This is a genomic window from Variovorax sp. 10N412, from assembly GCF_056394985.1.
This window is the reverse complement of the sequence record NZ_JBFTIO010000007.1, coordinates 331231-372707: the sequence shown is the minus strand read 5'-3', so window position 1 is coordinate 372707 and position 41477 is coordinate 331231. Positions and strand designations below refer to the sequence as shown.

Sequence of the window (41477 nt, the reverse complement as noted above, 5' to 3'; positions counted from 1 at the left end):
CTCATGGGCATGGCCCAGGTCGGCATCGCCATTCCCAATTTCTGGTTCGCGATTCTTCTGATCCTCGTGTTCTCGGTGCAGCTGCAGTGGTTCTCCGCCGGCGGCTTCGAGGGCTGGGGCGAAGGCTTCTTCGCAGGCATCAAGTCGTTGTTGCTGCCTGCCTTGTCGCTCGCCGTGGTGCAGGCTGCGATCCTCGCGCGCATCACGCGCTCGGCGGTGCTCGAGGTGATGCGCGAAGACTTCGTGCGCACCGCGCGCGCCAAGGGCGTGTCGCAGCGCATGGTGCTGTGGACGCACGTGCTGCGCAACGCCATGATCCCGGTCATCACCGTCATGGGCATGCAGTTCTCCGAGCTGCTGGCCGGCACCATCGTGGTGGAGAACGTGTTCTACCTGCCGGGCCTGGGGCGTCTCATCTTCCAGGCCATCAGCAACCGCGACCTGATCGTGGTGCGCAACTGCGTGATGCTGCTCGCGGCCATGGTGGTCATCGTGAACTTCGTGGTCGACGTGCTGTACGCCGTGATCGACCCGCGCATCAAGGCCAGCGACATATGAACGCGATCACAGCTCCGAGCGCCGCCGCGCTCAAGGTGCCGGGCTTCTGGCGCCGTGCACTGCAGCATCGCAGCTTCGTGCTGGGCGGCGTGCTGACCCTGCTTTTGCTGCTCGCCGCCGGCGTCTCGCTGGTGTGGACGCCCTGGTCGCCCTACGACATGGACATGGCCAACAAGCTGAAGCCGCCATCGGGGTCGCACTGGCTGGGCACCGACACCTACGGGCGCGACGTGGGGTCGCTGCTGCTGGTGGGCGCGCGCGCGTCCATCCTCGTGGGCGTGATCGCAGTCGGCATCGGCCTCGTGGTCGGCACGGCGCTGGGCCTGCTCGCCGCCGCCCGGCGCGGCTGGGTCGAGGAAGCCATCATGCGGCTCACCGACTTCACGCTCGCCTTCCCCGCGATCCTCTCGGCGATCATGATGACGGCCGTGTTCGGCGCGGGCATCGTCAACGCGATCGTCGCGATCGGCATCTACAACATTCCCACCTTCGCGCGCATCACGCGCGCATCGGCCAACGCCATCTGGTCGCGCGAGTACGTGGCTGCGGCGCGCGCCTGCGGCAAGGGGCCGTTCGCCATCACCATGCAGCACGTGCTGCCGAACATCTCGGCCGTGCTGATCGTGCAGATCACCATCCGCTTCGCCATCGCCATCCTCGCGGAGGCCGCGCTCTCCTACCTTGGCCTGGGCACGCAGCCGCCGCAACCCTCGTGGGGCCGCATGCTCAGCGAGGCGCAGACCATGATGTTCCATTCGCCCCTGCTCGCGGTGTTCCCGGGCCTGGCCATCGCCTTTGCCGTGCTGGGCCTGAACCTGCTGGGCGACGGCCTGCGCGACCTGCTCGATCCGCGCCTGGCCCGCGCAAGGTGACCCAAGGTAAGTCAGATGCCACTTCTCCAGGTCAAGGATCTCCACATCGAGCTGCAGACGCAGCGCGGCCCCGCCGAGGCCGTGCGCGGCATTTCGTTCTCGCTGGAGCGCGGCGAAACGCTGGGCATCGTCGGCGAATCCGGCTGCGGCAAGTCGATCACCGTGATGTCGCTCATGGGCCTGCTGCCCCCGACTGCCAAGGTCACGGGCAGCATCCGGTTCGACGACACCGAACTGGTCGGCCGCGATGAAAAGGCCATGTGCCAGATCCGCGGCAACCGCATCGGCATGATCTTCCAGGAACCGATGACGGCGCTGAACCCGGTGCACACCATCGCGCGGCAAGTGGGTGAGCCGTTGCGCCTGCACCGTGGTCTCTCGAAAGCCGACGCACGCAAGGAAGTGCTCGCACTGCTCGAGCGCGTCGGCATTCCCGACGCGGCCTCGCGCCTCGATGCCTATCCGCACCAGTTCTCCGGCGGCCAGCGGCAGCGCATCGGCATCGCGATGGCGCTCGCCTGCGGTCCCGACCTGCTGATTGCCGACGAACCGACCACCGCCCTCGACGTCACCATCCAGAAGCAGATCCTCGAGCTCATTCAAAGCCTCGTGGCCGAGCGCGGCATGGGGCTGATTTTGATTTCGCACGACCTCGGCGTGATCGCGCAGACGGTCTCGAAGATGCTCGTGATGTACGGCGGCAGCGTGGTCGAGAGCGGCCCGACCGAGGCCGTGTTCGCGCGCCGCGCACACCCCTACACCCAAGGCCTGTTCGCTGCGCGCCCTGCCATCGGCGCACCGCGCGGCCTGCGCCTGGCCACCATCAAGGGCAGCGTGCCCGAGCTGGTCGACCTGCCGCCGGGCTGCCCGTTCGCGGGCCGCTGCAGCTACACCGTCGACGCCTGCCAGACCACCCGGCCGCCGGCGACGATGCTGCCGAACGACCATGCGGTGCGCTGCATCCGGCTCGAAGAGATCGCCGTGCAAGGAGCGATCGCCCCATGAGAGCAACCACCCCCACTTCACCGCTGCTGCAGGTCACCGACCTCGTGCGCCACTACGCGCTGCCGCGCGAGAAGCTCTTCGGCCCGCCGCCCACGGTAAAGGCGCTCAACGGCGTGAGCTTCGACGTGCACGCCGGCCAGAGCGTGGGCATCGTCGGCGAATCGGGCTCTGGCAAGTCGACCATCGCGCGCCTCGTGATGGCGCTCGACACGCCCACCTCGGGCTCCGTGTCGCTCGAAGGCCGCGACCTGCACACGTTGTCGAAGAACGAGCTGCGCACCGCGCGCCGCGACTTCCAGATGGTGTTCCAGGACCCGTATGGCTCGCTAGATCCGCGCCAGACCGTGGCACGCATCGTGGCCGAGCCGCTCGAGGCGCTGGCCGAAACCAGCCGCGCCGAGCAGCGCGAGCGCGCTTCGGAAGCGCTTGCCGCAGTGGGCCTGCGCACCACCGACATGGACAAGTACCCGCACGAGTTCTCGGGCGGCCAGCGACAGCGCATCGCGATTGCGCGCGCGCTCATCACGCGGCCCAAGCTCATCGTGGCCGACGAGCCGGTGAGCGCGCTCGACGTGTCGGTGCAGGCCCAGGTGCTCAACCTCATGCAGGACCTGCAGCAGCAGTTCGGCATCAGCTACCTGCTCATCAGCCACGACCTCGCGGTGGTCAACCACCTGTGCGACGACGTGTGCGTGGTGTGGAAGGGAAAGATCGTCGAGCAGGGCCCGCCCGCCGAGCTGTTCCACCATGCGCAGCACGAATACACGCGCACGCTGCTCGACGCCGTGCCGCGCACGCCCACCGGCGGCACGCTGCTGGCCGGCTGACACCGGAGCCTCTCCTTCGTCTGCCGCCGTCCTTAGGATGAGTGGGTCATAAGCATCTGGTTGCGCGCGCACCCCGGTCTCGCGGATGATGCTTGCCCCTTGTTCGGAGGACTTCGCTTCATGCTCAAAAGACGCACCCTGCTCGCCACCGGCGCCGCAGCCCTTACACCGCTGGCCCTGCCGACCTCGGTCTTTGCGCAACGAAAGAAAGATGCGCTGGTGATCGGCCTCACGCTGGAGCCGACGGGCCTGGACCCCACGGCCAAGGCCGGCGCCGAGATCGCAGAGGTGGTGCTCTACACCGTCTTCGAGACGCTCACCAAGATCAACTCCGACGGCAGCGTCACGCCGCTGCTGGCCGAGAGCTGGGACATCTCGCCCGACCTGAAGACCTACACCTTCAAGCTCAAGCACGGCGTGAAGTTCCAGAACGGCGAGCCCTTCAACGCGCAGACCGTCAAGTTCTCCTTCGACCGCGCGGCCGCGGCCAACAGCACCAACAAGGACAAGCGCACCTTCACCAACATCGCGACGCAGGTGCTCGACGAGCACACCGTGGTGCTGATCAACAAGGAGATCGAGCCCGACCTGCTGTTCCTGCTGGGCCAGGCCTCGGCCATTCTGGTGGAGCCCAAGACGGTGGAGACCAACGCCACCAGGCCGGTCGGCACCGGCCCCTACCGGCTCGACAGCTGGTCCAAGGGATCGGGCATCGTGCTGGCCAAGTGGGAGGGCTTTCGCAACGCGGCGGCGGTGCAGATCCGCAAGGCGAGCTTTCGCTTCATCTCGGAACCCGCCGCGCAGACCACCGCGCTGCTGTCGAACGACGTCGACCTGTTCCCGCACGCATCCGTGTCGCGCAGCCTGGCGCAGTTCCAGAACGACAGGCGCTTCCAGATCGTGTTCAACGCCTCGCGCGGCAAGACCATCCTGGCCATCAACAACAAGCGCAAGCCGCTGGACGACGTGCGCGTGCGCCGCGCCATTGCGGCGGCCATCGACCGCAAGGCCGTGATCGAGGCGGCCGTGGACGGCCGCGGCATTCCCATCGGCAGCCACTACGTGCCGGGCGCGCCGGGCTATGTGGACACCACCGGCATCAACCCCTTCGACATCGAGAAGGCGAAGAAGCTGCTGGCCGAGGCCGGCGTGAAGACACCGCTCGAACTCGACCTGGTGCTGCCGCCCCCGCCCTATGCACGCCAGGGTGGCGAGCTGATCGCCGCGCAGCTGGCCAAGATCGGCATCGTGGCGAAGATCCAGAACGTCGAGTGGGCGCAGTGGATCAGCGGCACCTACGGCAACAAGAACTACGACCTCTCGCTGATCCTGCACGTCGAGCCCTTCGACCTGGTGAACTACACCAAGCCCGAGTACTACTGGGGCTACCAGTCGGCGAAGTTCAACGAGCTGTTCGACAAGGCGCGCAACAGCGCGCGCCCCGCCGACCGCCTGCGCTACCTCGGAGACGCACAGCGGCTGCTGGCCGAGGACTCGGCCAACGTGTTCCTGTTCCAGCCGCAGTTCATCACGGTGGCGTCGCGCAACCTGCGCGGCCTGTGGAAGGACACGCCGATCTTCGTGAACGACATCGCGGCCCTGTCGTGGGCCTGAAGTAAACGCCCACAGAGCCGCGCCCTACGGGAACGTCCCGAGGAAAAACCGCCCCGCGGGCCGCGCGGCGGCATACCCGCTGCGAGAGAATGACCGGCTGCGCACGTGGCATCTTTCGTGCTGCGTGTCATGTCTTTCGCCGCGCCGCGCCTCCCTTCGGGGCACGGCGCACGCCGAAGCAGTCATTCGACCCTGGCCCCGTTTTTCCGGAGATCACACGTATGTTGAACCGCCGCACCCTCCTCACCACCGCTGGCGCCACCGTTGCGCTGGCCACCCCGCTCGCCGGCATGGCGCAGGGCAGGAAGGACGCCATCGTGATCGGCATGGCGCTCGAACCGCCGGGCCTGGACCCGACCTCGGGCGCCGCCGCCGCCATTGCCGAAGTGGTGCAGTACAACATCCTGGAGACGCTCACCAAGATCAACGCCGACGGCAGCGTCACGCCGCTGCTGGCCGAAAGCTGGGAAATCTCGCCCGACCTGAAGACCTACACCTTCAAGCTCAAGCGCGGCGTGAAGTTCCAGAACGGCGAGCCGTTCAACGCCGCCGCCGTCAAGTTCTCGTTCGACCGCGCCGGCGGCGAGAAGAGCACCAACAAGGACAAGCGCACCTTCGCCAACCTGGCCACGCAGGCGGTGGACGACTACACGGTGGTCGTCATCAACAAGGAGATCGACCCCGACCTGCCCTTCGTGCTGGGCCAGGCCACGGCCGTGATCGTCGAGCCCAAGAGCGCGGACACCAACGCCAACAAGCCGGTCGGCACCGGCCCCTACAAGCTGGACGCCTGGGCCAAGGGCTCGTCGCTCACGCTGAGCAAGTGGGATGGCTTTCGCAGCCCCGCCACCGCGAAGATCAACAAGGTCACCTTCCGCTTCATCTCCGACACGGCCGCGCAGGCCGCCGCGCTGCTGTCGGGCGACGTTGACGTGTTCGCGCGCATCGGCACGCGCGTGGTGCCGCAGTTCAAGATGAACCCGCAGTTCCAGGTGATCCTGGCCGGTTCGCGCGCCAAGACCATCCTGTCGATCAACAACAGGAAGAAGCCGCTGGACGACGTGCGCGTGCGCCGCGCCATCCTGGCGGCCATCGACCGCAAGGCCATCATCGAAGGCGCGGCCGACGGCTTCGGCGTGCCCATCGGCAGCCACTACGTGCCGGGCGCCGCGGGCTATGTCGACACCACGGGCGTCAACCCCTTCGACATCGAGAAGGCCAAGAAGCTGCTGGCAGAGGCCGGCGTGAAGACGCCGCTCGAACTGAAGATGACCCTGCCGCCGCCGCCGTACGCGCGCCAGGGCGGCGAGGTGATCGTGGCCCAGCTGGCCAAGATCGGCATCGTGGTGAAGGTGCAGAACGTCGAGTGGGCGCAGTGGCTCAGCGGCACCTACGGCAACAAGGACTACGACCTGTCGATCGTGTCGCACGTGGAGCCCTTCGACCTCGGCAACTACGCCAAGTCGGACTACTACTGGGGCTACCAGTCGAAGACTTTCGACACGCTGTTCGACAAGATCAAGAGCACCGCCAACACGGCCGAGCGCAACAAGCTTCTGGGCGACGCGCAGAAGCTGCTGGCGACCGACGCGGCCAACGGCTTCCTGTACCAGCCGCAGTTCCCGACCATCGCGAAGAAGAACGTGAAGGGCCTGTGGAAGGACAACCCGATCTTCGTGAACGACCTCTCGGCCCTGTCCTGGGGTTGAGGCAACTGCAGGGCGCGGGAGCTTTCCGCGCCCTCGGAACAACGGCGGCGCAGCGCAAAAACCTCAAGTGGCCGCGTACCGCCCCGGCTTGTGGTTGATCCACAGGAACAACCCCATCACCACGGCAGCCACGACCGACCACCCCACCCGCTCGGGTGGAATCACGAACAGTGCGAACAACACCACCGTGCAGTCGATGCCCATCTGCACCTTGCCGGCCGGCCAGCCCCGCTTTTCCTGCAGGTACAGCGTCAACACGGTGGCGCCGCCCAGGCTGGCGCGGTGCCTGGCGAGGAACAGGCAGCCCGTGCCCAGCAGCAGCCCGCCGAGCACCGCCGCAAAGGCCGGGTGCAGGGAATGGATCGACAGATAGCGCGGCGCCCAGTCCGTCATGACCGAGAGCAAGGCGATCGCCGAGAAGGTCTTCACCGTGAACGCCCGGCCCATGTGACGCCAGGCGAACCAGTAGAACGGCAGGTTGACCAGGAAGAACAGCTTGCCGAAGCTCACGCCGGTGGCGTAGTGCAACAGGAACGCGATGCCCGCCGTGCCGCCCGTGAGCAGGCCGGCCTGGCCGAACAGCATCATGGCGATGGCGACGAACAGCGTGCCCGAAAAGATCGCCTGCGCGTCGTCGAAACGCGAATGGCGCAGCCAAGCCGGGGTGGAAGTGGGAGGGGGCGCGTCCATGGCACATGTTGACGCAAATCCCGCGCCACCCTGTGCCCATATCCGGGCCGGCTCACGCCAGGTGGGCGGCCAGCATCTCCCGGGCCCGGGTCACGAACGGTGTTTCACCCCGTCGACCGGGCATCAGCTCGAAGGCCACGCGCGGTAACGCAGGCAGCCCGTGCGGCGCAGCCAGCCGCGCCACGCCGTCGCTGATGGCCGACTCGTTGAGGCAGGCCACGCCCAGGCCCGCGGCCAGCGCCGACTGCAACCCCGCCACGCCCGACGCCACGTGCGCCAGCGCGTAAGGCACGCGCCGGCGCCGCAGCAACGCCACCGTGAACTGATGCAGCGAACAGGTGTCCGGCAACGCCAGCAGCCGCAGCGGCTCGCCGCGCACGACCCGCATGCCCGTCGCGCCGAGCCACGCCAACGACTCGCGCCGGATCACCGACGCACGGGGCTGCGCCGCGGAAACACCGGTGATGTTCATCGCGAGGCCCACGTCGAAATCCCCGCGCGCATAGGCCGCACGCAGTGCGTCGCTCTTCAGGATGCCGACGTTCAGCCGGACCTGCGGGTAGCTCTCGCCGAGCCGGCCGAGCAGCCGCGTCAGGTCGCCGGGACGGAAGTAGTCGGTCACGGCAAGCCGCAACTCGCCCTGCAGCGTTTCGCCGTGCAGGTCGCGAAACGCCTCGTCGCTCATCGCCAGGATGCGCCGGGCGTAGCCCAGCAGCCGCAGCCCCGCCTGGGTGGGTGAAACACCCGCCTTGCTGCGCGTGAGCAGCGACTGCCCGGCGCGCGCTTCCAGTTTGCGGATCTGCTCGCTCACCGACGACTGCGACAGGAAGACGCGAGGCGCGGCGGCCGTGAGGCTGCCCGCGTCAACCACCGCCGCAAGCGTGCGCAACTGTTCCAGATCGAAACCCTGCATCAGGCATCCATTCGTTTATCCGATGGGATTGATCATATCTTCCCGCTTTTCCGAATGATGCGCAGTTCCCACAATCACCCCATCGACCGTTCATTCACACAGGAGTCCGCCATGCCCCACATCGTCGTCCACCTCTCCGGCCAACCCGATGCCGCCCTCACCCGCAAGACCGTCGACGCGGTCGCCGAGCTCACGCAGAGCGTGCTCGGCAAGCAGCTGCCGGTGATCGCCATCACGGTGCAGTACATCGCCGCCGACGCCTGGTTCATCGGCGCCCAGACGCTGGCCGCGCTCGGCAAGTCGGCCTTTCACCTGGACATCAGCATCACCGACGAGACCAACACCAAGGCCGAGAAGGCGCGCTACCTGCGCGAGGTGCATGCGGCAATGGCGAAGATCCGGCCCGACCTGCACGAGGTGTCGTACATCCACGTGATCGACGCGCGCGGCGCGGCCTACGGCTACGGGGGAAAGACGCAGGAGTACCGCCACCAGCAGGCCGGCGTGTAGACAGCGCTTGAACGGGCGCTCGGGGTGGCGTTGAAGCAATGCCGGGGGCATGGCACCATGCCGCCATGCCCTCCGGAAATTCGCTAGCCGCCGACAGCCTCGGCAACCCCCTCACGCTCGACCATCCCGCCAGCCTGCCGCTGGTCGACGACTTCGTCATGGGCTTCATCTCGACCGAGGCGCGCGCGGTCCACCTGATCGCGCTGGCCGAGACCGATGCGAGCCCCATCGTGCAGGCCTATTGCGCCACGCTGCACCTGTTCGCCGAATCGCGCGAAGCCGTTGCCAATGCGCGGCCTTTCCTGGCAAAGGCGCGGGCGGGCGCGCAACGCGCCACGGCGCGCGAGCAGCGCTACATCGCGGCCATCGAGGCCTGGGCCGACGGCGACATCGCCCGCGCCATCGCGCTGCACGCCGAGCAGGCGAACGAGCATCCGCGCGACCTGGTGTCGGTCAAGCTGGGCCAGTACCACTGCTTCAATACCGGCGACTGCCCCGGCATGCTGCGGCTCGCGCTCGCCGTGCTTCCCCACGCGGCCGAGGTGCCCTACGTGCACGGCATGGCGGCCTTCGGCTACGAGCAGTGCCACCTGATGCGCGAGGCCGAGGCCAGCGCGCGCCGCGCGATCGCGCTGTGCCGCAAGGAGCCTTGGGCGCACCATGCGCTGGCGCACGTGATGCTCACCGAAGGCCGGCTCGCCGAAGGGCTGGCGTTCATGCAGGGCGTGAGCGACACCTGGACCGGCCTGAACTCCTTCATGGTCACGCACAACTGGTGGCATGTGGCGCTGTTCCTGGTCGACCTGGGCCGCGACGCAGAGGCACTGGCCGTGTACGACGAGCACGCCTGGGGCGTGGTGAAGGACTACTCGCAGGACCAGATCGGCGCGGTCTCGCTGCTCGCGCGGCTGGAGCTCGCGGGCATCGACGTGGGCACGCGCTGGGACGACGTGGCGCTCTACCTGCTGCAGCGCCAGGCCGACCATGTGCTGCCCTTCCTCGACCTGCAGTACCTCTACGGCCTGGCGCGCGCAGGCCGGCCCGAGGCCGACGTGCTGTTGCGCAACATCGAGGCCTTCGCACCACATGCGCCGCCGTCGACCCGCGCCGCATGGCAGCGCGTGTGCGTGCCGGCCGCGCACGGCCTGGTGGCGCATGCGCGCGGCGATCTCGCGGCGGCTGTCGAAGGGCTGGGCACGGCGCTGCCGCGCATGATCGAGATCGGCGGCAGCCATGCACAGCGCGACCTGTTCGAGCAGGTGTACCTCGACGCGCTGGTGCGCACGGGCACCGAGGCTTCGCTGACCGGTGCGCAGGGCATCCTGCAGCAGCAGCTCAACGGCCAGCCCGAGTCGCTGCGCCTGCGAAGGCAGGCGGCATCGGTCTACGAAAAGCTGGGGCTGGGCGCGCTGCTTCGCGACTGAACGCGCCGAACCCGAATCAGCCCTTGGTCTTCAGGTGCCGCGTCTGGTCGTAGGTAGGCTGCGGCGGCAGGTCGGCCAGGTGCCGCGTGTCGGCCCAGTCGACGATCTCGATGGCCTCGGGCTTGGCCGGGTCGGCGATGCGGATGCGGTTGAAGCCCGCATTCGGAATGTCGCTGGTGCGCGGCCCGCTCAGGCTCAGGCCGCGGGCGGTGCGCCACACCATGTCGAGCACGCCGCCGTGCGTGACCACGATCAGGCGTTGGCCCCGGTGCGCGGCGGCGACCGTGCCCAGCGCCGCGATGATGCGCGTGTGGAACTCGCGCGCCGTCTCGCCTTCGGGCATGGCGTGGTCTTCGCGAAACTCCAGCCACTCTTCCCAGGCGCGCGGGTGCAGGCTCTGGATCTCGTCGGAGCGCATGCCCTCGACCACGCCGAAGAACTGCTCGCGCAGGCCCGCCGAGGTGACCACCGGCAGCGACAGCTGCTGTGCAGCGGGCGCGGCCGTTTGCTGCGCGCGCATGAGGTCGCTGCTGACAATGTGCTGCACGGTCTCGCCGGCCAGCCGCAGGCCGAGCCGGCGGGCCTGCTCGTGGCCGATGTCGTTGAGCGGAACATCGGCATGCCCCTGGAACCGCAGCTCGCGGTTCCAGGCGGTCTCGCCGTGGCGGATCAGGATCAGGTCGGTGGTTGCGTCGGATTTGGGCGTTGGCATTGCCGCCCATTTTCCACCGTGCGGGCGGCGCTCAGGTGACCGCGCCCGCCAGCTGTTGCACGGCCACCACCGCGCCCGACGCGTTCAGGGCAGGAATGGCGCCCAGGCGCACCGGCGACGGCGTGAGCAGCGACAGCACCCAGGCGATGACGAAGCCGCCGACGATGGCACAGACCACCACCACGGCGGTGTACGCAATGGCCTTGTCCGGCGGGCACTTCATGAGCACCGGCAGCCCGGTGTAGAGCAGGTACACGCCGTACAGCGCCGCCAGCGCGCCGATGACCGACAGCGAGGGCACCAGGCTGAAGATGCCGCCCACGAAGGCCGCCGTGCTGGCATAGGCCGACAGCTTGAGCGCGCCGATCTGGCTCTTCGTGCCCTCGAAGGTGGGTGCCATCGCGTCGATGATGAGCGCAAGCACGAACACCATCACCAGCGACATCACGTAGCCCACGACCATGTTCGCCAGCCCCGCGACGATCGGCACGCGAAAGCTCACGCCGAAGACGCCGATGCCGACCAGCGACAGGCCGATGAAGCTCGCCACTGCCGGGATCAGCGCGAGGATCATCACGTAGTTCCTGTAGATGGAGGCGGCGTCGGCCGGCTCCTCCTCGATGGCCAGCCATGTGATCTTGGGTCTGAGCAGGATGGACTGCACACGGTCAACCAGGTTCATTGCGGGGTCCTCGACATGGATCCCGAAGTATGGAGCGACAGCCCCCGCACGACTGCTGGCCAGGAAGCCTATGCCATGACCTATGCCATGACCTATGCCGTTACGCTGGTTACCGCATTCGCGCAGAATCCGTCGCCATGCCCAACCTTGTTCTCCTGCCCGGTCTTGCCTGCGACGCGCGCATCTGGGAAGCCCAGTTGCCCGCCCTCCCCGCCGCCTTCAACGCCCGCGTGAGCGACGCCCAGCTTCACAACGACAGCATCGAGGGCATGGCCGCGGCCGTGCTGCGCGACAACGACGGCCCGCTGGTGCTGTGCGGCGCCTCGATGGGCGGCATGGTCGCCATGGAGGCGGCCCGCCAGGCGCCCGACCGCATCGCCGGACTCGCGCTGCTGGGCACCAGCGCGCGGCCCGAAACGCCCGACATGTTCACGCTGCGCGAAGGCGCCATCGCGCACTTCGAGCGCGGCGAGCTGCGCGAGATGATCGAGCCGAACGTCTACTTCGCCTTCCACCCCACGCAGGCGGCCGACCCTGCCATCGTGCAGCGCTACCTGGACATCGTGCTCGGCGCGGGCGCGGAACAGCTCATCCGCCAGAACCGCGCGGTGATGCGCCGGCCCGACGCGCGCCAGCACCTGGATGCGATACGCGCACCGGTGCTGCTGATCTGCGGCAACGAAGACCGCCTGGCGCCGCCCGAGTGCACGCGTGAGATGGCGGCGCTGCTGCCGGCTTCGGAGGTCGTGTGGATCGCCGACTGCGGCCACATGCTGACGATGGAAAAGCCCGAGCAGGTCAACGACGCGCTCAACGCCTGGCTCGCCAGGCAGTTCCCTTCGGCCTAAGACCCTGCGGGGCCGCGTCCCGCTTGACGGCGGAACGCGCGAACCGGGCGAAGCAGGCGACCGCAAGACGGCGCCGGTATCGATGAAAAACGGCAAGAAACACCCTCATGTTTTTGCCGTTTCCTGCCGATAGAAGTAAGTCGTGCGTCTTACAGGGATAGCACCAAGTGCCTGCCCTGCCGGCGCTGAAGACTGCTTTGATCGTCAACTTCATTACTACCGTGAAAAATCTAAAAATCGGCACGCGCCTGGGCCTCGTGTTTGGACTGCTGCTGCTCCTGCTCGCCGCCATCGCCGTCGTAGGCATCAACCGCCTGCGAGACCAGAACGCCACCACCACCCGCATCACGTCGAACATTTCGCCCAAGATCGCGTCCGCGCGCGAAATGTCGTACGTGGCGGTGGACATCGCCCGCATCACGCGCAACCTGATCCTGTTGAACGACGAGGCGGCCCGGAACGCCAACCGGGCGGCGCTGGACAAGGCAAAGGCCGAAGCCGATGCGCACCTGGCGGCGCTGGACAGGCTGGTGGACACCGACCGCGGCCGCGTCCTGCTGGGCACGATCAAGACCACGCTGGCCGACTACCGCGCCTTCACCAACACGGTGGTCGAGCTGGCCATGGCGAACCGCAAGGAAGACGCCACGAACGAGCTCTTCGGCGAGCGCTACAAGACGCAGGCAGCCTACCTGGGCGCGCTGAGGGAGATGGTCGACTTCCTGAGCAAGCAGATGGACACGGCTGCAATCCAGGCCCAGGACGTGGCGGACGCCGCCACCCGGATCATGGCGGTCGCCGCCGTGCTGGCCGGCCTGCTGGGCGTGGCCTCGGCGTGGCTGATCACGCGCTCGATCACGCGGCCGCTCGACCATGCGGTCGAGGCCGCCGACCGCGTCGCGCGCGGGGACCTCAGCCAGGCGATCGAGGCGCACTCCACGGACGAGACGGGCCGGATGCTCACGGCCCTGCAGCGCATGCAGGAAAGCCTGGCACGCACCGTGGGCCTGGTGCGCGGCAATGCGGAGGGCGTGTCCACCGCCAGCGCGCAGATCTCCCAGGGCAACCAAGACCTGTCGTCACGCACCGAGGAGCAGGCCAGTTCGCTGGAGCAGACCGCGGCGTCGATGGAAGAGCTGACCTCCACGGTCAAGCAGAACGCCGACAACGCACGCCAGGCGAACCAGCTCGCCGTGTCGGCCTCGGAGGTGGCGGTGAAGGGCGGCGACGTGGTGGGCAAGGTGGTCACGACCATGGCGTCGATCGATGCCTCGTCGCGCAAGATCGTCGAGATCATCGGCGTCATCGACGGCATTGCTTTCCAGACCAACATCCTGGCGCTGAACGCCGCGGTGGAAGCCGCGCGCGCCGGCGAGCAAGGCCGCGGCTTTGCGGTGGTGGCCTCGGAAGTGCGCAACCTGGCGCAGCGCTCGGCGGCGGCGGCCAAGGAAATCAAGGACCTCATCGGCGACTCGGTGAGCAAGGTGGACGCAGGCACCACCCTCGTCGGGGAAGCCGGCCGCACGATGGACGACATCGTGGGCAGCGTGCGCCGCGTGACGGACATCATGGGCGAGATCACTGCCGCCAGCCAGGAGCAGACCTCGGGCATCGAGCAGATCAACCAGGCCATCAGCCAGATGGACCAGGTCACGCAGCAGAACGCGGCGCTGGTGGAAGAAGCGAGCGCCGCGGCGTCGTCGCTGCGAGACCAGGCGGGCGGCCTGCTTCAGGCGGTGAGCGTGTTCACGCTGGAGGAAGGCCGGCAAGTGGCCGTGGCCGTGGCGCCCGCCTTCGCACCTGCCAAGCCCAAGCCCAACGCAACGACAACGACGCCCGTGCGCCCGCGCATGCAAGCCAAGGCGCCGGCGCCCGAGCTGGCCACGGCGCCCGGTGACTGGGAACAGTTCTGAAGCTGTTCAGGCCATCGCCCGCACAACGATGCCTTCCTGCTGCAGCCGCTCGCGAATGCGGCGCGCAAAGGCCAGCGCATGGGCGCCGTCGCCGTGCAGGCACACGGTCTGCGCATTGACGGCCACGGTGCTGCCGTCGATCGCCGTCACGCGGTGCTCGCGCACGAATGCCAGCGTCTGCGCGATGGATTGCGCTTCGTCCTCGATCAACGCGCCGGGCTGGCTGCGCGGCACCAGGCTGCCGTCGGGCATGTAGCCGCGGTCGGCAAACACTTCTTCCACCGGCGTGAGGCCGGCGCGGCGGGCCGCGTCGATCATGTGGCTGCCGGCCAGGCCGAAGAACTTGAGCGAGGGGTCGAACCGGCGAACCGCCTCGCACAAGGCTGCGGCAAGCTCGGGCTCCTTCACGGCCTGGTTGTAGAGCTGGCCGTGCGCCTTCACGTGCGCGAGCGTGCCGCCCTCGGCTTTCACGATGGCCGCCAGCGCGCCCACCTGGTACAGCACGTTGGCCACGATCTCGTCGGGCGGCAGGTGCATGGTGCTGCGGCCGAAGTTCTCGCGGTCCGGAAAGCTCGGGTGCGCGCCGATGGCCACGCCGTTCTGAAGGGCCCAGCGCACGCATTGCTGCATGGTCTTCGCGTCGCCCGCGTGCCAGCCGCAGGCGATGTTGGCGGAGCTCACCAGCGCGAGCAGGGCTTCGTCGCTGCCGGCGCCTTCGCCGAGGTCGGCATTGAGATCGATCTGCATGGGGAAATTCCTTTTTTGGAAAGTCTATGCCGCGCGGGGCCAGCCTGCAGCAGCCAGGCCTTGCGCCACCTGCGCCAGGTAGCGTTGCTGGTCGGCCCAGGCCGCGAGCGCCTGCACCTGGTCGACCTGCACCAGGCGCAGCTTGCCGTTGAGCGGCGCCTGCGCCAGCTTCCAGAGGTCGGCGCGAATGACCACGCCGATGCGCGGGTAGCCGCCCGTGGTCTGCGCGTCGCCCATCAGGATGATCGGCTGGCCCGAAGGCGGCACCTGGATCGTGCCGGGAATCACGCCCGACGACAGCATGTCGCCGGTGCGCTTGCGCTTGAGTTCGGCGCCCGCGAGCCGGCTGCCCATGCGGTTGCTCTGGGGCGTGATGCGCCAGCGCTCGCCCCGCAACTGCTCGCGCGCGGCCAGGGTGAACTGCTCGAACTCGGGGCCGGGCAGCACGCGCAGCGCGATGGCGCCGTCGGCCTCTTCGGCGCCCCAGTCGGGGCCGCGCAGGCCGAACGCACGGCGTTCGCGTTGGGCGGCGTCCAGGCGCGAGGCGCCCAGCGCCAGCCGGTCGCCCTTGCGCAGCGCGCGGCCTTCGTGGCCGCCGAAGCCGGCCTTGAGGTCGGTGCTGCGCGAGCCGAGGATCTGCGGCACGTCGATGCCGCCGGCCACCGCGAGCCAGCTGCGCAGGCCGGTCTTCTTCACGCCCGCGGCGTTGGCGCCTGCAAGCTTCAGGGTCCGGCCGGCCGCGACCGGCACGCTCCAGCAGGACCGCAGCGGCACGCCGTCGAGGCTGGCGCTGAAGTCGTCGCCGGTGAGCGCGATGCGGGTGTGGGTTTCGAACTGCAGTTCGCACCCGCCCATGGTGAGCTCGAGCCCCGCCGCGCCGTCGGCATTGCCCACGAGCCGGTTGGCCAGCGTGAGCGACAGCACGTCGAGCGCGCCGCCTGGGCAGATGCCGAGCTGGCGGTGGCCGTGCCGGCCCAGGTCTTGCACCGAGGCGAGCAAGCCGGGTTTGCGGATCACGATCATGTCTGCACGCTTTCCACGACGAAGCGCACGCGGTCACCGGGGCGCAGCAAGGTGGGCGGTTCGGCCTTGGGGTCGAACAGCGCGAGCGAGGTCCGCCCGATCAGTTGCCAGCCGCCCGGCGACACCAGCGGATAGATGCCGGTCTGCTCGCCGCCGATGCCGACCGATCGCGCGGGCACCGCGGTGCGCGGCTCGGCGCGGCGCGGTGTGGCGAGCTCGGGCGGCAGGCCGCCCATGAAGGCGAAGCCCGGCAGGAAGCCGAGCAGGTAGACGATGTACTCGCCGCCGGCGTGGCGGCGCACCACCTCGGCCGGCGTGAGGCCGGTGTGGGCCGCGACGTCGGCCAGGTCGGGGCCGTGCTCGCCGCCGTAGGCCACCGGAATCTCCACCAGCCGCCCTTCGATGGCGCCCGGCACCAGCTTCGGCCAGGCTTCGAGCACCTGCGCGGTGAGCGTGTCGAGGTCGATCGCGGTCGGGTCGAAGGTGAGCGTGAGGTTGTTCATGCCCGGCAGCGTCTCGCCGACGCCGGGCCATTGCCTGGCCCGCTCGGCCAGCGCCCAGATGCGCTGCTGCTGCGCCAGCGTGGCGGGCCCGGGCAGCTCGCACAGCAGCGCTGCATCGCCCAGCAGATGCAGCCGGGGCAAAGGAATGCCGCTCACTTCACACGGGCCTGCCCGCCCGGAGCACTTCGCGGAACACCGCGGAACCGGCTTTGCCGGGCCGCTGGTGTTGCCCCCGGCGAGGGGGAAGGAGAAGCGACACGAAGTGCGCGAAGCCTGGGGGAGTGCCTATTCACGACCGAGGCTGCGGACCTTGGCAGCCAGCTTCTGCTCCACGTTGGGAGAGACGAACTTGTGGACTTCGCCGCCGAGCATGGCGATTTCGCGCACGAAGGTGCTCGAGATGAACTGGTACTTGTCGCTGGGCGTCAGGAACACGGTCTCGACGTCGGGCATCAGCGAGCGGTTCATGCCCGCGAGCTGGAACTCGTAGTCGAAGTCGGTCACGGCGCGCAGGCCGCGCACCATGGCCTTGCCGCCGCGCGCGACGACGAAGTCGCGCAGCAGGCCCGAGAAGCTCTCGACGGTGACCTGGTCGCTGTAGGGCGTCACGGCCTCGCGGGCCATGTCCATGCGTTCGGAGAGCGTGAAGAGCGCCTTCTTGTGGTGGCCCGCCGCGACGGCGACGATCACCTTGGAGAAGAGCTGGGTTGCGCGCCGCACCACGTCCTCGTGACCGAGGGTGATGGGGTCGAAAGTGCCGGGGTAAACCGCGATCACGTTGCTGGCCATGGTTGCTTCTTCCTCATGCTGCCGGTGCGGCTTGTTCGGCGGATTATGCAGTCGGCTGCGCCACGGGACGCAGCAGATGGGCGTGGACGGCGCCGGCCTTCAGGTAGCGAAAGCCGACGAGGCCGAAGGCGGCGAGTTCCTCGTCGCTCCAGCGGCGCGGCGCCTCGAGGTACACCGAGCCCCCGGCGCGCAGTGCGCGCGCGGCGGCGCGCAGGGACGGCTCGTACAGCGCGACGCTTTCGAAGGGCGGGTCGAGGAACACGGCGTCCAGGCTGCCGGCGGCCACGCGCTCGAGAGCGGTGAGGCCGTTGCCGCGCTCGACACGCACGGCCTCGGCCGACAGCTTGGTCTTGGCGGCGAGCAACTGCGCGACCAGCGCGGCGTCCTGCTCGCACAGCAGCACATTCGCCGCGCCGCGCGAGGCGGCTTCGAGGCCCAGCGCGCCGGTGCCCGCGAAGGCGTCGACGCAGTGCCAACCCGGCAGCGCGCCGCCGCCGACGCCGGCCAGGCTCGCGAGCCAGTTGAACAGGGTTTCGCGCACGCGGTCGGGTGTGGGGCGCAGGCCGGGCTTGTCGGCCACGGCGAGGCGGGTGCGCTTCCATTCGCCGCCGATGATGCGCACCTCGCTGGGCCGGGTGGGAAGCTTGGGCTTGGCGGGCGCCGAGGGCGCGGACTTGCGGGGGGCTGGGGCGGCTTTCTTGGGCATGCGGCGAGCTTAACGCCGCCGCATCCGCGGATGCTTCACAGCCCGGGGAAGGCACGCCGCGCCAGCAGCGCGGCCAGCACGAGCATGGTGCCGCCGACGAGCGCATCGAGCATCTGCCAGGCGCGCGGCCGCGCGAACACCGGCGCGAGCAGCCGCGCACCGAAGCCCAGCGAGGTGAACCACAGCACGCTGGCCACCGACGACCCCGCCACGAACCACAGCTTCAGCAGGCCCGGGTACTGCGCGCCCGCGCTGCCCACGAGCAGCACGGTGTCGAGATAGACGTGCGGGTTGAGCAGCGTGAAACCGGCCGCCTGCGCGACCACGGCCGCGCGCGACACCGAGACGCCCTGCGCGGTGGCATGCAGGGCAGCGGGCCGCCGCGAACGCCACAACGCCTTCAGCCCATAGGCGCCGAGAAAGGCCGCGCCGAGCGCCGCGAGCACGGTGGCCAGCATCGGCCGCCCGTTCAGCGCCTGCGCCATGCCGGCCACGCCGGCGCCGATCAGCACTGCGTCGCTGGCCGCGCAGAACAGCACCACCGCGCCCACGTGCTCGCGGCGCAAGCCCTGGCGCAGCACATAGGCGTTCTGCGCGCCGATGGCGACGATGAGAACCAGGCTCATGAAGAGCCCGTTGGCGAATGCGGGGGAGACGTGTACGGCTTGCATGTCTCGAGGATGCCGCCGGCACGGGCTTAATTCAAACTAAACTTTCTAACGCCGATTCAGTTTTACTTCATCTCTCATGCTCGACTACGCCGCTCTCCACGCCCTTGCAGCCGTCGTGCGCGAAGGCAGCTTCGAACGCGCAGCGCGCGCGCTGCATGTCACGCCGTCCGCGGTGTCCCAGCGCATCAAGCAGCTGGAGGAGCGCACCGGCGGCGCGCTGCTGGTGCGCGGCCAGCCCTGCGTGGCGACGGAGGCGGGGCTGCAGCTGTGCCGGCACGTGGAGCGCGTGGGCATGCTGGAGCACGAACTGCGCGACACCCTGCCTGCCCTGGGCATGGACAACGGCGAGGCCCACGAGCGCGTCACGGTGCGCGTGGCCGTCAACGCCGACAGCCTCGCGACCTGGTTCATGGCGGCCGCCGCCGCATTCGCAGAACAGGCCCCGGCCGCGCTGCTCGACCTCACGGTCGACGACCAGGACCACACGGCCGAGCGGCTGCGCAGCGGCGCGGTGCTCGCGGCCGTGACGGCGCTGGCGCAACCGGTGGCGGGCTGCAACAGCGAGGCGCTGGGCACGATGCACTACGTGGCGGCGGCCAGCCCGGCGTTCGTGCGCGCGCATTTCGCCAAGGGCGTGGGCGCCCGCGCGCTCGCAAGCGCGCCGAGCTTGGTGTTCGACCGCAAGGACCGCCTGCAGGCGCGCTGGGTGCGGCGCATCTGCCACCGCAACGTCGAAACGCCGCGCCACTGGATTCCCTCGCCCAACGCCTTCGTCGAGGCGGCGTGCGCGGGCATGGGCTGGGGCATGCATCCGGCCAGCATGGTGGCCGATGCGATTCGCCAGGGAGCGCTGGTGGAGCTGGTGCCCGGCTCGACGCTGCCGGTGCCGCTCTACTGGCAGCAGGCGCGCGCGGCGCCGCGCCTGCTCGGGCAACTGGGCGCCGCGGTGCGCGCGGCCGCCGGCCAGGGCGCGCACGCCCTCGCGTGACCCCGAAGGATCAGGGCTGTGCCTTGGCGGTGGTGTTGGTCTTGGTCTGGGCGTCCTTGCCGCCCACCACCACCGTCACCATGCGATCGGGCTGCAGCTTGCGCTGGAAGGCGGCCTTGATCTCGGCCGCCGTGACCGCGTTCATGCGCGCGGTCCAGGTGTCGAGGTAGTCCAGCGGCAGGTCGTTCCAGGCGATGTTGGCCACGTTGCCGATCAGCTTGCGGTTGCTGTCCAGCAGCAGCGGAAAGCCGCCGATCACGTTGTCCTTGGCGGCCTTCAGCTCGCTCGCCGTGGGGCCTTCGGCGACGAACCTGGCCAGCACCTCGCGCGACACCTTCACCGCATCTTCGGCCTGGTCGGGCCGGGTCTGGAAGCCGATGCGGAACGCGCCGGCCTCGAGCCCCGGCGCAAAGCCGCTGTAGATGCTGTAGGTGAGGCCGCGCTTCTCGCGCACCTGGTCGGTCAGGCGCGACACGAAGCCGCCGCCGCCCAGCACGTAGTTGCCCAGCGTGAGCGCGAAGTGGTCCGGGTCCTTGCGCGGGTAGCCGGGCTGGCCGATGAAGACATGGGCCTGCGCCGAGTCGAACGCGATGCGCTCGTCTTTCGGCGCGGTGAGCGCTGGCACAGGCGCGATCGCGGGGAGCGCCGCGCATCCGTCGGTCGCGGGCAGGCGCGACAGCAGCGCCGTCGCCAGCGTCTCGGCCTCCGCGCGCGTGACGGCGCCCACGATGCTGAGCTTGGCGCGGCACGGCACGATGAGCTGCTCGTAGCGCTGGCGCATGACGGCGGTGTCGATGCGCGCCAGCGTTTCTTCCGTCACCTCCTGGCCGTAGGGATGCACGCCGTACACCGCCTGGGCGAAGGCGCGCCCGGCGATGGTCGCGGGCTTGGTGTTGGCCTCCTTGATCGCGGCGTTGATGCGTTCGCGCTCGCGCTGCCACACGTCGTCGGGGAAGGCCGGCTCGCCGATCTCGCGCGAGGCCAGCGCGACGGCCTTGTTCAGCAGCGCCGGGTCGGACAGCGAGCGCAGCGAGTAGCTGGCACGGTCGGTGCCCGCGCTCACGTCGAAGCTCGCGCCCAGGTCGGCCCAGGCCTCGCCCAGGGCGTTCTGGTCGAGCGCGGGTTCGCCGTTCCTGCCGGCGCGCACGCCCTTCTCGACCATGGCCGAGGTGGTGCTCGCCAGGCCGGCCTGCGCCGCCGGGTCGCGGCGGCTGCCGGCGTCGAAGTCGACCTGCACGTCGACGATCGGCAACGCGTTGGTCGCCACCAGGTAGATCTTGGCGCCGTTGGCCAGCGTCCAGTGCTGGATGGGCAGCGCCGCCTGCGCGCTGCCCATGCCGAAAAGTACGGTTGCGCCCGTCAGCAGTGCGTATTGCGCTATCTTTTTGAGAGTAAACATGGAATTCGTACCTTTCAGCGCAGCTCGCCTGCGGGCGCCGCGAAGCCGCGGCCGCGCTTGGCCTCGGGCGGCAGGGGACGCAGCGTGGCGACCGTGAGCTGGTCGTCGCCGAAGTATTTGGCGGCCACGGCCTGCACCTGGGCCGGGGTCACGGCCTGCAGCCGGGCGACGATGCGCTCGCTGGCGTCCAGCGGCAGCCCCTGCACCCAGTTGCTGCCGAGTTCGCGGGCCTGCGCCATCACCGAGTCGCGCTTGTAGGTTTCGCTCGCGACCCACTGGGTCTTGACGCGAGCCAGTTCGGCTTCGCCCACGCCGTCCTTGGCGATGCGCGCCACCTGGGCGCGCAAGGCGGCCTCGACCACCTCGGCGCTCTTGCCGGCCGCCGGCACGCCGTCGAGCACGAAGAGCTGCGGACCGCGGCCGACGAAGCCCGAATAGGCACCGGCCGAATCGGCGACGCGGTCGGGGCCCTGCGTGAGCGCGCGGTCCAGCCGCGCGCCGGAATAGCCGTCGAGCACGGCGGACAGCACCACCAGCGCCCAGGCGTCGCTGTTGGCGTCGTCGATGCCGGCCAGCTGCGGCGCGCGGAAGGCCAGCGACACGTAGGCCTGCTCGGCCGGGGCCTTGAACTCGATGCGGCGGATGCCGCGCTGCACCGGCTCGATGCGCGGCTTGCGCGCGGGCACGGCACGCGCGGGAATGCGGCCGTAGTACTTGTCGGCCATGGCGCGCACCTGCGCCACGTCGACGTCGCCGGCCACCACCAGCACGGCGTTGGCGGGCACGTACCAGCGCTTGTGGAAGTCGCGCACGTCCTCGGGCGTCATGGCGTCGAGGTCGCTCATCCAGCCGACCACGGGGCGGTGGTACGGCGAGGCGATGAAGGTGGCGGCGTTCTGCTGCTCGCCGAGCAGCGCGCGCGGCTGGTCTTCGGTGCGCAGGCGGCGCTCTTCCTTGACCACCTCGATCTCGCGCTTGAACTCGTCGTCGGGCCACTGGTTGTTGGCGAAGCGGTCCGACTCGAGCTTCATGACCTGCTCGAGGCTGCCGACCGGAATCTGCTGGTAGTAGCCGGTGTAGTCGCGCGTGGTGAAGGCGTTTTCCTGGCCGCCCAGGGCGGCCACGCGGCGCGAGAACTCTCCGGGCTTGATGTCCTTGGTGCCCTTGAACATCATGTGTTCGAGCGCATGTGCCACACCGGAGGTGCCGTCGACCTCGTCCATGGAGCCTACGCGCACCCAGACCATCTGCACCGCCGTCGGCGAGCGCCGGTCGGGCTGCACGATCAGCGTCATGCCGTTGGCCAGAGTGAATTGCTGGGGGCCGGGCGCCGCGGCTGCGGCGGCGGAAGGCGGCGTGGAAGCCGGAGTGGATTGGGCCTGCGCAGGCATGGCCCACGGCGCGAAGAGCGCCATCGCCAGCACCGCACCAGACGCAGCACGGCGTGGCGGAAGGTGTTTCATAGAATGGGTCGGATTGTAAAAAGCTCCTGATGTTCAGTTTCTTCAAGAAAAAACCGCCCGCCGAAACCCCCGACACGCCCGCGTCCACCGCGCCGGCCACGCCCGCACCTGCGCCTGCCCCGGAGGCCGCGCCAGCGCCGGCGCCCGCTCGCTCGGTGTTCTCGCCGTCGAGCTGGTTCGGCGCGAAGCCGGCGGTGGAAGAAACGCCTGCTGCGCCACCGGTTGCGCCGCCACCGCCTGCGCCCCTCCCGCCGCCGCCGCCTCCTCCTGCCGCGGTCCCTGTGCCGGCGCCTGCACCGTCGTCCTTCGCACCGGCGCCCGTCCCTTTCCCAGCGGCCGCGCCGCCGGTGGTGGCAGCACCGGTCGTTGTGGTGGCACCGGCCGCGCCCCCCGTGTTCGTTGCGCCGCCCGCACCGGCCCCCGCCCCCCCGCCAGCCCCGCCACCTGCGCCGGCACCCGTCCCCACGCCTGTCCCCACCCCCGTCGTCGCCACCGAGCGCAAGGGTTGGTTCGACAAGCTCAAGACCGGCCTGCGCAAGACCGGCAGCGGCATCCAGGCCGTGTTCGTCAACGCGCAGATCGACGACGCGCTCTATGAAGAGCTCGAATCCGCGCTGCTGATGGCCGACACCGGCGTCAAGGCCACCGAGTTCCTGCTCGAGGACCTGCGCGGGCGCGTCAAACGCCAGATGGCCACAGACGCTTCGCAGGTCAAGGTGCTGCTGGCAGAGGCCGTGGCCGACCTGCTCCGGCCGCTCGAAAAGCCCCTGGTCATCGGCCAGTTCACGCCCACCGTGATCATGGTGGCCGGCGTCAACGGCGCGGGCAAGACCACCTCCATCGGCAAGCTCACCAAGCACCTGGCCAACGAAGGCGCCTCGGTGCTGCTGGCCGCGGCCGACACCTTCCGGGCGGCGGCGCGCGAGCAGCTGCTGGTCTGGGCCGACCGCAACACGGTGGAGATCGTGAGCAACGAGGGCGGCGACCCGTCGGCCGTGAGCTTCGATGCGGTGAACGCCGGCAAGGCGCGCGGCAAGGACGTGGTGCTGGTCGACACGGCCGGCCGCCTGCCCACGCAGCTGCACCTGATGGACGAGCTCAAGAAGATCAAGCGCGTGGTCACCAAGGCGGACGCCACGGCGCCGCACGAGGTGCTGCTGGTGATCGACGGCAACACCGGCCAGAACGCGCTCGCGCAGGTCAAGGCCTTCGACGAGACGCTGGGCCTCACCGGCCTGATCGTGACCAAGCTCGACGGCACGGCCAAGGGCGGCGTGCTGTGCGCCATTGCGCGCGAGCGGCCGATTCCCGTGTACTTCATCGGCGTGGGCGAGAAGCTGGAAGACCTGGAAACCTTCAACGCGCGCGAGTTCGCGCAGGCCCTGCTGGGCTGATACCGCCCCGGCAGCGAACGTAAAAAAAACGGCCCCCGCTTGCGCTGGGGCCGTTTTCTTTTTTCTTCTTTTCTTCTCTCCCTGTCTCCCTGCCCTCTCCGGCTCGGTCCACCCAGGTTTCCCGGTCTATCGAGCCTTCTTCCTGGCGGACGGCAAGCCGTCCGCTCCTCACAAGCTTGTCGTCAGAGGCCGAACGGGTTCGTCGGCTTGCACAGCAGGATGCCCGTGCAGTTGTTGGGCTTGTAGTAGTAGTTGCGCAGCTCGGTGCCCACGTTCAGCGGGCCGACGAAACCGTAGCCGTTCGCGCCCACGGCATTGGATTGGGCGATCTCTGCGTCCAGCGTGGCTTCCTCGGTCAGCGCCTGGTAGTTGAAGGTGCTGGACTGCGACAGGTCCTTCACGAAGACGCTGCCCGTGAAGCCGCCGAAGATGTAGGGGAAGCGGTAGCGGAAGCCACGCGCGCCCTTCTCCTCGAACTGCGCCAGCGCCCCGCTGGTGTCTGCAGCGGTGTCGCCCAGTTCGTAGGCGTAGGTGGCGCCGCCGGCCGAGCTCTTCTCGAACACCGCGGTGTTGGCACCGCCGAAAACGTAGCCTGGTGCCGTGTTGAAGTAGCCCGCCGCACCCTGTGCGTTGACCTGCGCCAGGAAGGCGTCCTTGTCGGTGGCCGAGGCGTCGGTGCGGTAGGTGTAGGTGGCGTCGACGTCGCTGTCCTTGCGGTACATCATCACCGTGGTCGTGCCGCCGACGCCCATTGCGCCGACCCAGCGAAAGCCCCGGCTGCCCGCCTCGTTGGCCTGCGACAGGAAGGCGCTGGCATCCGCCGGAGGGGCCTTCAGCTCGTACACATAGGTGGCGTCGCCGTTCTTCACATAGACATGGCCCACGGACGCGCCCGAACCCAGCGGGCTCAGGAACATGAACCCCTTCGCGCCTTCGGTGTTGAGGTCGTTCAGGAAGCCGGCGGTGTCGGCGGGGTACGGCAGTTGCTCGTACATGAAGGTCCTCGTGGCGGGTGCCGGTGCCGGTGCGGGCGCTGGTGGCTCCGCCGGCGGAGGGGGTGCGGGAGGCGGCGGCACGACGATGTTGCCGATGGGCGCGAACGAGGCGCCGTTGTCGCCACCGCCGCCGCCGCACGCCGCGAGCGCGAGGGTGGCAGCCACTGCAGCGGCGACCGCCGCGAGCTTGAACTTCATTGAGAGAAACCTCCATTCCGATTGTTTTGAGGCAACGCGGGGGCGAGCCCGGTTGCATGGCGCGCCCGGGCAAACCGGGAGCAAACTCGAAGGTAAAGGTTGGCCTCGCAGCCGGCCAGTGCCGAAAGTCACGACATCGGTCGGCTAAAGATTGCATTGGCATCCAAAGGAATACCAATATCTTCAAATTGAGAAAATCGATGTGCCGCGGTCGATTTCAGGCGGAAGGCACGGCCTCCACCATGGCGCGCAGCAGCGACTCGGCGGCCACCGGCTTGAACAGCACCGGCACGCGCGATTCGCGCACGCGCATCAGCCGGTCCGGCGAGGTCTCGCCGGTAATGAGCAGCAGCGGCGTCGCAGCGCCGCCACCCTCGCCCGCGGCGCCCTGGCTCAGGCGCAGGCCGGCGTCGAGCCCGTCGGCGCCGTCGGCAAGGCGGTAGTCGCACAGCAGCAGCTCGAAGGGCCGGCCCTCGGCGGCGGCGCGCCGCAGGGCGTCGGCCGCCGCCTCCTCGKCGGCCACGGCGTGCGCGTCGACGGCATGGGAACGCAGCAGGCCCATCATGGCCTCGCGGATTTCCAGTTCGTCGTCCAGCAGCAGCACACGTGCGGGCAGCGCGGGCAGCGAGGCCCGGCGCAACGCCGACGGCGCCGCTGCAACGGCGCTCAAGGCGCCGACCGGGGCACCGACGGCCGGAACCACCACACGAAAGAACGTGCCGCGCCCGGGCCGCGAGTGCATCTGCACCGGATGGCCGAGCAGGCGCGACAACCGCTGCACGATCGACAACCCGATGCCCAGCCCCCTCGAACGGTCGCGGCCCGGGTTGTCGACCTGATAGAACTCCTCGAAGATCCGGCTCGATTGCTCGGGCGCAATGCCGATGCCGCTGTCGCGCACCTCGATCCACACGGCGTCGCCGCGATCGCGCGCCGTGACGGTCACGCCGCCGCGGGCGGTGTACTTCAGCGCGTTGTCCATCAGGTTGGACAGCATGCGGTGCAGCAGTTGCGGGTCGCTGCGCACCCACAGGCCGCTGGCGCGCACGCGCAGCTGCAGCTGCTGGTGCTCGGCACGCGCGGCGAAGGTGTGGTTGAGCGGCAGGAACAGCGCGTCGAGCTGCACCGGCTGGGGGGCCGGCGTGATCACGCCGGCGTCCAGGCGCGAGATGTCGAGCATGGTGTCGAGCGAGGCGCCCAGCGCGTTCACGGCGCGCATCAGGCGGGCGGCGTTGCGGCCCTCGGGGCGATCGCGCAGCTCGTTTTCCAGCGCGGCGCCGAACAGTGCAATGGCGTGCAGCGGCTGGCGCAAGTCGTGGCTGGCGGTACCGAGGAAGCGGGTCTTTTCCTCGCTGGCTCGTTCGGTGGCGGCAATCTGCTCGCCCAGGCGCGCGGCAAGCGCCTCGTTCTCGAAGCGCAGCATGAGCGACTCGGTCAGCAGCTTGTGCTGGCCCACACCCGCGTGCAGGGTCAGCAGCAGGTAGGCCGCGCCGGCCGCCGCCAGGAACAGGTGCAGGCCGTCGCCCTGCCAGGCCAGCGCGGTGATCATGCCCATCGACATCGGCATCGTGTAGCCGAACAGCGCCGGCTTCAGAGGCCAGAGCGACTGGGCCGCGCGCGCGCAGCTGCCCACGATCACGGCCAGCAGCAGCGAGGTCATGGGCAGGTTGTCGTGCGGCACGATGAGCCAGGGCACCACGGCCGTGACCATGCTCACCAGCGTGACCATGCGCGAGATCTTGCGCGCCCAGTAAGCGCTTTCACCCGCAGGCCGCTCGGGCGTCCAGCGCGGGGTGAACAGCACGTACAGGTCGGCCGCCAGCAGCGTGCCCGCCCAGAACAGCAGGCTCGGGTCTTTCAGCTGCGAATAGATGATGGCGCCGAACACCAGCACGAAGGCGATGTGCGTCAGCGTCGAGGCGATGTAGGTGCTGTAGACCGAGGCGATGTTCTCGCGCAGCACCCGCTGGGCGAGCGTGTGGCCGGCGAGCGGATCGCTGGACGCCTGGGTCGGCACGTTCAAGTCAGTGCAGCGTGCTGATCAACTGGGCGCGCGAGCGCATGCCGAACAGCAGCAGGATGGTCGAGACGTGGTTCTTCACGGTGCCCTCGCTCAGGTTCGCGAGCTGCGCGATTTCCTTGTTGGCCTTGCCTTCGAGCACCCATTGCAGCACCTGCATCTGGCGCGGCGTGAGTTCCTGCCAGGCGCTGGCATGGGCGAACTCGGCGTAGCCGGCGAGCGACTTGGGCACCGCGGGCGGCGGCAGTTCGGCCGCGCCGGGGTCCAGCAGGCCGCAGGCACGAATGAAGCTCACCACCTCTTTCAGGTCGGCCGACTTCGGCAGGAAGGCAGCGGCCCCCAGCGCGAGCACGCCCTGCGCCAGCGCGCTGTTGCCGGTGCCCGAGAGCACCACGATGCGCGCGGACGGAAAGCGCCGGCGGAACTCGGCCAGGCCGCTCAGGCCGTGGGTGTCGGGCAGCGCCAGGTCGAGCAGCACGAGGCCGATGGAGGCCTGGTGGGTTTCGTACAGCGCCAGCGCGTCGGCGGCGTTGGCGGCCTCGAACACCTCGATGGTCGCGCCCGACGAGGCGGCCTGCGCCTGCACCAGCGCGCACACGCCCAGGCGCAGCAGGTCGTGATCGTCCACGACGAGGATCGCCGTGGGAGCGTGGGCGGGCGGGCCGGCCTGCGCGGCAGGTGAATCGGGCGCGGGTGCAGAGTCGATGGGTGACACGCGACGATCTTAGCGGCGTAACCTTTTGGTGACAGTGCAAAAAGTCATGGGAGCGCGCGTGGCTGTAGTTCTTAATGCTACTTTATTGATAGCAATTTCACATGGCCTGTGCGCTTGCCATCGGCCTTTTCTGTCGGCACCATGAGAGCCCCGCCGCATCGCACGGCGCCCACGGAGACTTCGAATGACCCCCACCGCCGCCGCCCCGCTGGCCTCGAGCGACCGCAAGGTCGACCGGCTGCTCACGCACTACGAAGAGAGCCACCGCAACCCGACCAACGAACTGATCCACTTCATGGCCATTCCGGCCATCATGCTGAGCATCGTGGGCCTGCTGTTCGCGGTGCATCCCTGGGTGGCGTACGGCTTCGTGGCGGCCAGCCTCGTCTACTACGCGCTGCTGCGCGCGCCTGCCTTCCTGCTGACCATGTTGCTGCTGACTGCGCTGGCGCTGGGGCTGGTGCATGCGATGGGCGGACTTGTATTGCCGATTTCAGCCGCTATCTTTGTGGTGGCGTGGGTCTTCCAGTTCGTGGGCCACAAGATAGAAGGCAAGAAACCTTCGTTCTTCGAAGACATCCAATATCTGTGGGTCGGCCCGCTGTTCGTACTGTCCAGGCTTTTTCTAAAGCTGGGCATACGCTGGTAGCCAAAGACTATTCCCGCGATAGCCATTCAAGGGAACCCCGGGCTTAGCACTCCCTCTAACCGAGTGCTAATATGGCCAACACAAAGGAGTTTCCCTGATGACAACGCTGTCTGGAGTCTCTGCCAACCAGCTGGCCGTCGCCAATCCATGGTCGATGGTTCCCCCGCTGGGCAACCTGGATGCCTACATTTCGGCCGCCAACCGCCTGCCGCTGCTCACGCTCGAAGAAGAGCAGGGCTTCGCACGCAAGTTGCGCGACCAGAACGACCTCGAATCCGCCGGCGCGCTCGTGCTGTCGCACCTGCGCCTCGTGGTTTCCATTTCCCGCCAGTACCTGGGCTACGGTCTGCCACACGGCGACCTGATCCAGGAAGGCAACGTCGGCCTGATGAAGGCCGTGAAGCGCTTCGACCCCGACCAGGGCGTGCGGCTCGTGAGCTACGCCATGCACTGGATCAAGGCCGAGATCCACGAGTACATCCTGAAGAACTGGCGCATGGTCAAGGTCGCGACGACCAAGGCCCAGCGCAAGCTGTTCTTCAACCTGCGCTCGATGAAGCAAAGCTTCAAGGCCGACTCGGCCGCGGCCGACAACGGCACGCACCGCGAAACGCTGAGCCCCGAAGAGGTGTCGCAAATGGCGACCCGGCTCAACGTCAAGCCTGAAGAAGTGCTCGAGATGGAAACCCGCCTGTCGGGCGGCGACGTCATGCTCGATCCGGGCCCGTCCGACGACGGCGACGAAGGCTTCGGCCCCATCGCCTACCTGGCCGACGCCACGCAGGAACCGACGGCACTGCTCGAATCGCAGCAGCGCGACCGCCTGTCGAGCGACGGCATCGCCACCGCGCTCGAGGCGCTGGACGACCGCAGCCGCCGAATCGTGGAAGAGCGCTGGCTCAAGGTGAACGACGACGGTTCGGGCGGCATGACGCTGCACGAGCTGGCCGCGGTGTACGGCGTGAGCGCCGAGCGCATCCGCCAGATCGAAGTCGCCGCGATGAAGAAGATGAAGAAGGCGCTCGCGGACTACGCGTAAACCGAACTTCCCCTCGAACAAAGCCCGGCAGCGCCGGGCTTTTTCATTTGGAGAGCGTGCGCATCGCGCGCTTGGCGATGTAGCGCGTCTCGGGCACGTTCGACTCGGCCAGCCATCGCGCGCACAGCGTGTCGACCCACTCGCCCTGGCTCTTGCTCGCGTCGTTGAGCCAGTTCGCCACCGAGTTCTGCACATAGCGGCTGGGGTCGGCGCGCAGCGGCTCGAGCAGTGGCAAGGCGCGCCACGGCTCGGTCTTGAGCGCCTCGATCTGCGCGCACCACACGCCGCGCGGGCGCGTGAGCTCGCTCGCGAAACGGCGGAGGTAGGGGTCGGTGTCGAACACCCAGGGCTGCAGCAACCCCAGCGCTTCGTCCAGCGACGCGATGACCGCGTCGCGCACCGCCATCCAGGCAATTTCGCGCACGCCGAAATGCGGATCCGCTGCAAAGCGGCGCACCGCCTCCAGCTGCGCCGGCAGCGCCAAGCCGGACAGCGTGACCCACTGCGCGGCCCAGCAGCGCGCAACGTCGCTTTCATGCGTGGCCAGCCGGTGCGCCACCGCATCGCGCTCGCCGTGCAGCGCCGCCAGGTCGTACAGCGCACGTGCGATGTGCCCGTGGCGCTGCATCGGCTTGAAGGCACTCAACATGGACAGCGTATCGACCAGCCGTTCGCTCTTCGCATCGAGGCCGATGTGTCCCGCCACGCTGCGCGCCAGCTGGGGCAGCTCCAGCGCCATGAATTCGTTGAGGTTGACGGTTTCGAGCAAGCCGTCGTTGAGGGCGCGCAGCACCTCGGGCGGAATCAGGGCAATGCGGAAGGCGCCCTTGCGCTCTTTCAGGTGCGCGACCGAGCCGGCCAGAGGCACGGGCGACGTCGACGCCATCTCAGGAGGCAAGCAGCGTCTTCAGGTCCGCCACCATCGGCGCCACACCCGCGCCGTAGCGCGCATAGAGCCGCAGGCGGCCCTGCGTGTCATAGACATAGCTTGCGGCAGAGTGGTCCATCGAGTAGCTCGTCGGCGTCTTGCCGTCGACCTTCTTGTAGTAGACCTTGAAGTCCTTGGCGACGGCGGCCAGTTCGTCGGCGGTGGGAATCAGCGCAACGAAGCCAGGATCGAACGCGCCCATGTAGGCCTTGAGCACCTCGGGCGTGTCGCGCGCAGGGTCGACCGTGAGGAACAGCACCTGCAGCTTGTCGCCGTCCTTGCCGAGCTGCTGCTTGACTTGCGCCATCTCGGTCATGGTGGTCGGGCACACGTCGGGGCATTGCGCGTAGCCGAAGAACAGCACGACCACCTTGCCCTTGAAGTCGGCCATGGTGCGGACCTTGCCGTCGGCGTCCTTCAGCGAGAAGTCGCGGGCGTAGTCCGCGCCGGTGATGTCCACGGCATTGAAGTTCTGCTTGGTCTCGCCGCTGCAGGCCGACAGCCCCAGGCCCAGCGCCGCGCTCGCCCCCACCCAGCCGGCGGCGGTGGCGATCGACTTGAGGGCTTGGCGCTTGTTCATGGAGAGGGTATTCAACGAAGGTAGTGGTCGACGAGCAGCGCCAGGAACAGCACGCTCAGGTGGATCAGCGAAAACCGGAAGGTCTTGCGCGCCAGGGCGTCCGAGTAGTTGCGCCACAGCGCGAACGCGTAGCCGGTGAAGCCGATGCTCACCGCCACCGCGACCGCCAGGTACAGCCAGCCGCTCATGCCGTAGATGAAGGGCATCAGGCAGGCCGCGAACAGGATGAAGGTGTACAGCAGCACCTGCAGCCGCGTGAACTCGTTGCCGTGCGTGACCGGCAGCATCGGCAGGCCGGCCTTGCGGTAGTCCTCCACGCGGTAGAGCGCCAGCGCCCAGAAGTGCGGCGGGGTCCACAGGAAGATGATGAGGAAAAGAATCAGCGCCTCGGGGCCCACGTCGCCCGTCATCGCGGCCCAGCCCAGCACCGGCGGCATGGCGCCCGACGCCCCGCCGATCACGATGTTCTGGGGCGTCAGCGGCTTGAGGATCACGGTGTAGACCACCGCGTAGCCGACGAAGGTGGCGAAGGTCAGCCACATGGTCAGCGGATTCACGGTGAACCACAGCAGCACCGAGCCCGCGGCGCACAACAGCGCCGAGAAGACCAGCGCCTGCATGTCGCTGAGCTGGCCGCGCGCCGTGGGCCGCCAGGCGGTGCGCTTCATCTTCGCGTCGATGCCCTTCTCGACCAGGCAGTTGAACGCCGCCGCCGCGCCCGCCACCAGCCAGATGCCGATGCAGGCCAGCACGCCGCGCTGCACGTCTGCCCAGCTCGGCAGGCCGGGCACGGCCAGCACCATGCCGATCAGCGCGCAGAACACGATCAGCTGCACCACGCGCGGCTTGGTCAGCGCGTAGAACTGGCGCAGCACATTCGCGGCGCTGGTGTGCTGAACGGGGATCGGGGTGCTCACGCGGTGGCTTTCTTCGGGTTGGGGGTCGCGCGTGCATTGTCGTCGGCGCGCACGGCCGCGGTGGATGCGCCGTGGACGCTGGACAGGGCCTCGCGGCGGCTTTCGCACAGCGCCCAGGTCAGCACCACAGCGAGCGCTGCGGCACCGCCAGTGTGCAGCACGGCCGCCGCCAGGGGCCAGCCGAGCAGCACGTTGCCCAGGCCCGTGGCGAGCTGCAGCAGCGCCAGCCCGGCAAGCCAGTGCGCCTGCGGACGCAGCGTGTCGATGCGGCGCAGGCGCCACGCGAGCACGCCGAGCGCGACGAACACCGCATAGGCCATCAGCCGGTGCACGTAGTGAATGGCGGTGAGCGCCGAGAAATCGAGCGGCTGGCCCTCGCCGGTCACGCCCAGGTGGCGCCAGATCTCGAAGCCCTGCGCGAAGTTCATCGCCGGCCACCAGCTGTCCTGGCAGGTCGGGAACTGGGTGCACGCCAGCACCGCGTAGTTGGTGCTGACCCAGCCGCCGAGCGCAATCTGCAGCACCAGCAGCAGCGTGGTCATGACGAGGCCGTTGCGCAGCGCCGGCGACACAGGCGTCGGCAGCCGCTGCGCGGCGGCCTGGCGGTAGTGCACGGCCTGGATGCACAGCAAGGCCAGCAGCACGACCGCGCCCAGCAGGTGCAGCGTGACGATCGCCGGAAACAGCTTCCACGTCACCGTGAGCGCGCCGAAGGCGCCCTGCAGGCAGACCCAGACCAGTGTGAAGGCCGGCCACCATGCGCTGAGCGTGGCGTGGTGGTGATCGCCCTCCTTCGAAGAAGACGGTGGCGGCGCGCGGCGCTGGCGGCGCCGCACGATCCACGTGGCCCCCGCGAGCGTGAGGATCAACACGCCGACACCCGTCGCCAGGTAGCGGTGAACCATCTCGACCCAGGCCTTGCCGTGCGTGACGGGGCCGGTCGGCTGGGCCGCCTGCGCCATCGCGATTTCATGGCGCGCGCCGGCCGGGCTGGCGTTGCCGTAGCAGCCGGGCCAGTCGGGACAGCCGAGCCCCGAATCGGTGAGGCGTGTGAAGGCGCCGAACAGCGTGAGGTCGAAGGTGAGGAACAGCGTGAGCACGGTCAGCGCATGCAGCCGCCGCGCCGGGCCGGCGCCGGCATTGCGGCGCCACACCCACACCAGCGGGCCGAGCGCGATCAGCACGCCGGCGGCCATGAGCCAGGCGATGGGCGTCAGATCGTAGAGCGAGCTCGTGTCCATGCGCTCGGTCTCAGCGGCCCGGTTCGTCCCACGACGCGGAGGCGCGCAGCAGGCGGTCGATGTCGCGCTTGGCGCGGCTGGCGCCGGCCGCGTCCATGCGGGCGGGGAAACGCATCATCCAGTTGCCCATCGGGTCGACCACGTAGAGGTGCTCGGCCAGGGTGTGGCCCGACACCGGTGCCAGCCATTTGGCGATCTGGTCCGCCGGCACGCGCAGCACGGTCGCACCGCGCAGGCCGTTGTCCAGCCGGTCGGGCACGGCGGCGGCGTCGCTCACGAGCCAGACGCGGTCCATGCGATCCTTCTCGCGGCCCAGGCTTTCACGCAACTGGCGCTGCAGGTACAGCTGCTGCTCGCACAGCGAATTGCAGGCCGCGTCGGCCACGGCCACCAGCAGCCATTGGCCCTTGAGCGTGGCGAAATCGACCGGTGCGCCGTTGCGGTCGAAGGCCGTCAGCTTCGGCAACTCGTGCTGCGGATCAATCAGTTCGCCGTACACGCTGCGGCCTTCGGGCCGGATCACGTAATAGGTGAAGTACGAGGCAATGACCGGCGCCGCGCACATCAGCATCACGGCGATCATCTTCCAGCGCCCGACGATCGTGCGCCGGCCCTCGGCCCCGTCGAGCGCCTGGTTGGGCGACGGCATCGAATGCACCGTCAGGCCCAGCGGCTCGTCAGAAGCGGCCATTGCGGGCGCGGCGCCTTGAGCGGAGGAAGGGTGCGATGAATTGGAACCAGGCATAGAGGATGACGACGAGGGCCGACAGGCCGAACCACTGGAATGCGTAACCGTAGTGCCTCTCCAGGCCCAGCGCCGGGGCCGGCCAGTCGCGCTGCAGGCCCTCGGAGGCCGCACCGGTCTGCTGCAGCGACACATCGGTGCGCAACGGCTGCTTGGTCTCGGCGCGGAAGGCCTCCAGGTCGAGATTTTGCCGGATGGGCGAATACCCTTCGACGGCCGGTGTCGGGGCGAGCGGCGCAGAGGCCGCTGCGGCGGGCGCCGAAGCACCAGCCGCCGGGGCGGTCGCGGAAGTGCCCAGTTCCAGCAGATGGCTCGGCGGCGCCTCGATCAGGCCCGTGACCTCCACGATGCCCGCGGGCGTCTCGACCGCGCCCAGTTGCGTGCGGTCGACGAAATTGCGCTGGATCCAGCCGCGCTGCACCATCACCGTCTGTTCGGTGCCTTCGAGTGCAAAGGGTGTCAACACATAGAAGCCAGGCGTGCCGTGCATCTGGCGGTTGTCGAGGTACACGGTCTGCGGTGTCAGCCAGAGGCCGCGCAGGCGCAAGGGGCGGTGCAGCGCGTCGGTGGCCCGGTCCATGGCCAGGAATTCGGCCTGGGTGAGCGGCGGCTTGAGCTTCTGCGCGTCGATGCTGGCCTGGAGCGCCTCCTTCTGGGCCGCACGCGACAGCTGCCAGCGGCCGAGCGAGACAGTGGCCGCCAGCGTCAACACGGCAGCAAGGGTGATCACCCAGAAACGGCCGGGGCGGCGCCGTTCTTCGGGGTACAAGGGTTCAGGAGTCACTGGATGGGGCGGGGCCTGCGGCCGATAATGCGGGTCATGAAATATTTCGTCGCCCTGGTGTTCGTGGGCATCTTCGCGAGCCTCGCGTTCGCCCTGTACTTCATGCTGAAGGACGGGCGCGACGGGCGCGCCAAGAGCGGCGGCATGGCGCGCGCCCTCACCTTTCGGATCGGCCTGTCGGTGTTTTTGTTCCTCTGCATGCTGCTCGCCTGGAAACTCGGCTACATCCAGCCCACCGGGCTCCCGGTCGGCAAGTAGATGGTGCTCGTTCCACGAGAACCATGAAAAAGGCGCCTTCCGGCGCCTTTTTTGTGGAATGCCGCGAGGTTCGCTCAAAGCCAGTAAACCAGCATGTAGAGGCCCAGCCAGACCACGTCCACGAAGTGCCAGTACCAGGCCGCGCCCTCGAAGCCGAAGTGGCGCTCTGGCGTGAAGTGGCCCTTTTGCAGGCGCAGCGTGATGAACAGCAGCATCAGCATGCCGATGAACACGTGCAGGCCGTGGAAACCGGTCAGCATGAAGAAGGTCGAGCCGTAGGTGCCCGAGCTGAGCTTGAGGTTCAGTTCGGTGTACAGGTGGTGGTATTCGTAGCCCTGCACGCCCAGGAAGACGATGCCCAGCAGCACGGTAAGCCACATGAAGCGGATCGTCTGTGCACGGTGGCCGGCACGCAGCGCGTGGTGGGCGATGGTGAGCGTCACGCCCGAGCTGAGCAGCAGCGCGGTGTTGATCGTGGGCAGCCAGAACGGGCCGACCGTCTGGAAGGGCTCGACGATGCCGGCCGGCGAACCGGTGACACCGGCGGCAACGCTGGGCCACACGGCCTTGAAGTCGGGCCAGAGGATCGCGTTGTCCAGGCTGCCGAGCGTGGGCAGCGCGTGTGTGCGGGCCCACCACAGTGCGGTGAAGAACGCGCCGAAGAACATCACTTCCGAGAAGATGAACCAGCTCATGCTCCAGCGGAACGAGAGGTCGATCTTGTGGCCGTACTGGCCGCTCTCGCTTTCGCCGATGGCCGTGCGGAACCAAACGAACAGCGTGCCGAGCCAGACCACCATGCCGACCAGCAGGGACCATGCGCCCCACTCGTGGCCGTTGATCCATTGCGCGGCGCCCAGAATCACGAAAAACAGCCCGATCGCGGCCGAGACCGGATAGGCCGAAGGTCCGGGCACGAAGTAGTAGGGCGTGGTGCCGTGGGTGGTTGAACTCATATCAGCTCCTGGCTTTCTTTCTTCTCGGGATTCAATGGATTCTGCGCGTCGCGGGTTTCTTGCTTGTTCGTCAGGCCGAGGCCACATGGCGCACCAGCAACACCAGCCCCAGCACGAAGACGATCACGGCCACGAACGCCACCGCGATGATGTGCAGCGGGTTCAGCTTGCCCAGGTCTTCCTGGTAGGCGCTGTTCTTGCGAACGCCGAAGAACGACCAACCCACCGCCTTCACCGTGTCCCACAGCGAAGCCTTCGGCCGAGGCCGGAGCGGGTCGGACGGATCGGTCACGAACGAGGCTCATCGGCGGTGTTCGAAACGGCGGCCACCGGGGCCGCGGGTGTCTTGCCGCCCACCTCGAAGAAGGTGTACGACAGCGTGATGGTCTTCACGTCCTTGGAAATCTTGGGGTCGATCACGAAGGCGACCGGCCACTGCTTCTTCTCGCCCGGCTCCAACGTGTACTGGTTGAAACAGAAGCACTCGAGCTTGTTGAAATACGGCGCGGCCTGCTGCGGCGCGTAGCTCGGGATGGCCTGCGCGGCCATGCGGCGGTTCTGCACGTTCTGAAACTCGTACATCACCGTGTTGAGCTGGCCCGGGTGCACCTGCAGCGTCCGCTCCGCAGGCTTGAAGTCCCACAGGCCGCCGCGCACGTTCGAGTCGAACTCCACGGTGATGGTGCGGGTCATGTCGACCTGCGTGTTGTCGGGCACGCGCACATTCTTGCCGCCGCTCGCGCCGCCCGGCACCTCGAGTTCGGAGAGCGCGAGGATGTTGATGCCGGTCATCTCGCAGATCGCGCGGTACATCGGCACCAGCGCATAGCCGAAGGCGAACATGCCGCAGGCCACCACGGCCAACTTGCCGACCATGCGGACGTTGGCGCGCCGGATGCGTTGACCGAGGCTCATGCGCGTCTCCCGCTCGTTGCGTACGTGAGTGCCGGTTCAGCGACCGCTGAACCAGACCATGCGAACAATGAAGCCGACGAAGAACACCACGGCAATGGAAGCCAGCGTGAGCCCCATGCGGCGGTTGTTGCGTTTCTGTTCGGGTGTCATCGTGCGCTGGATTCTTCGATCAGCCGATCACCTTGCTGGCGGTCGCGTCGAGCTTGGGCGGGGTTTCGAAGGTGTGGAACGGGGCCGGCGACGGCACTTCCCACTCGAGGCCCTCGGCGCCTTCCCACGGCTTTTGTGCAGCCTTTTCGCCCTTGCCGCGCATAGTGGGCAACACGACGAACAGGAAGAAGTAGACCTGCGCGAAACCGAAGAAGAACGCACCGACCGACGCCACGGCGTTGAAGTCGGCGAACTGCATCGGGTAGTCGGCATAGCGGCGCGGCATGCCCGCCAGGCCCAGGAAGTGCATCGGGAAGAAAGTGACGTTGAACGAGATCAGCGACCACCAGAAGTGCACCTTGCCGCGCGTTTCGTTGTACATCACGCCGGTCCACTTGGGCACCCAGTAGTAGAAGCCAGAGAACATCGCGAACAGCGAGCCGGCCACCAGCACGTAGTGGAAGTGGGCCACCACGTAGTACGTATCTTGCAGCTGCGTGTCGATCGGTGCGACCGCCAGGATCAGCCCGGTGAAGCCGCCCATGGTGAACACGAAGATGAAGCCGACCGCGAACAGCATGGGCGTCTCGAAGGTCATCGAGCCCTGCCACATCGTGGCAATCCAGTTGAAGATCTTCACGGCCGTGGGCACCGCGATCAGCATGGTCGCGTACATGAAGAACAGCTGGCCGGTGAGGGGCATGCCGGTCGTGAACATGTGGTGCGCCCACACGATGAACGACAGGATGGCAATGGACGACGTGGCATACACCATCGAGGCGTAGCCGAACAGGCGCTTGCGGGCGAAGGCCGGCACCACCTGGCTGATGATGCCGAAGGCCGGCAAGATCATGATGTAGACCTCGGGGTGGCCGAAGAACCAGAAGATGTGCTGGTACATCACCGGGTCGCCGCCGCCGGCGGGGTTGAAGAAGCTGGTGCCGAAGTGGCGGTCGGTCAGCGTCATCGTGATGGCGCCGGCGAGCACGGGCATCACGGCGATCAGCAGGTAGGCGGTGATGAGCCAGGTCCAGCAGAACATCGGCATCTTCATCAGCGTCATGCCCGGGGCGCGCATGTTGAGGATGGTCACGATGATGTTGATCGAACCCATGATCGAAGACGCGCCCATGATGTGCATCGCGAAGATGCCGGCGTCCATCGAGGGGCCCATCTGCAGCGTGAGCGGTGCGTACAGGGTCCAGCCGGCCGCGGGCGCGCCACCGGGCATGAAGAACGAGCCCACCAGCATCAGCGCCGCGGGAATCAGCAACCAGAAGCTGAAGTTGTTCATGCGCGCGAACGCCATGTCGGAGGCGCCCACCTGCAGCGGGATCATCCAGTTCGCAAAGCCCACGAAGGCCGGCATGATGGCGCCGAACACCATGATCAGGCCGTGCATGGTCGTGAACTGGTTGAACAGCTCGGGGTTGACCAGTTGCAGGCCGGGCTGGAACAGCTCGGCGCGAATCAGCAGCGCGAGCACGCCGCCCACCATCAGCATCGTGAAGCTGAACAGCAGGTAGAGCGTGCCGATGTCCTTGTGGTTGGTCGCGAACACCCAGCGGCGCCAGCCGGTGGGCGCGTGGTGGTCGTGATGCTCGTCGTGTGCGTGCTCGCCGTGGGGGGCGTGACCGTGGGGGTCGAGGACTGCGCTCATGTCGTTGTTCCTTGCAATTTCTTCTTCGCGGGGCGCTGCCGTATCACTTGCCGCGCAGGGCCTGCACTTCGGCCGGCTGCACCAGCTGGCCCGTCTTGTTCGACCAGCTGTTCTTGGTGTACGTGGCCACGGCCGCGAGGTCGGTATCGCTCAGTTGCTTCCACGACGGCATGGCGCCGTTGTTCTGGCCGTTGAGCAGCACGTGCAGCTGCACCGTGTGGTCGGCGTCGAGCACCTTCGGGTCGCCGTCGAGCGCCTTGATCGGGCCCGCGCCCTTGCCGTTGGCCTGGTGGCAGGCGGCGCAATTGGAGGCATAGACCTTCTCGCCGCGAACCAGCATGTCGGGCAGCGTCCAGACCTTGGTCGGGTCGTCGAGCTTGGCGGCGGCAACCTTGCGCTGATCGGCCACCCAGGCCGTGTAGTCACCGGCGGAGACCACCTTCACGTGGATCGGCATGTAGGCGTGTTCCTTGCCGCAGAGCTCCTGGCACTGGCCGTAGTAGTCGCCGATGGTCTCGGCACGGAACCAGGTGTCGCGCACGAAGCCGGGAATCGCGTCCTGCTTCAGGCCCAGCTGCGGCACGGCGAACGCGTGGATCACATCGTTGGCGGTGGTGATGATGCGGACCTTCTTGTTGACCGGCACCACCAGCGGGTAGTCGACCTTGAGCAGGTAGTCGTTGGGCATCACGCCCTTGGCGCCCGCGTCGGACATGGCGCGCTGCGAGCTGTCGAGCGTGGAGATGAAGGCCAGGCCCTCGCCTTCGCCGTTCAGGTAGTCGTAGCCCCACTTCCACTGGTAGCCCGTGGTCTTGATCGTGAGGTCCGCGTTGGTGGTGTCCTTCTGGGCCACCAGCACCTTGGTGGCGGGCAGCGCCATCACGATCACGATGAGGAAGGGCACGATGGTCCAGATGACCTCGACCACCACCGATTCATGGAAGTTGGCCGCCTTGTGGCCGACCGACTTGCGGTGCTTCCAGATGGAATAGAACATGACCGCGAACACGGCGACGAAGATGACCGTGCACAGGATCATCATGACCGTGTGCAGGAAATGCTGCTCCTGCGCGATCTTGGTGACGCCGATCGGAAGATTCAGCTGGCGAACCGAAGGGCCGCCGGGCAGATCGTTGACTGCGTGCGCCGCGCTGCTGAAAGCCGCGCCGGCCGCCAGCAACAGATTCGCCGGCCTGTACTTGTTGCGCCAAATGCTCTTCATCGTGTTCACGTTTCTTCAATTTTTTCGACAAACCCAACCGTGCGGCACTGCGCGAGCCCCCTCAGGCGCCGCGCAACGCCATGCGAATCTCGCGGGCCAGAGCGGCACGCAACTCCGGGCGTACATAGCGCCCCACCCTGACCGATCGACCCTGTCCCGAAACCTCGATCAGCGAGCGATCGCCGGTCTGCGGTTCGATCCGCACCTGGTGCGGAAGAAATTCAGTGCGCTCGTAGTGCCCGCCGTTCTCGAGCTCGACGACGAGGCGGCCTTCCTGCAGCGCGATCTTCTCGCCGTCGGTCGCATGCCGTGCATAGACCATGAACGCAAACCCGACGGCTGCCAGTTCGAGCCAGGCAAAAGGCAGCACCAGCGGCGCACCGTGCAGCCAGAACAGGGTGCCGATGCCGAGCGATACCACGCACAGCGAGGCGTAGAGCCAGCCCAGCTGGCTCGGCGTCACCGAGCAGTTCCGCTTCAGGAACCAGTGGATGTTCTGGCCTGAGACGGTGGCAAATCGAAACACGGAATTCGACACGGGCGAGTTCAGCAAATCGGTGCGTCGACGGTTGCCAAACCCCTCGTACAAACAGGATCCGACACCCCTCGTTCACGGGACAGTACCCGCGAGTTCCACGCAACGGCGGATTGTAGCGGGTAGATACCTGCGCCCGGGTGCCCTGTGGGACGCCTACGGGTCACTACTAGTAGGCAAAAAACGGCTTGTGCGACAGGCATTTACCGCTCTCTTTTGCAGCCGCGGTCAGGCGCCCGGACGACCCCGTTGCAGCATCGAGCGCATCTCGCGCAGCGACACCGCACTCTCGGCCGCAATCGACACGCGCGGCGCAGGCTTGAAGGCATGGCCATAGATGACCTCGAAGGTCAGCGCGATGCGCCCGCCGCCCTCGTCGGCCGGCGCGAGCTCAGGCAGCGCCTTCTTCAGTGATTGGTGCCAGGCCTTGCCGCGGAGCGCCGCGAAGCGCGCCGGGTGCAGGTTGCGGCCCAGCCCGCGCAACTCGGCCAGCGCCGCCTCGGGCGTGGCCCAGGTCAGCACGATGCGCTCCATGTCCATCACCGGCTCGGCGAAGCCGGCATGCACCAGCATGTCGCCCCAGTCGTGCATGTCGGTGTACTCATGGCCGGCGGCCGGCCAGCCCAGGCGGGCGTGCAGCGCGCGCAGCTCGCGAACGGTGTCGGGGCCGAGGCAGGAGAACATCAGGAAGCCGTCGGTCGCCACCAGCTTGTGCCAGTGCGAGATCAGCGCCTCGGGGTCGGCCGCCATGTGCAGCGACATGTTGGCCCAGAGCAGGTCGACGCCTTCTTCGGGCGTCGCGTCGAAGCGCGCCTTGCCGCCCTGCCAGCGACGCGCGCTCCACCACGGGGCGCTCAGCGCCTGCGCGGTCGCGGCGGCCAGCACGGGCTCCGGCTCGATGACGAACGACGCGGCGTCCTTGTAGCGGCGGGCGACCAGCTCGTGGGCTTCGAGGCCGCCGCGCAACGGCGCCCAGTCGGCCCAGGTGCGCGGCTGGGCCTTGATCCATT

The 41477-nt window shown here is 68.2% G+C and carries 44 protein-coding genes (1 of these 44 running past the window's edge); 15 read left to right on the top strand and 29 right to left on the bottom strand.

From position 1 onward, the window contains the following. The 6 genes from AC1DJH_RS19435 to AC1DJH_RS19410 form a co-directional block, all read left to right on the top strand. Positions 1–558: ABC transporter permease (locus tag AC1DJH_RS19435; RefSeq protein ID WP_478186803.1), on the top strand; the 558-nt coding region annotated here is incomplete at its 5' end. Continuing rightward, the gene (locus AC1DJH_RS19430; protein WP_478186802.1) at positions 555–1430 is read left to right on the top strand and encodes an ABC transporter permease; all 876 of its coding nucleotides are present in this window, start codon (positions 555–557) and stop codon (positions 1428–1430) included. The genes AC1DJH_RS19435 and AC1DJH_RS19430, both read left to right, overlap by 4 nt. A 15-nt stretch (positions 1431–1445) precedes the next feature. Then, positions 1446–2435, top strand: coding sequence for an ABC transporter ATP-binding protein (locus tag AC1DJH_RS19425; protein WP_472124086.1), 990 nt, complete (start codon positions 1446–1448; stop codon positions 2433–2435). Then, positions 2432–3262, top strand: coding sequence for an ATP-binding cassette domain-containing protein (locus AC1DJH_RS19420; RefSeq protein WP_478186801.1), 831 nt, complete (start codon positions 2432–2434; stop codon positions 3260–3262). The genes AC1DJH_RS19425 and AC1DJH_RS19420 overlap by 4 nt, the downstream gene beginning before the upstream one ends. A gap of 120 nt (positions 3263–3382) precedes the next feature. Then, positions 3383–4876: an ABC transporter substrate-binding protein gene (locus AC1DJH_RS19415; RefSeq protein ID WP_478186800.1), complete on the top strand. Its 1494-nt coding sequence runs from the start codon at positions 3383–3385 to the stop codon at positions 4874–4876. A gap of 221 nt (positions 4877–5097) precedes the next feature. After that, on the top strand, positions 5098–6585 hold the full coding sequence (locus AC1DJH_RS19410) for an ABC transporter substrate-binding protein (RefSeq protein WP_478186799.1): 1488 nt from the start codon (positions 5098–5100) through the stop codon (positions 6583–6585). Positions 6586–6648: 63 nt separating this feature from the next. Here AC1DJH_RS19410 and AC1DJH_RS19405 read toward each other — a convergent pair whose 3' ends face one another. Together AC1DJH_RS19405 and AC1DJH_RS19400 are read right to left on the bottom strand one after the other, a co-directional pair. Further along, the gene (locus AC1DJH_RS19405) at positions 6649–7275 is read right to left on the bottom strand and encodes a YitT family protein (RefSeq protein ID WP_435437033.1); all 627 of its coding nucleotides are present in this window, start codon (positions 7273–7275) and stop codon (positions 6649–6651) included. 52 nt (positions 7276–7327) lie between these two features. Beyond that, positions 7328–8188 carry a LysR family transcriptional regulator gene (locus AC1DJH_RS19400; protein ID WP_478186798.1) on the bottom strand — a complete coding sequence of 287 codons (861 nt, stop codon included), beginning with the start codon at positions 8186–8188 and terminating at the stop codon, positions 7328–7330. A gap of 111 nt (positions 8189–8299) precedes the next feature. On the opposite strand from AC1DJH_RS19400, the gene AC1DJH_RS19395 reads away from it, so the two are divergent. Together AC1DJH_RS19395 and AC1DJH_RS19390 are read left to right on the top strand one after the other, a co-directional pair. Beyond that, positions 8300–8698 (top strand): tautomerase family protein, encoded by a 399-nt coding sequence (locus tag AC1DJH_RS19395; RefSeq protein ID WP_472124098.1) that lies wholly within the window; start codon positions 8300–8302, stop codon positions 8696–8698. A 65-nt stretch (positions 8699–8763) separates the two neighbouring features. After that, positions 8764–10122, top strand: coding sequence for a tetratricopeptide repeat protein (locus AC1DJH_RS19390; protein ID WP_478186797.1), 1359 nt, complete (start codon positions 8764–8766; stop codon positions 10120–10122). Between the two features lie 16 nt (positions 10123–10138). Here the strand turns inward: AC1DJH_RS19390 and AC1DJH_RS19385 are convergent, their stop codons facing one another. Beyond that, a complete protein-coding gene (locus tag AC1DJH_RS19385; protein ID WP_478186796.1) occupies positions 10139–10834 on the bottom strand; it encodes a histidine phosphatase family protein in 696 nt (231 codons plus the stop codon). A gap of 31 nt (positions 10835–10865) precedes the next feature. Beyond that, entirely contained in the window at positions 10866–11516 is a 651-nt protein-coding gene (locus AC1DJH_RS19380) for a Yip1 family protein (RefSeq protein ID WP_478186795.1), read from the bottom strand. A 137-nt stretch (positions 11517–11653) separates the two neighbouring features. On the opposite strand from AC1DJH_RS19380, the gene AC1DJH_RS19375 reads away from it, so the two are divergent. Both AC1DJH_RS19375 and AC1DJH_RS19370 read left to right on the top strand, forming a co-directional pair. After that, complete coding sequence (locus tag AC1DJH_RS19375; protein WP_478186794.1) at positions 11654–12364, top strand: alpha/beta fold hydrolase; 711 nt, start codon at positions 11654–11656, stop codon at positions 12362–12364. A 167-nt stretch (positions 12365–12531) separates the two neighbouring features. After that, positions 12532–14277, top strand: a complete 1746-nt coding sequence (locus tag AC1DJH_RS19370; RefSeq protein WP_478186793.1) for a methyl-accepting chemotaxis protein — start codon at positions 12532–12534, stop codon at positions 14275–14277. Positions 14278–14283: 6 nt separating this feature from the next. On the opposite strand, the gene pxpA is transcribed toward AC1DJH_RS19370, so the two are convergent. From pxpA to AC1DJH_RS19340, 6 genes are all read right to left on the bottom strand, one after another. Continuing rightward, positions 14284–15024, bottom strand: coding sequence for a 5-oxoprolinase subunit PxpA (gene pxpA / locus AC1DJH_RS19365; RefSeq protein ID WP_478186792.1), 741 nt, complete (start codon positions 15022–15024; stop codon positions 14284–14286). A 24-nt stretch (positions 15025–15048) separates the two neighbouring features. Then, positions 15049–16047: a 5-oxoprolinase subunit C family protein gene (locus AC1DJH_RS19360; protein WP_478186791.1), complete on the bottom strand. Its 999-nt coding sequence runs from the start codon at positions 16045–16047 to the stop codon at positions 15049–15051. Beyond that, a complete protein-coding gene (gene pxpB / locus AC1DJH_RS19355; protein WP_478186814.1) occupies positions 16044–16691 on the bottom strand; it encodes a 5-oxoprolinase subunit PxpB in 648 nt (215 codons plus the stop codon). The genes AC1DJH_RS19360 and pxpB overlap by 4 nt, the downstream gene beginning before the upstream one ends. A 144-nt stretch (positions 16692–16835) precedes the next feature. Beyond that, the gene (coaD, locus tag AC1DJH_RS19350) at positions 16836–17339 is read right to left on the bottom strand and encodes a pantetheine-phosphate adenylyltransferase (protein ID WP_435437023.1); all 504 of its coding nucleotides are present in this window, start codon (positions 17337–17339) and stop codon (positions 16836–16838) included. Positions 17340–17382: 43 nt separating this feature from the next. Continuing rightward, complete coding sequence (locus tag AC1DJH_RS19345; protein ID WP_478186790.1) at positions 17383–18045, bottom strand: RsmD family RNA methyltransferase; 663 nt, start codon at positions 18043–18045, stop codon at positions 17383–17385. Positions 18046–18080: 35 nt separating this feature from the next. Next, entirely contained in the window at positions 18081–18716 is a 636-nt protein-coding gene (locus tag AC1DJH_RS19340) for a LysE/ArgO family amino acid transporter (protein ID WP_478186789.1), read from the bottom strand. A gap of 76 nt (positions 18717–18792) precedes the next feature. Here AC1DJH_RS19340 and AC1DJH_RS19335 point away from each other — a divergent pair, with 76 nt between their 5' ends. Continuing rightward, positions 18793–19704, top strand: coding sequence for a LysR family transcriptional regulator ArgP (locus AC1DJH_RS19335; RefSeq protein ID WP_478186788.1), 912 nt, complete (start codon positions 18793–18795; stop codon positions 19702–19704). A gap of 10 nt (positions 19705–19714) precedes the next feature. Here the strand turns inward: AC1DJH_RS19335 and AC1DJH_RS19330 are convergent, their stop codons facing one another. Next, a complete protein-coding gene (locus AC1DJH_RS19330) occupies positions 19715–21103 on the bottom strand; it encodes a M16 family metallopeptidase (protein ID WP_478186787.1) in 1389 nt (462 codons plus the stop codon). Between the two features lie 14 nt (positions 21104–21117). Continuing rightward, positions 21118–22566: a M16 family metallopeptidase gene (locus tag AC1DJH_RS19325; RefSeq protein WP_478186786.1), complete on the bottom strand. Its 1449-nt coding sequence runs from the start codon at positions 22564–22566 to the stop codon at positions 21118–21120. Between the two features lie 29 nt (positions 22567–22595). Here AC1DJH_RS19325 and ftsY point away from each other — a divergent pair, with 29 nt between their 5' ends. After that, a complete protein-coding gene (gene ftsY / locus AC1DJH_RS19320; protein WP_478186785.1) occupies positions 22596–23960 on the top strand; it encodes a signal recognition particle-docking protein FtsY in 1365 nt (454 codons plus the stop codon). 182 nt (positions 23961–24142) lie between these two features. Here the strand turns inward: ftsY and AC1DJH_RS19315 are convergent, their stop codons facing one another. The 3 genes from AC1DJH_RS19315 to AC1DJH_RS19305 form a co-directional block, all read right to left on the bottom strand. Beyond that, a complete protein-coding gene (locus tag AC1DJH_RS19315) occupies positions 24143–25153 on the bottom strand; it encodes a hypothetical protein (RefSeq protein WP_478186784.1) in 1011 nt (336 codons plus the stop codon). 217 nt (positions 25154–25370) lie between these two features. Then, positions 25371–27170, bottom strand: a complete 1800-nt coding sequence (locus tag AC1DJH_RS19310; protein WP_478186813.1) for an ATP-binding response regulator — start codon at positions 27168–27170, stop codon at positions 25371–25373. 7 nt (positions 27171–27177) lie between these two features. Continuing rightward, the gene (locus tag AC1DJH_RS19305) at positions 27178–27888 is read right to left on the bottom strand and encodes a response regulator (RefSeq protein ID WP_478186783.1); all 711 of its coding nucleotides are present in this window, start codon (positions 27886–27888) and stop codon (positions 27178–27180) included. 184 nt (positions 27889–28072) lie between these two features. Between AC1DJH_RS19305 and AC1DJH_RS19300 the strand changes: the two genes are divergently transcribed. Both AC1DJH_RS19300 and rpoH read left to right on the top strand, forming a co-directional pair. Next, complete coding sequence (locus tag AC1DJH_RS19300; RefSeq protein WP_478186782.1) at positions 28073–28537, top strand: Mpo1 family 2-hydroxy fatty acid dioxygenase; 465 nt, start codon at positions 28073–28075, stop codon at positions 28535–28537. Positions 28538–28634: 97 nt separating this feature from the next. After that, complete coding sequence (gene rpoH, locus AC1DJH_RS19295; protein WP_472124144.1) at positions 28635–29576, top strand: RNA polymerase sigma factor RpoH; 942 nt, start codon at positions 28635–28637, stop codon at positions 29574–29576. Positions 29577–29619: 43 nt separating this feature from the next. Here rpoH and AC1DJH_RS19290 read toward each other — a convergent pair whose 3' ends face one another. Genes AC1DJH_RS19290 through AC1DJH_RS19265 form a run of 6 tightly spaced genes read right to left on the bottom strand, consistent with a single transcriptional unit; the run spans position 29620 to position 34771 of the window. Continuing rightward, positions 29620–30474, bottom strand: coding sequence for a DNA alkylation repair protein (locus AC1DJH_RS19290; protein WP_478186781.1), 855 nt, complete (start codon positions 30472–30474; stop codon positions 29620–29622). Continuing rightward, on the bottom strand, positions 30464–31084 hold the full coding sequence (locus AC1DJH_RS19285) for an SCO family protein (RefSeq protein ID WP_435485066.1): 621 nt from the start codon (positions 31082–31084) through the stop codon (positions 30464–30466). Before AC1DJH_RS19285 ends, AC1DJH_RS19290 begins: the two co-directional genes overlap by 11 nt. A gap of 11 nt (positions 31085–31095) precedes the next feature. Continuing rightward, entirely contained in the window at positions 31096–32001 is a 906-nt protein-coding gene (cyoE, locus tag AC1DJH_RS19280; RefSeq protein ID WP_478186780.1) for a heme o synthase, read from the bottom strand. Continuing rightward, positions 31998–33242, bottom strand: a complete 1245-nt coding sequence (locus AC1DJH_RS19275; RefSeq protein WP_478186779.1) for a COX15/CtaA family protein — start codon at positions 33240–33242, stop codon at positions 31998–32000. The genes cyoE and AC1DJH_RS19275 overlap by 4 nt, the downstream gene beginning before the upstream one ends. Before the next feature lie 10 nt (positions 33243–33252). Next, positions 33253–33933: an SCO family protein gene (locus AC1DJH_RS19270; RefSeq protein WP_478186778.1), complete on the bottom strand. Its 681-nt coding sequence runs from the start codon at positions 33931–33933 to the stop codon at positions 33253–33255. Next, positions 33920–34771 carry an SURF1 family protein gene (locus AC1DJH_RS19265; RefSeq protein WP_478186777.1) on the bottom strand — a complete coding sequence of 284 codons (852 nt, stop codon included), beginning with the start codon at positions 34769–34771 and terminating at the stop codon, positions 33920–33922. Before AC1DJH_RS19265 ends, AC1DJH_RS19270 begins: the two co-directional genes overlap by 14 nt. Positions 34772–34798: 27 nt before the next feature. Here AC1DJH_RS19265 and AC1DJH_RS19260 point away from each other — a divergent pair, with 27 nt between their 5' ends. Then, entirely contained in the window at positions 34799–35029 is a 231-nt protein-coding gene (locus AC1DJH_RS19260; protein ID WP_435437006.1) for a twin transmembrane helix small protein, read from the top strand. Between the two features lie 74 nt (positions 35030–35103). On the opposite strand, the gene AC1DJH_RS19255 is transcribed toward AC1DJH_RS19260, so the two are convergent. From AC1DJH_RS19255 to AC1DJH_RS19220, 8 genes are all read right to left on the bottom strand, one after another. Beyond that, complete coding sequence (locus AC1DJH_RS19255) at positions 35104–35985, bottom strand: cytochrome c oxidase subunit 3 (protein ID WP_435437005.1); 882 nt, start codon at positions 35983–35985, stop codon at positions 35104–35106. A 70-nt stretch (positions 35986–36055) separates the two neighbouring features. Beyond that, complete coding sequence (locus tag AC1DJH_RS19250; RefSeq protein WP_478186776.1) at positions 36056–36277, bottom strand: DUF2970 domain-containing protein; 222 nt, start codon at positions 36275–36277, stop codon at positions 36056–36058. Next, the gene (locus AC1DJH_RS19245; RefSeq protein WP_435437003.1) at positions 36274–36900 is read right to left on the bottom strand and encodes a cytochrome c oxidase assembly protein; all 627 of its coding nucleotides are present in this window, start codon (positions 36898–36900) and stop codon (positions 36274–36276) included. The genes AC1DJH_RS19250 and AC1DJH_RS19245 overlap by 4 nt, the downstream gene beginning before the upstream one ends. 36 nt (positions 36901–36936) lie before the next feature. After that, positions 36937–37050 (bottom strand): cytochrome oxidase small assembly protein, encoded by a 114-nt coding sequence (locus AC1DJH_RS19240; RefSeq protein ID WP_286516058.1) that lies wholly within the window; start codon positions 37048–37050, stop codon positions 36937–36939. Between the two features lie 19 nt (positions 37051–37069). Beyond that, complete coding sequence (gene ctaD / locus AC1DJH_RS19235) at positions 37070–38710, bottom strand: cytochrome c oxidase subunit I (RefSeq protein WP_472124161.1); 1641 nt, start codon at positions 38708–38710, stop codon at positions 37070–37072. Between the two features lie 43 nt (positions 38711–38753). After that, positions 38754–39932 (bottom strand): cytochrome c oxidase subunit II, encoded by a 1179-nt coding sequence (gene coxB, locus AC1DJH_RS19230; RefSeq protein WP_472124163.1) that lies wholly within the window; start codon positions 39930–39932, stop codon positions 38754–38756. A gap of 61 nt (positions 39933–39993) precedes the next feature. Beyond that, positions 39994–40470, bottom strand: a complete 477-nt coding sequence (locus AC1DJH_RS19225; RefSeq protein ID WP_435437000.1) for a DUF2244 domain-containing protein — start codon at positions 40468–40470, stop codon at positions 39994–39996. A 225-nt stretch (positions 40471–40695) separates the two neighbouring features. Further along, positions 40696–41477 carry the 3' portion of a class I SAM-dependent methyltransferase gene (locus tag AC1DJH_RS19220; protein ID WP_478186775.1) on the bottom strand. 133 nt of this gene lie beyond the right edge of the window, so only the last 782 of its 915 coding nucleotides appear in the window; its start codon lies beyond the right edge, outside the window; its stop codon occupies positions 40696–40698.

What these genes read in the sequence shown, in the direction of transcription:
- AC1DJH_RS19430 (WP_478186802.1), top strand. Translation starts at nt 555, where the DNA reads ATGAACGCGATCACAGCTCCGAGCGCCGCCGCGCTCAAGGTGCCGGGC.
- AC1DJH_RS19425 (WP_472124086.1), top strand. Translation starts at nt 1,446, where the DNA reads ATGCCACTTCTCCAGGTCAAGGATCTCCACATCGAGCTGCAGACGCAG.
- AC1DJH_RS19420 (WP_478186801.1), top strand. Translation starts at nt 2,432, where the DNA reads ATGAGAGCAACCACCCCCACTTCACCGCTGCTGCAGGTCACCGACCTC.
- AC1DJH_RS19415 (WP_478186800.1), top strand. Translation starts at nt 3,383, where the DNA reads ATGCTCAAAAGACGCACCCTGCTCGCCACCGGCGCCGCAGCCCTTACA.
- AC1DJH_RS19410 (WP_478186799.1), top strand. Translation starts at nt 5,098, where the DNA reads ATGTTGAACCGCCGCACCCTCCTCACCACCGCTGGCGCCACCGTTGCG.
- AC1DJH_RS19405 (WP_435437033.1), bottom strand. Translation starts at nt 7,275, where the DNA reads ATGGACGCGCCCCCTCCCACTTCCACCCCGGCTTGGCTGCGCCATTCG.
- AC1DJH_RS19400 (WP_478186798.1), bottom strand. Translation starts at nt 8,188, where the DNA reads ATGCAGGGTTTCGATCTGGAACAGTTGCGCACGCTTGCGGCGGTGGTT.
- AC1DJH_RS19395 (WP_472124098.1), top strand. Translation starts at nt 8,300, where the DNA reads ATGCCCCACATCGTCGTCCACCTCTCCGGCCAACCCGATGCCGCCCTC.
- AC1DJH_RS19390 (WP_478186797.1), top strand. Translation starts at nt 8,764, where the DNA reads ATGCCCTCCGGAAATTCGCTAGCCGCCGACAGCCTCGGCAACCCCCTC.
- AC1DJH_RS19385 (WP_478186796.1), bottom strand. Translation starts at nt 10,834, where the DNA reads ATGCCAACGCCCAAATCCGACGCAACCACCGACCTGATCCTGATCCGC.
- AC1DJH_RS19380 (WP_478186795.1), bottom strand. Translation starts at nt 11,516, where the DNA reads ATGAACCTGGTTGACCGTGTGCAGTCCATCCTGCTCAGACCCAAGATC.
- AC1DJH_RS19375 (WP_478186794.1), top strand. Translation starts at nt 11,654, where the DNA reads ATGCCCAACCTTGTTCTCCTGCCCGGTCTTGCCTGCGACGCGCGCATC.
- pxpA (WP_478186792.1), bottom strand. Translation starts at nt 15,024, where the DNA reads ATGCAGATCGATCTCAATGCCGACCTCGGCGAAGGCGCCGGCAGCGAC.
- AC1DJH_RS19360 (WP_478186791.1), bottom strand. Translation starts at nt 16,047, where the DNA reads ATGATCGTGATCCGCAAACCCGGCTTGCTCGCCTCGGTGCAAGACCTG.
- coaD (WP_435437023.1), bottom strand. Translation starts at nt 17,339, where the DNA reads ATGGCCAGCAACGTGATCGCGGTTTACCCCGGCACTTTCGACCCCATC.
- AC1DJH_RS19345 (WP_478186790.1), bottom strand. Translation starts at nt 18,045, where the DNA reads ATGCCCAAGAAAGCCGCCCCAGCCCCCCGCAAGTCCGCGCCCTCGGCG.
- AC1DJH_RS19340 (WP_478186789.1), bottom strand. Translation starts at nt 18,716, where the DNA reads ATGCAAGCCGTACACGTCTCCCCCGCATTCGCCAACGGGCTCTTCATG.
- AC1DJH_RS19335 (WP_478186788.1), top strand. Translation starts at nt 18,793, where the DNA reads ATGCTCGACTACGCCGCTCTCCACGCCCTTGCAGCCGTCGTGCGCGAA.
- AC1DJH_RS19330 (WP_478186787.1), bottom strand. Translation starts at nt 21,103, where the DNA reads ATGTTTACTCTCAAAAAGATAGCGCAATACGCACTGCTGACGGGCGCA.
- AC1DJH_RS19325 (WP_478186786.1), bottom strand. Translation starts at nt 22,566, where the DNA reads ATGAAACACCTTCCGCCACGCCGTGCTGCGTCTGGTGCGGTGCTGGCG.
- ftsY (WP_478186785.1), top strand. Translation starts at nt 22,596, where the DNA reads ATGTTCAGTTTCTTCAAGAAAAAACCGCCCGCCGAAACCCCCGACACG.
- AC1DJH_RS19315 (WP_478186784.1), bottom strand. Translation starts at nt 25,153, where the DNA reads ATGAAGTTCAAGCTCGCGGCGGTCGCCGCTGCAGTGGCTGCCACCCTC.
- AC1DJH_RS19300 (WP_478186782.1), top strand. Translation starts at nt 28,073, where the DNA reads ATGACCCCCACCGCCGCCGCCCCGCTGGCCTCGAGCGACCGCAAGGTC.
- rpoH (WP_472124144.1), top strand. Translation starts at nt 28,635, where the DNA reads ATGACAACGCTGTCTGGAGTCTCTGCCAACCAGCTGGCCGTCGCCAAT.
- AC1DJH_RS19285 (WP_435485066.1), bottom strand. Translation starts at nt 31,084, where the DNA reads ATGAACAAGCGCCAAGCCCTCAAGTCGATCGCCACCGCCGCCGGCTGG.
- AC1DJH_RS19275 (WP_478186779.1), bottom strand. Translation starts at nt 33,242, where the DNA reads ATGGACACGAGCTCGCTCTACGATCTGACGCCCATCGCCTGGCTCATG.
- AC1DJH_RS19270 (WP_478186778.1), bottom strand. Translation starts at nt 33,933, where the DNA reads ATGGCCGCTTCTGACGAGCCGCTGGGCCTGACGGTGCATTCGATGCCG.
- AC1DJH_RS19260 (WP_435437006.1), top strand. Translation starts at nt 34,799, where the DNA reads ATGCGGGTCATGAAATATTTCGTCGCCCTGGTGTTCGTGGGCATCTTC.
- AC1DJH_RS19255 (WP_435437005.1), bottom strand. Translation starts at nt 35,985, where the DNA reads ATGAGTTCAACCACCCACGGCACCACGCCCTACTACTTCGTGCCCGGA.
- AC1DJH_RS19245 (WP_435437003.1), bottom strand. Translation starts at nt 36,900, where the DNA reads ATGAGCCTCGGTCAACGCATCCGGCGCGCCAACGTCCGCATGGTCGGC.
- AC1DJH_RS19240 (WP_286516058.1), bottom strand. Translation starts at nt 37,050, where the DNA reads ATGACACCCGAACAGAAACGCAACAACCGCCGCATGGGGCTCACGCTG.
- ctaD (WP_472124161.1), bottom strand. Translation starts at nt 38,710, where the DNA reads ATGAGCGCAGTCCTCGACCCCCACGGTCACGCCCCCCACGGCGAGCAC.
- coxB (WP_472124163.1), bottom strand. Translation starts at nt 39,932, where the DNA reads ATGAAGAGCATTTGGCGCAACAAGTACAGGCCGGCGAATCTGTTGCTG.